At 53.4% G+C, this 57671-nt stretch carries 51 protein-coding genes and 1 pseudogene (1 of these 52 running past the window's edge); 16 read left to right on the plus strand and 36 right to left on the minus strand.

The genetic code is table 11. The annotated features are described in order from the left end of the window. Positions 1–67 precede the first annotated feature (67 nt). A complete protein-coding gene (gene gmhB, locus FCH32_RS07370) occupies positions 68–634 on the minus strand; it encodes a D-glycero-beta-D-manno-heptose 1,7-bisphosphate 7-phosphatase (protein ID WP_115259377.1) in 567 nt (188 codons plus the stop codon). A gap of 189 nt (positions 635–823) precedes the next feature. Between gmhB and metN the strand changes: the two genes are divergently transcribed. The 6 genes from metN to proS all read left to right on the plus strand — a co-directional run bounded on the left by metN (position 824) and on the right by proS (position 6416). After that, on the plus strand, positions 824–1855 hold the full coding sequence (gene metN / locus FCH32_RS07375; RefSeq protein WP_096758214.1) for a methionine ABC transporter ATP-binding protein MetN: 1032 nt from the start codon (positions 824–826) through the stop codon (positions 1853–1855). Then, complete coding sequence (locus tag FCH32_RS07380) at positions 1848–2501, plus strand: methionine ABC transporter permease MetI (protein ID WP_003018471.1); 654 nt, start codon at positions 1848–1850, stop codon at positions 2499–2501. Before metN ends, FCH32_RS07380 begins: the two co-directional genes overlap by 8 nt. Before the next feature lie 45 nt (positions 2502–2546). Continuing rightward, positions 2547–3362 (plus strand): methionine ABC transporter substrate-binding lipoprotein MetQ, encoded by an 816-nt coding sequence (metQ, locus tag FCH32_RS07385; RefSeq protein WP_096758215.1) that lies wholly within the window; start codon positions 2547–2549, stop codon positions 3360–3362. 116 nt (positions 3363–3478) lie between these two features. Beyond that, on the plus strand, positions 3479–3883 hold the full coding sequence (gene rcsF, locus FCH32_RS07390; protein WP_096758216.1) for an Rcs stress response system protein RcsF: 405 nt from the start codon (positions 3479–3481) through the stop codon (positions 3881–3883). Further along, positions 3880–4587, plus strand: a complete 708-nt coding sequence (gene tsaA, locus FCH32_RS07395; protein WP_117342277.1) for a tRNA (N6-threonylcarbamoyladenosine(37)-N6)-methyltransferase TrmO — start codon at positions 3880–3882, stop codon at positions 4585–4587. The genes rcsF and tsaA overlap by 4 nt, the downstream gene beginning before the upstream one ends. Positions 4588–4697: 110 nt before the next feature. After that, on the plus strand, positions 4698–6416 hold the full coding sequence (gene proS, locus FCH32_RS07400; RefSeq protein ID WP_137399687.1) for a proline--tRNA ligase: 1719 nt from the start codon (positions 4698–4700) through the stop codon (positions 6414–6416). A gap of 42 nt (positions 6417–6458) precedes the next feature. Here the strand turns inward: proS and nlpE are convergent, their stop codons facing one another. From nlpE to FCH32_RS07415, 3 genes are read right to left on the minus strand one after another with little or no spacing between them, the layout of a single operon-like run. Further along, entirely contained in the window at positions 6459–7157 is a 699-nt protein-coding gene (gene nlpE / locus FCH32_RS07405; protein ID WP_115259383.1) for an envelope stress response activation lipoprotein NlpE, read from the minus strand. 31 nt (positions 7158–7188) lie between these two features. Next, positions 7189–7611 (minus strand): alternative ribosome rescue aminoacyl-tRNA hydrolase ArfB, encoded by a 423-nt coding sequence (arfB, locus tag FCH32_RS07410; RefSeq protein WP_096758220.1) that lies wholly within the window; start codon positions 7609–7611, stop codon positions 7189–7191. Further along, positions 7611–8153, minus strand: coding sequence for a YaeQ family protein (locus tag FCH32_RS07415; RefSeq protein WP_115259385.1), 543 nt, complete (start codon positions 8151–8153; stop codon positions 7611–7613). The genes arfB and FCH32_RS07415 overlap by 1 nt, the downstream gene beginning before the upstream one ends. Before the next feature lie 188 nt (positions 8154–8341). Between FCH32_RS07415 and FCH32_RS07420 the strand changes: the two genes are divergently transcribed. Together FCH32_RS07420 and rof are read left to right on the plus strand one after the other, a co-directional pair. After that, on the plus strand, positions 8342–8542 hold the full coding sequence (locus tag FCH32_RS07420) for a YaeP family protein (protein WP_096758222.1): 201 nt from the start codon (positions 8342–8344) through the stop codon (positions 8540–8542). Continuing rightward, the gene (gene rof, locus FCH32_RS07425) at positions 8529–8789 is read left to right on the plus strand and encodes a Rho-binding antiterminator (RefSeq protein ID WP_096758223.1); all 261 of its coding nucleotides are present in this window, start codon (positions 8529–8531) and stop codon (positions 8787–8789) included. Before FCH32_RS07420 ends, rof begins: the two co-directional genes overlap by 14 nt. 83 nt (positions 8790–8872) lie before the next feature. Here rof and tilS read toward each other — a convergent pair whose 3' ends face one another. The 20 genes from tilS to rpsB all read right to left on the minus strand — a co-directional run bounded on the left by tilS (position 8873) and on the right by rpsB (position 32350). Further along, positions 8873–10165, minus strand: coding sequence for a tRNA lysidine(34) synthetase TilS (gene tilS / locus FCH32_RS07430; protein WP_174360708.1), 1293 nt, complete (start codon positions 10163–10165; stop codon positions 8873–8875). Between the two features lie 61 nt (positions 10166–10226). Next, entirely contained in the window at positions 10227–10616 is a 390-nt protein-coding gene (locus FCH32_RS07435) for a VOC family protein (protein ID WP_174360709.1), read from the minus strand. 53 nt (positions 10617–10669) lie between these two features. Beyond that, a complete protein-coding gene (gene ldcC / locus FCH32_RS07440; RefSeq protein ID WP_174360710.1) occupies positions 10670–12820 on the minus strand; it encodes a lysine decarboxylase LdcC in 2151 nt (716 codons plus the stop codon). Positions 12821–12919: 99 nt separating this feature from the next. Then, positions 12920–13879 (minus strand): acetyl-CoA carboxylase carboxyl transferase subunit alpha, encoded by a 960-nt coding sequence (gene accA / locus FCH32_RS07445; protein WP_096758227.1) that lies wholly within the window; start codon positions 13877–13879, stop codon positions 12920–12922. A gap of 12 nt (positions 13880–13891) precedes the next feature. After that, the gene (gene dnaE, locus FCH32_RS07450) at positions 13892–17374 is read right to left on the minus strand and encodes a DNA polymerase III subunit alpha (RefSeq protein WP_096758228.1); all 3483 of its coding nucleotides are present in this window, start codon (positions 17372–17374) and stop codon (positions 13892–13894) included. A 36-nt stretch (positions 17375–17410) separates the two neighbouring features. Continuing rightward, positions 17411–18007, minus strand: coding sequence for a ribonuclease HII (gene rnhB, locus FCH32_RS07455; RefSeq protein ID WP_115259391.1), 597 nt, complete (start codon positions 18005–18007; stop codon positions 17411–17413). Next, positions 18004–19152: a lipid-A-disaccharide synthase gene (gene lpxB, locus FCH32_RS07460; RefSeq protein WP_096758230.1), complete on the minus strand. Its 1149-nt coding sequence runs from the start codon at positions 19150–19152 to the stop codon at positions 18004–18006. The genes rnhB and lpxB overlap by 4 nt, the downstream gene beginning before the upstream one ends. Continuing rightward, a complete protein-coding gene (lpxA, locus tag FCH32_RS07465) occupies positions 19152–19940 on the minus strand; it encodes an acyl-ACP--UDP-N-acetylglucosamine O-acyltransferase (RefSeq protein ID WP_096758231.1) in 789 nt (262 codons plus the stop codon). The genes lpxB and lpxA overlap by 1 nt, the downstream gene beginning before the upstream one ends. 3 nt (positions 19941–19943) lie before the next feature. Continuing rightward, complete coding sequence (fabZ, locus tag FCH32_RS07470; RefSeq protein ID WP_000210739.1) at positions 19944–20399, minus strand: 3-hydroxyacyl-ACP dehydratase FabZ; 456 nt, start codon at positions 20397–20399, stop codon at positions 19944–19946. Positions 20400–20502: 103 nt separating this feature from the next. Beyond that, on the minus strand, positions 20503–21528 hold the full coding sequence (lpxD, locus tag FCH32_RS07475) for a UDP-3-O-(3-hydroxymyristoyl)glucosamine N-acyltransferase (RefSeq protein WP_115259393.1): 1026 nt from the start codon (positions 21526–21528) through the stop codon (positions 20503–20505). A 3-nt stretch (positions 21529–21531) separates the two neighbouring features. Then, positions 21532–22017, minus strand: coding sequence for a molecular chaperone Skp (gene skp / locus FCH32_RS07480; RefSeq protein WP_115259395.1), 486 nt, complete (start codon positions 22015–22017; stop codon positions 21532–21534). Positions 22018–22139: 122 nt separating this feature from the next. Next, positions 22140–24554 carry an outer membrane protein assembly factor BamA gene (gene bamA / locus FCH32_RS07485; protein ID WP_135912563.1) on the minus strand — a complete coding sequence of 805 codons (2415 nt, stop codon included), beginning with the start codon at positions 24552–24554 and terminating at the stop codon, positions 22140–22142. A 29-nt stretch (positions 24555–24583) separates the two neighbouring features. After that, on the minus strand, positions 24584–25936 hold the full coding sequence (gene rseP / locus FCH32_RS07490; protein WP_096758235.1) for a sigma E protease regulator RseP: 1353 nt from the start codon (positions 25934–25936) through the stop codon (positions 24584–24586). An 11-nt stretch (positions 25937–25947) separates the two neighbouring features. Then, the gene (cdsA, locus tag FCH32_RS07495) at positions 25948–26805 is read right to left on the minus strand and encodes a phosphatidate cytidylyltransferase (RefSeq protein WP_115259400.1); all 858 of its coding nucleotides are present in this window, start codon (positions 26803–26805) and stop codon (positions 25948–25950) included. 12 nt (positions 26806–26817) lie between these two features. After that, positions 26818–27576 (minus strand): (2E,6E)-farnesyl-diphosphate-specific ditrans,polycis-undecaprenyl-diphosphate synthase, encoded by a 759-nt coding sequence (gene ispU / locus FCH32_RS07500; RefSeq protein WP_115259402.1) that lies wholly within the window; start codon positions 27574–27576, stop codon positions 26818–26820. Positions 27577–27764: 188 nt separating this feature from the next. Continuing rightward, positions 27765–28961: a 1-deoxy-D-xylulose-5-phosphate reductoisomerase gene (gene ispC, locus FCH32_RS07505; RefSeq protein WP_117342284.1), complete on the minus strand. Its 1197-nt coding sequence runs from the start codon at positions 28959–28961 to the stop codon at positions 27765–27767. 108 nt (positions 28962–29069) lie between these two features. Then, entirely contained in the window at positions 29070–29627 is a 558-nt protein-coding gene (frr, locus tag FCH32_RS07510; protein WP_115259405.1) for a ribosome recycling factor, read from the minus strand. Between the two features lie 139 nt (positions 29628–29766). After that, positions 29767–30492: a UMP kinase gene (pyrH, locus tag FCH32_RS07515; protein ID WP_096758240.1), complete on the minus strand. Its 726-nt coding sequence runs from the start codon at positions 30490–30492 to the stop codon at positions 29767–29769. A 146-nt stretch (positions 30493–30638) separates the two neighbouring features. Next, positions 30639–31490 carry a translation elongation factor Ts gene (gene tsf, locus FCH32_RS07520; protein ID WP_096758241.1) on the minus strand — a complete coding sequence of 284 codons (852 nt, stop codon included), beginning with the start codon at positions 31488–31490 and terminating at the stop codon, positions 30639–30641. 134 nt (positions 31491–31624) lie between these two features. Beyond that, positions 31625–32350, minus strand: coding sequence for a 30S ribosomal protein S2 (gene rpsB, locus FCH32_RS07525; protein ID WP_016151758.1), 726 nt, complete (start codon positions 32348–32350; stop codon positions 31625–31627). A 324-nt stretch (positions 32351–32674) separates the two neighbouring features. Between rpsB and map the strand changes: the two genes are divergently transcribed. The 4 genes from map to FCH32_RS07545 all read left to right on the plus strand — a co-directional run bounded on the left by map (position 32675) and on the right by FCH32_RS07545 (position 37597). After that, complete coding sequence (map, locus tag FCH32_RS07530) at positions 32675–33469, plus strand: type I methionyl aminopeptidase (RefSeq protein WP_115259406.1); 795 nt, start codon at positions 32675–32677, stop codon at positions 33467–33469. 103 nt (positions 33470–33572) lie between these two features. Then, positions 33573–36245 carry a bifunctional uridylyltransferase/uridylyl-removing protein GlnD gene (glnD, locus tag FCH32_RS07535; RefSeq protein ID WP_174360711.1) on the plus strand — a complete coding sequence of 891 codons (2673 nt, stop codon included), beginning with the start codon at positions 33573–33575 and terminating at the stop codon, positions 36243–36245. Between the two features lie 31 nt (positions 36246–36276). Continuing rightward, entirely contained in the window at positions 36277–37101 is an 825-nt protein-coding gene (gene dapD, locus FCH32_RS07540) for a 2,3,4,5-tetrahydropyridine-2,6-dicarboxylate N-succinyltransferase (protein WP_115259408.1), read from the plus strand. A gap of 109 nt (positions 37102–37210) precedes the next feature. Then, a complete protein-coding gene (locus FCH32_RS07545; RefSeq protein ID WP_096758245.1) occupies positions 37211–37597 on the plus strand; it encodes a DUF3461 family protein in 387 nt (128 codons plus the stop codon). A gap of 87 nt (positions 37598–37684) precedes the next feature. Here FCH32_RS07545 and cdaR read toward each other — a convergent pair whose 3' ends face one another. The 3 genes from cdaR to dgt all read right to left on the minus strand — a co-directional run bounded on the left by cdaR (position 37685) and on the right by dgt (position 42073). Beyond that, positions 37685–38842, minus strand: coding sequence for a DNA-binding transcriptional regulator CdaR (gene cdaR, locus FCH32_RS07550; protein ID WP_115259409.1), 1158 nt, complete (start codon positions 38840–38842; stop codon positions 37685–37687). 150 nt (positions 38843–38992) lie between these two features. Next, complete coding sequence (gene degP, locus FCH32_RS07555; protein ID WP_115259410.1) at positions 38993–40426, minus strand: serine endoprotease DegP; 1434 nt, start codon at positions 40424–40426, stop codon at positions 38993–38995. 129 nt (positions 40427–40555) lie between these two features. Continuing rightward, on the minus strand, positions 40556–42073 hold the full coding sequence (dgt, locus tag FCH32_RS07560; RefSeq protein ID WP_115259411.1) for a dGTPase: 1518 nt from the start codon (positions 42071–42073) through the stop codon (positions 40556–40558). Positions 42074–42156: 83 nt separating this feature from the next. Between dgt and mtnN the strand changes: the two genes are divergently transcribed. The 3 genes from mtnN to FCH32_RS07575 are packed head-to-tail and all read left to right on the plus strand — an operon-like array spanning position 42157 to position 44310. Continuing rightward, the gene (gene mtnN, locus FCH32_RS07565; RefSeq protein WP_135323092.1) at positions 42157–42855 is read left to right on the plus strand and encodes a 5'-methylthioadenosine/S-adenosylhomocysteine nucleosidase; all 699 of its coding nucleotides are present in this window, start codon (positions 42157–42159) and stop codon (positions 42853–42855) included. Continuing rightward, positions 42848–43648, plus strand: coding sequence for a vitamin B12 ABC transporter substrate-binding protein BtuF (gene btuF / locus FCH32_RS07570; RefSeq protein ID WP_117342287.1), 801 nt, complete (start codon positions 42848–42850; stop codon positions 43646–43648). The genes mtnN and btuF overlap by 8 nt, the downstream gene beginning before the upstream one ends. Positions 43649–43686: 38 nt before the next feature. Then, on the plus strand, positions 43687–44310 hold the full coding sequence (locus FCH32_RS07575) for a TRIC cation channel family protein (protein ID WP_135912565.1): 624 nt from the start codon (positions 43687–43689) through the stop codon (positions 44308–44310). A gap of 119 nt (positions 44311–44429) precedes the next feature. Here FCH32_RS07575 and erpA read toward each other — a convergent pair whose 3' ends face one another. The 3 genes and pseudogenes from erpA to clcA all read right to left on the minus strand — a co-directional run bounded on the left by erpA (position 44430) and on the right by clcA (position 46277). Further along, the gene (erpA, locus tag FCH32_RS07580) at positions 44430–44774 is read right to left on the minus strand and encodes an iron-sulfur cluster insertion protein ErpA (RefSeq protein ID WP_003018581.1); all 345 of its coding nucleotides are present in this window, start codon (positions 44772–44774) and stop codon (positions 44430–44432) included. Beyond that, positions 44767–44832 (minus strand): annotated as a pseudogene (yadW, locus tag FCH32_RS23115) (small protein YadW). Before yadW ends, erpA begins: the two are co-directional and overlap by 8 nt. Before the next feature lie 23 nt (positions 44833–44855). After that, a complete protein-coding gene (gene clcA / locus FCH32_RS07585; protein ID WP_135912566.1) occupies positions 44856–46277 on the minus strand; it encodes a H(+)/Cl(-) exchange transporter ClcA in 1422 nt (473 codons plus the stop codon). 168 nt (positions 46278–46445) lie between these two features. On the opposite strand from clcA, the gene hemL reads away from it, so the two are divergent. Then, positions 46446–47726 carry a glutamate-1-semialdehyde 2,1-aminomutase gene (gene hemL, locus FCH32_RS07590; protein WP_096758253.1) on the plus strand — a complete coding sequence of 427 codons (1281 nt, stop codon included), beginning with the start codon at positions 46446–46448 and terminating at the stop codon, positions 47724–47726. Positions 47727–47862: 136 nt separating this feature from the next. Here hemL and fhuB read toward each other — a convergent pair whose 3' ends face one another. The 6 genes from fhuB to hrpB all read right to left on the minus strand — a co-directional run. After that, positions 47863–49902: a Fe(3+)-hydroxamate ABC transporter permease FhuB gene (fhuB, locus tag FCH32_RS07595; protein ID WP_174360815.1), complete on the minus strand. Its 2040-nt coding sequence runs from the start codon at positions 49900–49902 to the stop codon at positions 47863–47865. 14 nt (positions 49903–49916) lie between these two features. Continuing rightward, entirely contained in the window at positions 49917–50807 is an 891-nt protein-coding gene (gene fhuD / locus FCH32_RS07600) for a Fe(3+)-hydroxamate ABC transporter substrate-binding protein FhuD (RefSeq protein WP_135912567.1), read from the minus strand. Beyond that, positions 50807–51604 carry a Fe3+-hydroxamate ABC transporter ATP-binding protein FhuC gene (gene fhuC, locus FCH32_RS07605; protein WP_096758256.1) on the minus strand — a complete coding sequence of 266 codons (798 nt, stop codon included), beginning with the start codon at positions 51602–51604 and terminating at the stop codon, positions 50807–50809. The genes fhuD and fhuC overlap by 1 nt, the downstream gene beginning before the upstream one ends. Before the next feature lie 47 nt (positions 51605–51651). Beyond that, positions 51652–53865: a ferrichrome porin FhuA gene (gene fhuA, locus FCH32_RS07610; RefSeq protein WP_115259418.1), complete on the minus strand. Its 2214-nt coding sequence runs from the start codon at positions 53863–53865 to the stop codon at positions 51652–51654. A gap of 232 nt (positions 53866–54097) precedes the next feature. After that, complete coding sequence (gene mrcB, locus FCH32_RS07615) at positions 54098–56635, minus strand: bifunctional glycosyl transferase/transpeptidase (protein WP_115259419.1); 2538 nt, start codon at positions 56633–56635, stop codon at positions 54098–54100. Between the two features lie 125 nt (positions 56636–56760). After that, positions 56761–57671, minus strand: partial view of an ATP-dependent helicase HrpB gene (hrpB, locus tag FCH32_RS07620; protein ID WP_174360712.1) — the final stretch only. It continues 1519 nt past the right edge of the window; 911 of the gene's 2430 nt are visible here — the last part of the coding sequence; its start codon lies beyond the right edge, outside the window; its stop codon occupies positions 56761–56763.

Consider the following 57671-nt stretch of genomic DNA (forward strand, 5'->3'; position numbering starts at 1 on the left):
GTCGACTCAGGAAGACAAGCGGAAAAATGCATTTTTGTTTCAACCGCTCACCTTTTATCCATAACGCTTACTTTTGCTGCTTTTTTATCGCCAATGGCAGGTCAGCCAGGCTATTTATCACTAAATCAGCCGCATTTTCTGCTTCTGGCGTGACAGGCTTACCCGTGCGCACCAATACTTTGGTCCCAACGTTAGCAGCGGCTGCTGCCTGCATATCTTCTATTTTGTCGCCCACCATATAGGAAGCCGCCATATCTATGTGCAGGAACTCTTGCGCAGAGAGAAGCATTCCTGGATGCGGTTTACGACAGTCGCAAACCTGGCGGTACTCTTCTACCGTTCCCTGCGGGTGGTGAGGACAATAGTAGATGCCATCCAGATCAACATCACGATCGGCCAGCGACCAGTCCATCCACTCCGTCAGCGTTTCAAACTGCGCTTCAGTAAATTTACCGCGGGCAATACCCGACTGGTTAGTCACGACGATAAGTGCATAGCCCATCTGTTTAAGTTCACGCATGGCATCAATAACGCCGTCGATAAACTCGAACTCGTCGATCTCATGTACGTAACCGTGGTCCACATTAATGGTACCGTCACGGTCGAGAAAAATTGCAGGTACAGACTTTGCCACCTTTTATAGCTCCTGAATAAGGCATGTTGCTCTAGTATCGCATGTTTCGGCAGGCAAGAAAGTGCTCATCGTGCAAAGCCAGATTGATTTAGACGTCTGGATGCCTTAACATCCATCTTATTAACGACGTCGACCGTACCAGACAGACGAAAATGCCACGGCTAACTTAATTACGATAATAAATAACCCATGATTAAACTTTCGAATATCACCAAAGTGTTCCAGCAGGGGACGCGCACCATTCAGGCATTGAACAATGTCAGCCTGCATGTTCCTGCCGGACAGATTTATGGCGTTATTGGCGCCTCAGGTGCCGGTAAAAGTACGCTCATCCGCTGCGTTAACTTACTTGAACGCCCAACGGAGGGCAGTGTACAGGTCGGCGGTCAGGAGCTCACTACGCTTTCTGAATCCGAGCTGACCAAAGCTCGCCGTCAAATCGGCATGATTTTCCAGCACTTTAACCTGCTGTCTTCCCGCACGGTATTTGGTAACGTCGCGCTTCCACTGGAGCTGGACAACACCCCAAAAGAAGAGATCAAACGTCGCGTTACCGAGCTGCTGGATTTAGTGGGCCTTGGCGATAAGCACGACAGCTATGCCGCCAACCTTTCAGGCGGCCAGAAACAGCGTGTCGCCATTGCCCGTGCTCTGGCAAGCCAACCGAAGGTATTGCTGTGCGATGAGGCCACCAGCGCACTCGATCCGGCAACGACCCGTTCGATTCTGGAATTATTGAAAGACATTAACCGCCGTCTTGGGTTAACCATCCTGCTGATTACCCATGAGATGGACGTCGTAAAACGTATTTGCGACTGCGTGGCGGTTATCAGTAACGGTGAACTGATCGAGCAGGACACGGTGAGCGAAGTGTTTTCACATCCGAAAACGCCGCTGGCGCAGAAATTCATTCAATCCACGCTGCATCTGGATATTCCAGAAGATTATCAGGAACGCTTAAAAGCAGAACCAGAAGCCGATAGCGTCCCGATGCTGCGTATGGAGTTTACCGGCCACTCTGTCGATGCCCCACTGCTTTCCGAAATTGCTCGCCGCTTTAATGTGAACAACAACATTATCAGTGCGCAGATGGATTACGCCGGTGGCGTCAAGTTCGGCATCATGCTGACTGAAATGCACGGCGCACAAGAAGATACACAAGCGGCCATCAACTGGCTGCAGGAACACCATGTAAAAGTAGAGGTACTGGGTTATGTCTGAGCCAATGATGTGGCTGCTAGTTCGCGGCGTATGGGAAACGCTGGCAATGACCTTTGTGTCCGGTTTTTTTGGCTTTGTGATTGGCCTGCCCGTCGGCGTACTGCTGTACGTCACGCGTCCGGGGCAAATCATCGAGAACGCGAAGCTCTATCGTACGCTGTCAGCGCTGGTCAATATTTTCCGCTCCATCCCATTCATTATACTGCTGGTATGGATGATTCCATTTACCCGCATGATTGTCGGCACCTCGATCGGTTTACAGGCCGCTATCGTCCCGCTGACCGTGGGTGCCGCACCGTTTATTGCCCGAATGGTAGAAAATGCGCTGCTGGAAATCCCGACCGGGCTGATTGAAGCCTCAAGAGCGATGGGCGCTACGCCGTTACAGATCGTGCGTAAAGTGTTACTACCAGAAGCGTTGCCAGGCCTGGTGAATGCGGCAACGATCACGCTGATTACCCTGGTCGGTTACTCAGCAATGGGCGGGGCCGTCGGTGCGGGCGGTCTTGGGCAGATTGGCTATCAATACGGTTACATTGGATACAACGCTACCGTGATGAATACAGTACTGGTATTACTTGTCGTTCTGGTTTATTTAATTCAGTTATCCGGCGATCGCATCGTCCGGGCGGTCACGCACAAGTAACGTTACACACAACACAGAAAAACTCATTAAGAAAAGGAAATAAGCATGGCGTTCAAATTCAAAACCTTTGCGGCAGTTGGAGCCCTGATCGGTTCTCTGGCACTTGTGGGTTGCGGTCAGGATGAAAAAGATCCAAACCACATCAAAGTGGGCGTTATTGTTGGCGCAGAGCAGCAGGTTGCCGAAGTCGCACAGAAAGTGGCGAAAGAAAAATACGGTCTGGACGTTGAACTGGTCACGTTCAACGATTACGTCCTGCCTAACGAAGCGCTGAGCAAAGGCGATATCGATGCCAATGCCTTCCAGCACAAACCATACCTGGATCAGCAGATCAAAGATCGCGGTTACAAACTGGTTGCTGCAGGCAATACGTTCGTCTACCCAATTGCTGGCTATTCCAAAAAAATCAAATCACTGGATGAACTGCAGGACGGTTCTCAGGTAGCGATTCCAAACGACCCGACTAACCTCGGTCGTTCCCTGCTGCTGCTGCAGAAAGTGGGCCTGATCAAACTGAAAGACGGCGTTGGCCTGCTGCCAACCGCGTTGGATGTGGTTGAAAACCCGAAAAACCTGAAGCTGGTAGAGCTGGAAGCACCACAGCTGCCGCGTTCACTGGACGACGCACAGATCGCGCTGGCGGTTATCAATACCACCTACGCCAGCCAGATCGGCCTGACCCCGGCAAAAGACGGTATCTTTGTTGAAGATAAAGACTCCCCGTACGTAAACCTGATCGTAACTCGCGAAGACAATAAAGATGCTGAGAACGTGAAGAAATTCGTTGAGGCGTATCAGTCTGACGAAGTTTACGAAGCGGCAAACAAAGTCTTCAATGGCGGCGCTGTTAAGGGCTGGTAATTTTAGGCTGTTTCCAAAATCTGTAATATCATCAGGACGGGCGCTTGCCCGTCTTGTCATTTATGCAAGCACCTGATTCAATATCTGACGTTTAGATCATTCATTGAGGAAATATTATGCGTGCTTTACCGATCTGTTTAGTAGCACTCATGTTGAGCGGCTGTTCTATGTTAAGCAGATCCCCTGTTGAACCCGTTCAAAGCACTACGACCCCGCCGAAAGTGGAGCCAGAAAAACCAAAAGCACCGCGTGCCACACCGGTAAGAATTATCACCAACGCTGAAGATCTGGTCGGTAAACCATTCCGCGATCTGGGTGAAGTCAGCGGTGAATCCTGCCAGGCATCAAACCAGGATTCTCCTCCAAGCATTCCAACCGCACGCAAACGCATGCAGATTAATGCCTCTAAAATGAAAGCGAATGCGGTATTGCTGCACAGTTGCGAAGTGACCAGCGGAACACCGGGTTGCTACCGTCAGGCTGTTTGCATTGGTTCTGCACTGAATATTTCGACGAAATGAGCCACTTTCAGTTCGAGCAAATAGGCGTTATCCGCTCTCCCTATAAAGAAAAATTCGCCGTTCCACGCCAGCCAGGTCTGGTGAAAAGTGCCAACGGCGAACTGCATTTGCTCGCACCGTATAACCAGGCCGATGCCGTTCGCGGCCTGGAAGCGTTCAGCCATTTGTGGGTGATTTTTGTTTTTCACCAGACAATGGAAGGTGGATGGCGGCCAACCGTACGCCCGCCCCGACTTGGCGGCAACGCCAGAATGGGCGTCTTTGCCACACGTTCGACCTTTCGCCCTAACCCTGTCGGCATGTCGCTGGTCGAACTAAAAGGCATTGTCTGCCAGAAAGATAACGTTGTCCTACAACTGGGCAGTCTGGATCTGGTCGACGGAACTCCGGTGGTCGATATCAAGCCCTACCTGCCGTTTGCTGAAGCACTACCCGATGCCACCGCCAGCTATGCACAGCATGCGCCAGTCGCGGAAATGGCGGTCGGTTTCACCCCTGAGGTTGAGCAACAACTTCTGATGCTGGAAAAACGTTATCCGCTGCTAAAAACATTTATTGGTGAAGTGCTGGCACAGGACCCGCGTCCTGCGTATCGTAAGGGTGAAGAGACAGGCAAAACGTACGCCGTCTGGCTACACGATTTCAACGTGCGCTGGCGCGTGACGGCAGAGGGTTTCGAAGTCTTTGCGCTCGAACCCCGGTAATTTCGCGCCCTTCTCTTTTGACATCCCTTTCTCGCTGGTAAACTAAACCACTTTTTTTGTGTCAGGCTCGCGTTGAGCCTGTTCGATCGTTCAACTGGAACCGTAACAACATGCGTACTAGCCAATATCTGCTCTCCACTCTGAAGGAGACACCTGCCGACGCCGAGGTTATCAGCCACCAGCTGATGCTGCGCGCCGGGATGATTCGCAAGCTGGCCTCCGGGTTATATACCTGGCTGCCGACCGGCGTGCGCGTCCTGAAAAAAGTCGAAAACATCGTGCGTGAAGAGATGAACAACGCCGGTGCTATCGAGGTGTTAATGCCGGTAGTTCAGCCTTCTGAACTGTGGGAAGAGAGCGGCCGTTGGGAACAGTACGGCCCGGAACTGCTGCGTATTGCTGACCGCGGCGATCGTCCATTCGTACTCGGCCCAACGCATGAAGAAGTGATCACCGACCTGATCCGTAACGAGCTCAGCTCCTACAAACAGCTGCCGCTGAACTTCTACCAGATCCAGACTAAATTCCGTGACGAAGTGCGTCCACGTTTCGGCGTCATGCGCTCCCGTGAATTCCTGATGAAAGATGCGTACTCTTTCCATACGACTCAGGAATCTTTGCAAGAAACCTACGACGCAATGTATGCCGCGTACAGCAAGATCTTCAGCCGTATGGGTCTGGATTTCCGTGCGGTACAGGCTGACACCGGTTCTATCGGCGGTAGCGCTTCTCACGAATTCCAGGTTCTGGCGCAGAGCGGCGAAGATGACGTGGTGTTCTCTGACAGCTCCGACTTTGCTGCCAACATCGAATTTGCAGAAGCCGTAGCGCCAAAAGAACCGCGCGGTGCCGCCACGCAGGAAATGACGCTGGTCGATACGCCAAACGCGAAAACCATCGCTGAGCTGGTTGAGCAGTTCAATCTGCCGATCGAAAAAACCGTTAAAACGCTGCTGGTGAAAGCGGTCGAAGGCAGCAGCTACCCGCTGGTTGCGCTGCTGGTTCGTGGCGATCACGAACTGAACGAAGTCAAAGCAGAAAAACTGCCGCAGGTTGCCAGCCCACTGACCTTCGCCACCGAAGAAGAAATTCGTGCCGTAGTCAAAGCAGGTCCTGGCTCGCTCGGTCCAGTGAACATGCCGATCCCGGTAGTTATCGATCGTACCGTTGCGGTCATGAGCGACTTCGCAGCAGGTGCTAACATCGACGGTAAACACTATTTCGGTATTAACTGGGATCGTGATGTCGCCACGCCAGAAGTGGCTGACATCCGTAACGTCGTTGCCGGCGACCCGAGCCCGGACGGCAAAGGCACACTACTGATTAAACGCGGTATCGAAGTCGGTCACATCTTCCAGCTGGGTACCAAGTACTCTGAAGCAATGAAAGCTTCCGTTCAGGGCGAAGATGGTCGTAACCAGATTCTGACCATGGGCTGCTACGGTATCGGGGTGACTCGCGTTGTTGCTGCCGCTATTGAACAGAACTTTGACGATCGCGGCATTGTATGGCCAGATGCTATCGCGCCGTTCCAGGTGGCGATTCTGCCGATGAACATGCACAAATCCTACCGCGTGCAGGAACTGGCTGAGAAGCTTTACGCAGAGCTGCGTGCGCAGGGTATCGAAGTGCTGATGGACGATCGTAAAGAACGTCCAGGCGTGATGTTTGCCGATATGGAACTGATCGGTATTCCGCACACCATCGTGCTGGGCGACCGTAACCTCGATAACGATGATATCGAATACAAATACCGTCGTCACGGCGAGAAACAGCTGATTAAAACCGGCGACATCGTCGACTATCTGATTAAAGCCATTAAAGGCTGATACAGCAAAAGGCCCTGATCATCAGGGCCTTTTTTTCAGAGATTAATTACACCCTTTACCGGGTATAAACTTCGCGTCTTTATCCGCCATCAGCGTTTTCACCTTCTCGCCCGTATCCGGGTTCGCCTCCTGCGTGAAATGCCCTTCAAGGGTCAACAAGACCGATTGGCCAGTTTCCGTGCGAGCAGCTAAATAGCCGCGTTCAAGCTGGGCATTATTTGCTACCGGCATACGCTTGCCCGTCGCACAGTCGGTAAAGACAGCCGCATCCGCCATGTAGAAATACATCCCACGCATCGGCATTGGCGTGACGGGCAAACTGGCTGACACCGGCTCAAGGGTATAGTTGAACTGCGATTCGATCGGATTACCTTCACGATCGAGCATTTCCAGCGCCTCGCCTTTTGCCCGGTAGTAAGACTTCTCACCTTTGCTGTCGGTCAACACCAGCTTATCCGCCGTGCGTGCCCAGGTGCCATAGGAGGCAAAGGAAGACGGTTCATCCCGTACGCCCTGATACCGTTCGTTCATCACCCAGGTCCCGTCTTTTTCCAGGAACAGCGAGGTTTCAATCCCTTCGCAGTCGGCGCAGGGCAAGATGCCACGCCAACTTTGCTGCATCGGTTTTAATTCTGCCGCCCGCGTCGACTGCAATGCTTCGACGTCAGTACGATTATTACAGCCGATCAAGGAAAAGAGCGTGCATACAGCGACCACTGACAATATTGCTGTTTTCACTATAAAATCCTTATGATTTTTTTATTCCTGTTCGTCAGTCCTGCGAACGACGAACTTTCCCGCGCAGCGCCTTCACGGTGGATTTTTGCGCCTTCGATGACAACCGGCGCTCTTTCGAGGCGCGCGTAGGACGCGTTGCCTGGCGGCTTTTTTGCACTGCGGTTAATTCTTTAATCAACGCCACCAGCCTGGCCAGAGCCGCTTCCCGGTTGAGTTCCTGACTGCGATATTCCTGCGCCTTAATGATGATGACGCCATCGGCAGTGATCAGATGATGACTGGCCGCCAGCAAGCGTTCCTTGTAATACTCTGGCAGGCCAGAGGCCCGAATGTCAAAGCGCAAATGGATGGCCGTCGAGGTCTTATTAACGTGCTGCCCACCCGCACCCTGTGCCCGGATAGCCGTGATTTCCAGCTCATTATCAGGGATAGAGACGTTTCGGGAGAGAACGATCATCAACGCTGCTGCCACGCGGTCAGATGAATTTCCAGATTGTTCTGAGAGTCTGACAACCAGATAGCCCCATCCTGGATGGTCGCCTGCAGCGTCATAGTACGCCCGGCAAAGTCGCTCAACTGCGCCAGCTGTTCGTCATCCAGATACCAGACAGTCAAATTTTTAAACTGTGCGCACTTATTCTGGTTTTGCTGCCACCAGATTTGCGCCGCCCGACTGTTATAGGTAAACAGAGCAACTTCCCCAGACTGAGTACAGGCCTTCTTAATCCGACGCTCATCCGGCAGGCCGAGTTCAATCCATAAATCAATGCCCAGATGATCGTTACGCAGCCATGCTTCTGGCTCATCTTCTGCGCTCAAGCCCCGCGTAAACTGTAACCGCTCATTGGCATATTTAATCCATGCCAACAGGCGCAGCATCATGCGTTCCTGGGTTTCAGAAGGGTGACGCGCCAGCGTCAATGCCGCGTCAAGAAACTGGTTGCGGTCAAGATCCGCCACGTTGACAACGGCTTTATAAATTGTCGCTTTAAGCGCCATGAGAGAACTCCTTTCGAATCAGGCGCACATTGTAGCGAAAACTACGCCAAAAGGCTGCTAACAGCTCTTCTATCAAGGCGCTGATATTGCTTGAATGAGTATGGTATAGTCACCTTGCTAAACAGAGTTTATCTTCGTAGGCTTAGACTTGCATCCACGGTTAAGTCAGAGTACTGACAGGAGGGCATGTGGAAAAATATTGTGAGTTAATACGCAAGCGGTACGCGGAAATCGCCAGCGGAGACTTAGGGTATGTCCCGGATGCGCTGGGTTGCGTATTGAAAGTGCTGAATGAAGTGGCGGAAGACAGCGCCCTTTCAGAGTCGGTCAGAGAAAAAGCGGCCTATGCTGCCGCGAACTTACTGGTGAGCGATTATGTCAATGAATGAAACGTATCAACCCATTAACTGTGATGATTACGACAATCTTGAGCTCGCCTGCCAGCACCATTTATTACTGACGCTGGCGCTGAAAGATGGCGAAGTGCTGCAGGCGAAAGCCAATGACCTGGTTTCACGCAAAAATGTGGAATATCTGGTTGCAGACGTCTCTGGAGAATCACGTGAGCTTCGTCTCGACAAGATTGCCAGCTTCAGCCACCCGGAAATCGGTACCGTGGTGGTTAGCGAATCCTGATTATTTTGTTGCCGGATGGCGGTGCAAGCACCTTATCCGGCCTACTTTCCATGCGATACGTAGGCCTGATAAGCGCAACGCCATCAGGCATGCCATACCAGATTCACGCCTTCTTCCCCTTCCGCCAGTCCTTCCCGCGTAACAAAGACACCGGCTGCCGCAATCAGCGTTTCGCCGTAAAACAGTAACGGCGTGGTATCGCGTCGCCAGGGCGGAATTCCCTGCTCCTGCCATATTTTTTTGAGCTTACGCCCACCGTTACGCCCGACAATGTGTAATAACCCGGGCGCTTTAAAGCGAATACTGACCGGTTCACCCACGTGCGGCATACGTAATTTTCCCGTTGGGAGTAACTGTACTTCTCCCAGCCCGGCAGGCAGCGTCAGCGGTGTTTGCCAGCATGACCACGGGATGACAGTTTCACTTTGCCCGGTAACGGATTTCACCCACCACAGCTGTGACTGATAGCGGCGGATTTCATATTCGCCTACGCACAAGCACGGCGCAGCATCTTCCCGTGCCAGCACCACTTCCTGCCAGATTCGCGCCAGCGCATCCCGGGATGGCATCGGTGCATTCAGCCCTGCCAGCCAGCGACGAAGCAGCGCTGCACGTCGTACATCGCTCATCGTCATTAATGGCTCAACTAAAAGGGTGTCCTGCTCGGTGACACACTCCGCTAAATCATTGGCAAGTAACTCATCCAACAAACGTTCCTGCTCAGCACACAGCACCGCACTGCGGGCCGCCGCTTCAGCAAAGTGCGGCCAGCGCTGTTGCAGTTGCGGGATTATACGTAGCCGCAGAAAATTGCGATCGTAGGCATCATCCTGATTACTTTCATCTTCAATCCAGCGTAGTCCATGCTCCAACGCCCAGCGTTCAAGCGCGTCACGCGTTTGCGCCAATAGCGGGCGAATAAGCTGGGTCCCAGCAAACGGTGAACTTTCCCCCATTGCAGAAAGTCCGGCCGGGCCGCTGCCGCGTTTGAGCGCCAGCAAAAAGGTTTCACACTGGTCATCAAGATGCTGGGCGGTCATCAGCACTTCACCCGGCAGCAGCGTCCGGGCAAAAGCCTGATAGCGCGCCCGCCGGGCCTGCGCCTCTATCCCCAGCCCGTCATCCTGAAGATGCACCCGTTCAACCACCAGCGGCACCTGCCATTGTGCACAAACCGATTCGCAGTGCGTCACCCATTCGTCTGCGTGCGGACTCAATCCATGGTGGATGTGGATAGCGCGTAGCACGACGTCGGGGTGTTGTTTTCGCCACAGCACCAGTTGGTGCAACAGCACGGTCGAGTCGAGGCCACCGCTAAAGGCCACCAGGATATGGGGAGATGTCAGAAGTGAAGTGTTTAGTGTGAGTGTCGTCATGATGAGTACTTACTAGGGTATTGCCCGGCACGTTACCGGGCTACCGTTACAATGACAAGCCTTACTGCTCGTATAATTCAAGCGGTAATCCATCCGGATCGTTGAAAAAAGTAAAGCGTTTGCCGGTAAAGGGGTCGACACGTACTGCCTCACATTTCACATTATGATTTTCCAGATGGGCTATCGCCTTTTCCACATCATCCACGCTGAACGCCAGATGGCGTAACCCGCAGGCTTCCGGTCGACTGGGACGGCAAGGTGGAAATGGAAAAGAAAAAAGCTCAATCACGTACTGCCCGTTCAGCGCCAGATCGCCTTTCCAGGAGTCGCGCTCTTCCCGGTAGACCTCGTTCATCAGCGTAAAGCCCAGCACGTCGCAGTAAAATGCCTTACTCATCGCGTAGTCCGTCGCAATAATGGCAATATGGTGAACCTGTTTTAATCCCAGCATAGCGTCTTAGCCTCTTTAGTTTTCTTTTCGCACGTTACTCGTCCGCGGTCGGTTCAGGCAAGCTGCGATGCCATTTTTAGGACTCTCACACGGTACACGCCGTCCTCACCCAGTTTAGCGCCATGAATATCCGTGTCGAATCCGGGATAATGATGGCCGACAGAACACAGCATCAACAGGAAATCGAGCACCGCCCGGCTGTCTTCGGTGATCATTTCCCCCGGCATCAGCAACGGTACGCCGGGAGGATAAGGCAGGATCATATTTGCAGAAATGCGCCCCACCAGTTGGTCAAGCGCCACCGTCTCCACCTCGCCTTTGATCTGCCGCTGCCAGGCCTGATGTGGCGTCATTTTCATTTCCGGTAGGGTGTCAAATGCCCGTAGCATTAGCCCGGAGAGATCGTGTTGGCGGATCAGATTGTGGATCCCCTGTGCCAGATCCTGAATACGCATATTGCGATAGAAATCCGGATCTTCAGCATACAAATCTGGCAGCATATTCTTCACACGCAAATTCAGATCGTATGAACGTTTGAACTCTGTCAGCCCGCGCAGCAACCCCATCGCCCGGGTTTTATCAATGCCAATGCTGAACAAAAATAACAGATTATACGGACCCGTTTTCTCCACCACGACACCGCGTTCGTCGAGGAATTTCGCCACCAGCGCCGCCGGGATCCCTTCGTCACTCATGTTTCCCTGTTCATCCATCCCCGGTGTCAGAATAGTCACTTTCACCGGGTCGAGGAACATGTGGTCGGCGTCGGCATCGGTAAACCCATGCCAGTCTTCACCCGGCGCTACGGGCCAGCATTCCGCTTCATCCACCTTTTCCGGCTGCCAGATATCAAAGAACCAGCCGTCCGATTCTTCCCGCAGTCGCTGTACTTCTTTGCGAAAATGCAGCGCACGCTCAACGGAGCGATTGATTAAGCGCTTGCCTGAGTTGCCGCGCAGCATTGCCGCCGCCGTTTCTATTGACGCGACAATCGGGTAGCTCGGCGACGTCGAGGTATGCATCATAAAGGCTTCATTAAAGGTCTCTTCATCGTAGTCACCTTTAATGTGGATCAGAGAGGCCTGCGACAGCGCCGCCAGCATCTTGTGGGTCGACTGGGTTTCAAAGATAACCTTACCAGGTACTCGTTCGCCGCTCATGCCGCTTTTCCCCTGATAGATCGGGTGAAAATGGGTGTAGGGCACCCAGGCCGAGTCAAAGTGAATAGACGGCACGTCCAACGTCTGTTTGATCCAGTTGGTGTTATACAGCAGACCGTCGTAGGTAGAGTTGGTGATCACCGCATGTACTGGCCACTGGGCCTGGGCGGTCTCTCCGACTTTGCGCTCAATACTCTCACGGGTAAATTCACGTTTAGGTATGCCGCCAAGAATACCCAGCGCATTACGCGTGGGCTTCAGCCAGATGGGTACCACGTCGCTCATCATCAGCAAATGCGCCAGTGATTTATGACAGTTACGATCGATCAGTAACGTACTTCCGGTCGGGGCAGCATACATACCGACAATTTTATTCGACGTCGAGGTGCCATTCGTCACCATATAGCTCTGCTCTGCCCCAAAGGTGCGGGCGATATACTCTTCGGCCTCCAGGTGCGGGCCAGTATGGTCCAGCAGCGAACCCAATTCGGTCACGGAAATGGAGACGTCGGCCTTGAGCGTATTGCCGCCAAAAAAGTCATAGAACAGGCAGCCCACTGGGCTCTTTTGGTATGCCGTCCCCGCCATGTGCCCCGGCGTACAGAAGGTATACTTCCCTTCTTTCACGTAGGTGAACAACGCCCTGGTAAACGGCGGAGTGATGTTATCGAGGTATTCATTGGTGTACTGGCGAATACGGGTGGCAATATCGTCAGACTGGCCTAGAGCATACTCGAAAAACCACAGCGCCATGCGCAGGTCGTGTGCGCTGACATCCATCGTCGAATGGGTATTGATAAAGGCGTAAAGTGGCAGGTATTCGTTAAGCTGGTTGATATCGCTACACAGCTCCAGGCTGTACTCATCCCAGTCAAAAATGACGCCGCAAATTCGCGGGTTATGCTCAATAAATTTCAGCAGGTCGACGCTATTCTGCGGCCAGATAATCTGAAATCCCTGCTGCAGTAGTGCACGTTCAAGTTCCTTGATGGGCTCATCTTTATAAAAGACGCCATGCGGTCCCATGATGGCAATGATATTCATGCGTTCCTCCTGGAAAAACCTTAGTTAATCATAGCCTGGTCAAACCGCAGGTAAAAAAAAGGGCCACAGCGTTGTGGCCCTTTTCAGAATATATGCAGTTTACGCGTAACCGTAGCTCATCAGTCGCTGGTAACGGCGATTTTTCAGCTCTTCCGTACTTAACACATCGAGATCGGCCAGATCGGCCAGCAGCTGTGCTTTCAGCGACGCAGCCATGACTTCTGGATTACGATGCGCCCCGCCCAGCGGTTCCGGTACGATAGAATCGATCAGCTTCAGCTCTTTCAGACGCGGGGCAATAATGCCCATCGCTTCTGCCGCCAACGGCGCTTTGTCTGCGCTTTTCCACAGAATGGATGCACAGCCTTCCGGGGAGATAACAGAATAGGTGCTGTATTGCAGCATATTCACTTTATCGCCCACGCCGATCGCCAGCGCGCCACCGGAGCCACCTTCGCCGATAACGGTGCAGATAACCGGTACGCTCAGACGTGACATTTCACGCAGGTTACGCGCAATCGCTTCAGACTGACCGCGTTCTTCCGCGCCCACGCCCGGATAAGCCCCAGGGGTGTCAATGAAGGTAATGATCGGCATCTTGAAACGTTCGGCCATTTCCATCAGGCGCAGCGCTTTGCGATAGCCTTCCGGTGCTGGCATGCCGAAGTTACGACGAATTTTTTCTTTAGTCTCGCGGCCTTTCTGATGACCAATGATCATCACTGGACGACCATCAAGACGCGCGATGCCGCCGACGATAGCTTTATCATCCGCATAGGCACGATCGCCCGCCAGCTCATCAAATTCATCAAACGCCAGGCGGACGTAATCCAGGGTGTACGGACGCTGTGGATGGCGAGCCAACTGGGCTACCTGCCATGCGCCAAGATCGGCAAAGATTTTGCGCGTCAGTTCTACGCTTTTTTCACGCAGGCGATGCACTTCTTCATCGATGTTAATATCCAGTTTCTCATCCTGACGGCTCACCGCAGTCAGAGAATCGATTTTTGCTTCCAGCTCTGCAATCGGCTGTTCAAAATCAAGGAAATTCAGACTCATAGTATTCCTGTATTAGTCAAACTCCAGTTCCACCTGCTCCGAACCAATAAGGCCACGGAGATCGTTCAGTAAACGATCGCTCGGAGAGACACGCCACGTTGCGCCAAAACGCAACCGCGCACGTGCATCCGCCCTCTGATAGTAGAGATGTACTGGAATTGTCCCCGAGCGGTGGGGTTCCAGAGACTGACGGAGTCGGTTTAAAAGCTGGTCATCAATTTGCCTGTCCGTCAGCGAGATAGCAAGCCCGCGAGCGTATTTTTCCCGGGCTTCGTCAATATCCATGACTTCACGGGCCATCATTTTAAGCCCACCGCTGAAGTCATCAAAGCTGACCTGTCCGCTGACGATAAGTATGCGGTCTTTTTCCAGCAAATGCTGGTATTTATCCAGGGCATCGGTAAATAACATCACTTCCAGACGCCCAGAACGGTCATCCAGCGTGCAGATGCCGATACGATTGCCGCGCTTGGTGACCATTACCCGCGCAGCAATGACGAGCCCCGCAGCCGTGGTAACTTTACCACGTTCTGTCGGATGCATGTCTTTCAGCCTGTGGCCTCCGACATAGCGCTCAATTTCTTTTAAATACTGGTTGATGGGGTGTCCCGTCAGGTAAAGCCCTAACGTTTCACGCTCACCATCTAATACCACCTGCTCCGGCCACGGCGTGCAGTTGGCATAGGATTGTTCAATTTGTTCCGGCTCTTCGGCCAGAACGCCAAACATATCGGCCTGACCGATGGCTTCGGCTTTGGCGTGCTGATCGGCGGCTTTAAGCGCGTCGTTCAACGAATTCATCAGTGCGGCGCGATGTGGGCCAAGGCGGTCAAACGCCCCGGACATGATCAGTTTTTCCAGCACCCGGCGGTTTAGCTTTTTGATATCCGTACGGGCACAGAGATCGAACAGCTCGCGGAAATAGCCACCTTTGTTACGCGCTTCAATAATAGCTTCAATGGGGCCTTCACCCACGCCTTTTATCGCGCCGATGCCATACACAATCTCGCCATCATCATTTACGTGGAAATGATACAGCCCGGAGTTGATATCCGGCGGCAGGATTTTCAGTCCCATACGCCAGCATTCATCCACCAGCCCGACCACTTTCTCAGTGTTATCCATATCGGCGGTCATTACCGCGGCCATAAACTCGGCGGGGTAATGCGTTTTCAACCATAGCGTCTGGTAAGACACCAGCGCATAGGCTGCGGAGTGCGATTTGTTAAACCCGTACCCTGCGAATTTCTCCACCAGGTCAAAGATTTTGATCGCCAGCTCACCGTCTACGCCGCGCTTTCTCGCCCCTTCTTCAAAGGTGCCGCGCTGCTTGGCCATTTCTTCCGGCTTTTTCTTACCCATCGCACGGCGCAGCATATCCGCGCCGCCAAGAGTATAACCAGACAGCTCCTGGGCAATCTGCATGACCTGTTCCTGATACAGGATAATGCCGTACGTCGGCTCCAGAACAGGTTTCAGGCACTCATGCTGCCATTGTACATCCGGGTAGGATATCTCTTCTCGCCCGTGCTTACGGTCGATAAAGTTATCTACCATTCCCGACTGCAGTGGGCCTGGGCGGAACAACGCCACCAGGGCTATCATATCTTCGAAGCAGTCAGGCTGCAGGCGTTTGATCAGATCCTTCATGCCGCGAGATTCAAGCTGGAAGACGGCGGTTGTCTCCGAGCGCTGCAGCATATCAAAACATTTTTTATCGTCGAGCGGGATGGCGGCGATGTCAATCGGCTCCAGTCCCTGCTTTGCCCGACGCGGGTTGATCATTTTCAGCGCCCAGTCAATGATCGTCAGCGTACGCAGACCCAGGAAGTCAAACTTAACCAACCCGGCGTATTCCACGTCGTTTTTATCAAACTGAGTGACCGGATGAAGACCTTCTTCATCACAATAGAGCGGAGCAAAGTCGGTAATTTTAGTGGGCGCAATAACCACGCCGCCCGCATGCTTACCGGCATTACGCGTGACGCCTTCCAGCTTACGCGCCATGTCGATCAGCGCCCTGACCTCTTCGTCCGCTTCGTAGATCTCTGGCAGCTGCGGCTCTGCCTCAAAGGCTTTTGCCAGCGTCATCCCCGGATCGGGTGGCACCAGTTTAGAAATCCTGTCGACAAACCCGTACGGATGCCCCAGTACGCGGCCCACGTCGCGGATAACCGCTTTTGCGGCCATCGTACCAAAGGTAATAATCTGTGATACCGCGTCACGACCATACATTTCCGCCACATGTTCAATCACCTGGTCGCGTTTCTCCATACAGAAGTCAACGTCGAAGTCAGGCATCGAGACACGTTCCGGGTTAAGGAAACGTTCGAACAGCAGGTCAAATTCCAGCGGATCGAGATCGGTAATTTTTAGCGCATAGGCCACCAGTGAGCCGGCACCGGAACCACGGCCAGGTCCGACCGGCACGCCGTTGTCTTTCGACCACTGGATAAACTCCATGACGATCAGGAAGTAGCCCGGGAACCCCATCTGGTTGATAACCTGAAGTTCAATGTCCAGGCGTTCGTCGTAAGGTGGGCGCTTCTCTTTGCGTTCGGCTTCATCCGGGAACAAAAACGCCAGACGCTCTTCCAGACCTTCTTTCGATTTTTTAACCAGATAGTCTTCGGTGGTCATATCTCCGGTCGGGAACTGCGGCAGGAAGTATTCACCCAGACGCACCGTCACGTTACAGCGCTTGGCTATCTCGACGGTATTTTGCAGCGCTTCCGGAATGTCGGAAAACAGCTCGCACATCTCTTCTTCGCTGCGCATATACTGCTGCGGCGAATAGTTGCGCGGACGTTTCGGATCATCGAGTGTGAAACCATCATGGATCGCCACGCGGATCTCATGCGCGTCAAAATCTCCGGTTTCAAGGAAGCGAACATCGTTGGTCGCCACCACCGGCAGACCCCGCGTTTCGGCCAGCGCCACTGCGGCATGCAAATAATTCTCTTCGTCCTGCCTGCCGGTACGGATCAGTTCCAGAAAATAACAATCGGGGAAATGTTCTTCATAAAACGTGACGCACTCATCAACCAGCGCGCTGTTACCGCGTAGCAAGCTCCGTCCGACGTCGCCCATGCGACCACCGGAAAGTAAAATTAAGCCTTCTTTTAAATCAAGCAACCAGTCTCTGTCGATGACCGGTCCTTCGGATCCATAGCCACGTTGATAGGCTTTTGATATCAACAACGTCAAATTCTGGTAGCCCGTATTATTGGCCGCCAGCACCGTTAGTTGCGTCAACTCGTCGCCAAACTGCTCGCTACGGACATGAAAATCAGCACCAACAATCGGTTTAATGCCAGCACCGTGACCCGCCCCGTAAAACTTCACCAGACCACACAGGTTGGTAAAATCGGTGATCGCCAGTGCAGGCATGCCCAACGCGGCCGCCTTTTTCACCAGCGGCCCCGTTTTTGCCAACCCATCAATCATGGAGTAGTCGCTGTGCACCCGCAGGTGGACGAAACGTGGTTCAGACATCTTCAGATTCCGGTTTACTTATTCTTGCCACAAGAATCAGGACGTGAGTCCCAGTGCGCGTTTAACAGGGCCAAAGCTGCGACGGTGGTGTTCTGTCGCGCCATGCTCTATAAGCGCCGCCAGATGAAAAGCTGTTGGGTAGCCTTTGTGCTGCGCAAAGCCGTACTGCGGGAAAACCGTATCCAGCGTCGCCATCTCCGCATCGCGGGTGACTTTCGCCAAAATAGACGCTGCGCTGATTTCCGCCACGCGACTGTCCCCTTTCACCACCGCCATCGACGGCATCGGCAATACCGGGCAACGATTACCGTCAATTAGCACGTATTCAGGCGTAATGTGCAAACCGGCCACCGCTCGCTGCATGGCCAGCATGGTGGCATGCAGAATATTCAGCTCGTCGATTTCATGTGGTTCCGCCCGTCCCAGGCTCCAGCTTAACGCTTTTTCTTTGATTTCATCGTAAAGCGCCAGACGACGCTTTTCAGAGAGTTTTTTGGAGTCGTTCAGACCGACTATCGGACGCGCTGGATCAAGAATAACAGCAGCTGTCACCACAGCCCCGACCAAAGGGCCTCGTCCTACTTCATCCACACCCGCCACTAAATGCGTATGTGGATAAACAAATTCAATCATTGTGCTAACTCCAGGACTGCATCCGCCGCCTGCTCATCAGCATTACAACGGATCTGCTGGTGCAGGTCGCGGAACGTATCGTGCATCGCATGGCTGGTTTTGCCATTCGCCAGCAACGGCTGCAGCGCTTTCGCCAACGCCTGCGGTTCGCATTCATCCTGCAACAGCTCTTTGACTAATTCTCTTCCCGCCAGCAGGTTCGGCAACGAAACATAATCGGTTTTCACCAGACGTTTCGCCAGCCAGAACGTGAAGGGTTTCATACGGTAGCCGACAACCATCGGGCACTTCGCCAACATACACTCCAGCGCTGCCGTGCCTGAAGCCAGCAGCGCTGCATCGCTGGCAACCATCGCTTCGCGTCCCATCCCATCAAGCAGATGTACGGAAAGTTCCGGTGCTACCTCAGCTTTAATGCGCTCAAACTGTTCTCGTCGTTTGGCATTCACCAGCGGCACGACCACTTCGAGATCGGGATACTGCTGGCGTAGCAACTGTGCTGTTTTCAGAAAATCAGCGCTAAGCATCTCCACTTCAGCGCCCCGGCTTCCTGGCAATAGTGCCAGGCAGTGCGCATCATGGGGAATACCCAGCACGTCGCGAGCCGCGTTTTTATCCGGATCCAACGGCATGGCGTCCGCCATGGTGTGGCCGATAAAGCGGCACGGGACATTAAATTTGTCATAAAACGCTTTTTCGAAAGGCAGAAAGGCCAGCACCATATTGGTGGATCTGCCTATTTTGAAAACACGTTTCTGTCGCCATGCCCACACGGAAGGGCTGACGTAATGAATGGTTTTAATGCCCTGTTTTTTCAAGTTCCCTTCAAGGGTAATATTAAAATCAGGTGCATCAATGCCAACGAAAACGTCCGGCTTGAGATCGGTAAAACGACGAGTCAGATCGGCGCGAATATGCAGTAAACGGCGCAGGCGTCCGAGCACTTCAACAATGCCCATCACCGCCAACTCTTCCATTTCGTACCAGGCTTCACAGCCTTCGGCCTGCATCAGCGGACCTGCCACGCCAACAAAACGGGCATTGGGTACACGCGCCTTGAGTGCGCGAATTAATCCTGCACCAAGAATATCGCCGGAGGTTTCTCCGGCGACGAGGGCAATCGTTAATGGACGCTGCTCAGTCATTAACGAATCAGGCCACGCGTTGAGCGTTCAAAGAAATCACTGAAAGCCTGAACATCCGGGTACTGCTTCGCCAGCTCGGCGATTTCCGGCTTCACTTCTTCCAGAGTTTTACCACTGCGATACAACGCTTTATAGGCGTTACGGATCGCGGTAATCGCTTCACGGGTGAACCCGCGACGCTTCAGACCTTCGATGTTGACGCCAAATGGCGTGGCATGATTACCTTGGGCGATAACGTACGGCGGAACGTCCTGAGCAACACCAGAACAACCACCAACCATCACATGTGCGCCGATGATGCAGAACTGATGCACCGCCGTCATCCCGCCGATGATAACGAAATCATCCAACGAAACGTGTCCGGCAAGCGTGGCGTTATTCGCCAGAATACAGCGATTACCAATCGTACAATCATGCGCAACGTGCGCGTTGATCATCAGTAAGTTATCGCTGCCCACCTTCGTCAACCCACCGCCTTGCACTGTGCCACGATGAATGGTGACGCTTTCGCGGATGCGGTTGCGATCGCCAATTTCCACGCGGGTCGGTTCGCCAGCATACTTCAGATCCTGGTTTACTTCGCCGATGGAGGCAAACTGATAGATCTCGTTATCGCGACCAATTTTAGTATGGCCATTCACGACAACGTGAGACTTCAGTACGGTACCCTCACCAATTTCAACGTGGGGTCCAACAATACAAAAAGGTCCAATGTGGGCATTGGCACCAATACTGGCGCCCTCTTCCACAATGGCGGTCGGGTGAATAAAGGCGGATTTATCAATCACGTATTAGGCCTCCCGGCTACGGGCACACATCATCGTTGCTTCGCACACAACTTTACCGTCAACCAGTGCAACCCCTTTAAAACGGGTCAGGCCACGGCGCGTTTTCTCGAAAGTGACTTCCATGATCATCTGATCGCCAGGTACGACAGGACGCTTGAAGCGTGCTTCATCGATACCAGCGAAATAATACAGCTCGCCTGGCTCCAGTTTTCCTACGCTTTTAAACGCCAGAATACCCGTTGCCTGGGCCATTGCTTCCAGAATCAGCACGCCAGGGAAAATCGGTTTACCCGGGAAGTGGCCCTGGAAGAAAGGCTCGTTAACGGATACATTTTTCACTGCGCGCAGAAAACGACCTTCTTCAAAATCCAGCACACGATCAACCAGCAAAAACGGAAAACGGTGCGGCAGAAGTTCTAAAATCTCTTCAATTTGCAGAGTATGAGTGTTAGTAGTCAAAATACTCTTCCTGTCAAAATATACTAAAAGGCAATAATAACACGGCCTGTCGCAATCGTATGAATGGGACAGGCCGAAAAGTCAGACGTGCAAAAAAGGTGCTTTAGTCTTGTTGATTAACCTTGCGCTCAATTGCTTTGAGGCGCTTGCTCATATCATCAATATTCATCACCAGTGCAGCTGTTTTACGCCATACCTTGTTGGGCTGTAGCGGAATGCCTGAGGAATAGACGCCTGGTTCGGTGATAGGACGCATCACCATACCCATACCAGTGACCGTGACTTTGTCGCATATTTCCATATGCCCATTGATCACACTGGCGCCGCCAATCATGCAGTAACGGCCAATCTTCAGGCTGCCCGCCATAATGACGCCACCGGCTACCGCCGTATTGTCGCCAATCACAACGTTATGCGCAATCTGGCACTGGTTATCAATGATAACACCATTGCCGATCACGGTATCGTCCAGAGCGCCACGATCGATGGTCGTGCAAGCGCCGATCTCGACACGATCGCCAATAATTACGCGACCAAGCTGTGGGATCTTCACCCAATTACCACGATCGTTCGCATAGCCAAAGCCGTCAGATCCTACAACGGTGCTGGACTGGATCAGGCAATGTTCACCGATCTGGATATCGTGATAAATCGTCACATTCGCCCACAAGCGTGAACCTGCGCCGATTTTTGTGTTTTTTCCGACGAAACAGCCTGCACCGATAACCACGTTATCGCCCAGTTCTACGCCAGACTCGATGACCGCATTTGCGCCAACAGAGACATTGCTACCCAGCTTTGCCGTCGCATCAATCACTGCACTGGGTGCAATGTTCTGTGCCGGCTGAGGCGTGGTATCTAAAATTTGCGCCATTCGCGCATAGGTCAGGTAGGGGTTCTTCACTACCAGCGCAGCACTCTTAGCAAAAGGAAGATCGTCCTGCGTCATCACAACGGCAGAAGCCTGGCACAGGCTTAAATGCTCACGGTACTTAGGATTCACCATGAACGTAATATTGCCAGTTTGCGCAGATTGCATGGACGCTACGCCGGTGATGACGATATCGCCATCACCGTGTAATTCTGCATCCAACTGCTCTGCTAAATCAGCCAGTCGAATTGAAGGCATTACTTATTTAACCTGTTTCAGTACGTCAGCGGTGATGTCTTTAACATCGCTGCTGTTGTAAGCAACGGTGTTTGCGTCAACGACCAGATCGATGCTCTGGCTGCTAGCGACAGATTTCACGGCTGTCTGGATACGCGTAACCAGTTTGCCACGTTCTTCGTTGGAACGACGTGCACGATCCTGCTCAAAAGCTTGCGCTTTCTGAGAGAAAGTCTGGCGCTGAGCCATAACGTCTTTTTCCAGCTTAGTACGATCGCTACCTGCTTTCATGGATTGCAGACGCTGCATTTTAGATTGCAGATCGGATTCCATGCGCTGCAGTTCGCTGGCGCGGCCTTTGAACTCGTTTTCCAGCGTATTAGAAACACCAGTCTTCTGTGCAACCTGTTGGAACAGGCTACCCATATTGACGATTGCAATTTTGTCAGCAGCCTGTGCGGACGTTGCCATCGCTAAACCGAGACCTGCAGCTAATAACCACTTTTTCACAATAAACTCCTTACCATCCCATTTGCACCCGAAGGTACAGTTCTTTGCGTGGCCAGGCGACCCCATTCAGGATCGCCTAAAGTCATCGCTACACTACCACTACATTCCTTTGCGCAGAACAATTACCAGGTTTTACCAATGTTAAACTGGAACTGTTCTGATTTGTCTCCATCGTACTTTTTGAACGGCTGGGCGTAGGAGAAGACCAACGGCCCTAATGGGGACATCCATTGTAACGCGATACCCGCAGACATACGGATATTGTTCGGATCGCTGTAGTCTGGATAGCCAGAATACTTCGCAGAATCCCAGTTGGTATCCCAGACGGTACCCATATCCCAGAAGAAGGAGGTACGGACCGAGTTAGCATACTTGTCGCTAATAAACGGCGTTGGGGTAATAAACTCCAGGCTGGCGACAGCCATGGCGTTACCGCCCACTGCATCGTCTGATTTACACGGTGACGTATTGGTGGTGTCACATTCGTTGTCATAATCGTCATCATCATTATAACGATTTGCTGGTAAATAGACGGCTTTTGGACCAATGGTGTTGGACTGGAAGCCACGCACGGTGCTGGAACCACCGGCATAGAAGTTCTCATAGAACGGCATTTCTTTGCCGCTTAATCCATCACCATAACCCCACTTAGTACGACCCAGAACAACCCATTTATGGTCGTCATCGATCGGTACGTAGGTCGCGGTATCCAACGTCGCTTTGTAGTATTCGTTATCAGAACCCGGAACGGTGACTTTACCGTTCAGGTTGATACGCGTACCTTCCGTTGGGAAATAGCCACGGTCCAGTTTGTTGTATGTCCAACCGTAGTTGAAGGTGAAATCGTCTGATTTGAAGCTATCCGCATCAGGGCTCTCACCCATGGAAACCAGATAACGTTGCATTGCAACCTGTGGATCCATGTTAGACAAGGAGTTATGCACGTAACCCAGACCCGCACGCAACGTGTTGTATTCGTTGATCGGGAAGCCCAGCGTGACGTCTGTACCATAACTTTTGTTGGTGTAGTCAGACAGGTCTGCGTCATCCGCTTCAAAGTCGTTATAGAAGACGCGGCCACCAAGGCTCACACCATCCACGGTGAAGTACGGGTTGGTCACAGACAATTCAGTATAGGTCTGGTAATCGTTTTTGGTGCCGTTAATACCAACAGAATACCCGGTGCCTAACCAGTTATCCTGCTGAACGCCCGCCTGGAAGCTCACGCCGCTTTCGGTACCGTACCCGACGCCGAAGTTAAAGCTACCGGTGTTACGTTCTTTCACCTTGTAGACCACATCAACCTGATCAGGACTGCCCGGAATACGCTGAGTATCGGTGTCGACTGTTTCGAAATAGCCCAGACGATTCAGACGCTCTTTACCTTGATCGACCAGATCGCTACCCAGCCAGGCACCTTCCATCTGGCGCATTTCACGACGCAGGACGGAATCTTTAGAGGTATCGTTACCTTCAAAGCGGATCTTACGCACATAGAAACGGTTACCCGCATCCACGTTTACGCGCAATTTAACCGTCTTATCGGCATCGTTGATTTCAGGCTGCGACTGTACGCGCGGGTAGGCATAACCATAGCGACCCAGAAGCTTCTTGATATCATCTTCCATTTTGGTCACTTTGGTGCCGTTATAGAGTTCACCCGGTTCGATTTTCGTCAGGCTCTCAATTTCGGCAGAGTGTCCAGCCAGGTTACCGCTCACCTGTACCCCAGAAAGCTTGTACTGCTCGCCTTCTGTAATGTTGACGGTGATGTAGATACCTTTCTTATCCGGCGTCAGGCTGACCTGCGTGGAGTCGATATTGAAGCGAGCATAGCCGCGATCCAGATAGTAACTACGCAGGGTTTCAAGGTCGCCCGCCAGTTTCTGTTTCTGGTATTTACGATCGCCCACCACGTTCCACCACGGCACTTCATCGCGTAGTTGGAAGTGAGAGATCAATTCGTCGGTTGTAAAGGCATGGTTACCGACGATATTGATCTGTTGGATCTTCGCCGAGACACCTTCCTGGAACACCAGTTTGAGGTCAACGCGGTTACGCGGCAACGGCGTCACCACCGCTTTCACACTGGCGCTGTACTTACCGACGCTATAGTAAAAATCTTCCAGGCCTTTTTCGATATCGGCAAGCGTGGTGCGATCGAGAGACTCGCCAACACGCACGCCAGACGCCTCGAGGTTTTGCTTCAGCATGTCATCTTTAACCGATTTGTTACCGGAGAAAGTGATGCTGGCAATCGTCGGGCGTTCTTTTACCTGAACCAGAAGGGTATCACCATCGCGCAGGACGCGGACATCCTCAAAGTTACCGGTGGCGAACAGAGCACGAATGGTATTACTGATATCTTCATCATTAACCGTGTCGCCTGTGCGCACCGGCATACTGAGGAGAGCCGCACCAACGGCGACTCGCTGTAGGCCTTCGAAATGAATGTCCTTCACGACGAACCCTTCAGCACCGTATACGGTGGCGCTGCTAAACAGCAGCGACGCTATGAGCAACTTTTTCATCGCCATCGTTATTATGCGTTCTTCCTAACACTCTCTTACAACCGAGAGAAATCATTGAAAAGTGCAAGCCCCATTAACAACACCAGCAAAATCGAGCCAATGCGATAACTAAAGTCTTGAACCCGCTCGGATACCGGACCGCCCTTCAGCTTTTCAATCGCCAGGAACAGCAGATGCCCCCCGTCAAGAACGGGCAACGGAAACAGGTTAATTATCCCTAAGTTCACGCTGATAAGCGCAAGGAACATCAGGTAATAAATCCCCCCGAACTCCGCTGACATCCCAGCCCCCTGGGCGATAGAAATCGGCCCACTGAGGTTGTTCAGTTTCACATCACCGGTAATCAATTTTCCCAGCATACTGACCGTCAACTTCATCAACTGCCACGTTTTATCCGAGGCTTCGAGGATGGCGCCGAATGGTCCATACTGGCGTACAGTCTTATACTCATCAGGCAGAGGAATAATTTTAGGCACGACACCCGCAAATCCCTCTTCCTGACCGTTACCCGGTTTTGAGTCCGGAGTTAACGTCAAAGACAAGGAACTCCCCTGCCTTTCAATTTCTAGCGCTAACGGCTTATTCGGATTATCACGCACCAGCGTCACGAACGTCATCCATTGCGTGAGCGGCTGACCATTGACTTTAACGATCCTGTCGCCAGCTTGCAAACCCGCCTTACTTGCTGCGGAGTTAACCTGTACTTCTGACAGCACCGGTTCAATCTGCGGACCGCGTGGACGAATCCCTAAACTCGTAACGGGATCCTGTTTGTCTGGCTCAAATGCCCATTGGCGCAAATCCAGCGTTTTGTCCTGTCGCTGGTTGCTGCCAAACGGCGCCACGCTAAGAATGGTCTGCTCATCGCCAATTTTAGCGACCAGCTGCAATCTCACGGTATCCCAATCAGGGGTTTCGATACCATCAACCGCTTTTAGTTCCGTACCTGGCTGAATTTGCGCCTGTGCGGCAATCGAGTTGGGTGTTATTTCACCCACAACCGGACGAACACCAGGGACGCCGATGATAAACACCAGCCAGTAAGCAAAAATAGCGAAAAGGAAGTTTGCAATCGGACCTGCGGCAATAATGGCCGCACGCTGCCCAACCGTTTTGTTGTTGAACGCGTGGTGGCGCAGTTCCGGCACCACCGGTTCTGCACGCTCATCCAGCATTTTGACGTAGCCGCCGAGAGGGATCAGGGCGATGACGTATTCGGTACCCAATCTATCAGTGCGCCGCCACAGCGCCTTTCCAAAACCAATGGAAAAACGCTCAACGCGAACACCACAGCGCCGGGCAACCCAGAAATGACCAAATTCATGCACGGTGATAAGCACACCGAGTGCGACGATGAATGCAGCCAGATTCCAGAGAATACTCAGCATAAGACCATCCGTTAAAGCGTCCTGAAAACCAGTAACAGCAAGCAAGCAAAGACCGGTACCGCAGCCGTCAGACTATCAATACGATCCAGAATGCCGCCGTGCCCTGGGATTAAGTGGCCACTGTCCTTAATACCTGCTTCACGCTTAAACATACTCTCAGTCAAGTCACCCAGCACCGAAGCCAGGACCGCAACAATAGAGCAAATGAGCAAGGTGACAGGCGCGACATCAAGATTCGCCCACATACCATAACCCCATGAGATCACAGCCGCAGTGGCGAGTCCGCCAATAAAACCTTGCCAGGTTTTACCCGGAGAAACCTTCGGCGCCAGTTTATGTTTACCAAATAACTTGCCAAACATATACGCACCGGAATCCGCTCCCCAGACGAGGATCATGACATACAGCAGCCATACTGCGCCACTATAATGATTCTCATCATAATGCCAGGCACGTAGCGCCAGCATTCCCCAAAAGAAAGGGATAATGGTTAAGATGCCGAAAATGATGCGTAATATCTTTGAATTACGCCAGACAGTCGCCGAACCTGGGTAAAATAACACCAGCAATAGTGCAACGCCCCACCAGCCCAACGACGCCCAAAGCGACACTTCGACCAACGGTTGATGAATATTATGATGATATTCAGGCAGTAAAAACAGCATCAGTGCCAGCAAAAGCCCGCACAGAACCGCCAGCCAGACTCGCTGTGTGCGAGTGGTGAAACCGCTTAACTGTCCCCACTCCCACGCGGCCAACATACATACGACCAGCGTAACAATGGCGAACCCCACCGGCGGCAATAAAAACAGCGCCGCGATGACAACGGGTATTAAAACAAAAGCAGAAATCAGGCGATACTTCAGCAAAAGCGACCCCCATCAGGCTTTTTCATCACCGGGTTCGGTCCCGCCGAAACGACGCTCTCGATTAGCAAAGGCATGCAGCGCACCTTCAAAGTCTTGTTCATCGAAATCGGGCCAGAGAACATCCGTAAAGTAAAGTTCAGCATAGGCAATTTGCCACAGCAAAAAATTACTGATGCGATGCTCTCCCCCAGTCCTTATCACTAAATCCACAGGAGCCAGTTCATTCATACAAACTTGCTGACCAAGCATTTCTTCGTCAATTTGCTCAGGGCGCAGCAGACCGTCTTGCACCTGTTGCGCCAGTTGCCTGACTCCCTGGACAATGTCCCAACGTCCGCCGTAATTCGCAGCAATATTCAGCGTTAACCCCGTATTCTGGGCTGTAAGCGCTTCCGACTTGCGAATCCGTTCTTGCAAACGTGAGTTAAATCGACTGATATCCCCGATAATACGCAGACGAACGTTATGGCGATGCAGGTTTTTCACTTCACTATCAAGTGCCCACACGAATAATTCCATTAACGCGCTCACTTCCTGCGCAGGTCGGTTCCAGTTCTCACTGCTAAAGGCATACAGCGTTAACGCATCAATACCGTTATTGGCAGCAAAAGAGACAGCCCGGCGGACGGATTTTGCTCCGGCCTTATGCCCAAAGGCGCGAATCTTCCCTTGCTTTTTCGCCCAGCGGCCATTGCCATCCATAATAATGGCTACATGGCGACAGCCATGTGCTGGCAAATTTTCGCTTAATGGTTGAGTTGCAGACAACATAACGCGTTTTTAGTCCCTGAAAGGATTTAACGGTACTCAGGAATACTGAAGCCTCTACACAAAAAAGCCGTGTCAAACCACGGCTTACCCGACCGAAAAAATGCCAATACCTGTGATCGGGTGGCGCAGACTATATCACTGAAGCCCAACGCTAACAAATAGCACGAATCTCTGTAGAGGGATTATCATCAGCTTGAGAGTCGCATCACTTGTTTTCTGGCGACGTCCCGTGCAACGGCATCAACCCTCAACACGTCATCAACGTTCTGGGGTTCCTGCAAATCCATCTTATCCAGTACCGATAAATTGAGCTCGGCAATATCGGTAAATCGAATTTGTTGCGCCAGAAATGCGGCAACGGTAATTTCATTCGCAGCGTTCAGCGCGGTAGTCGCCGCTTGCCCTTGCTCAAACGCATCCATCGCCAGTTTCAGGCACGGATAGCGTTGGTAATCCGGCGCGGAAAACGTCAACGCGCTCAGTTTGCAAAAGTCGACAGGCTTCACACCAGATGTGACGCGTTCCGGCCATGCCATAGTATGGGCAATAGGCGTGCGCATATCAGGCTCACCCAGTTGTGCCAGAACGCTACCATCCTGATACCGAACCATCGAATGAATCACCGACTGTGGATGAATCAGCACTTCCATCTGGCTTGCACTGGCATTAAACAACCAGCGCGCTTCAATGTATTCCAGACCTTTATTCATCATAGTGGCAGAGTCGACGGAGATTTTTCGTCCCATCGACCAGTTCGGGTGACGGCATGCTTGATCGGGGGTCATTGACACCAGATCGTGCAATGGCGTTTCACGGAAAGGGCCACCAGACCCGGTAAGCAGAATGGACATGACGCCATTTTGCTCAAGGTCAGCGTATCCCAGATTGTGCTGAATAGGTTGGGGTAAACTCTGAAAAATCGCGTTATGTTCGCTATCTACCGGCAAAAGCTGCGCTTTGTGGCGCTTCACGTCATCCATAAACAAACGACCGCAGGTCACCAGCGACTCTTTATTCGCCAGTAAAATGCTTTTGCCTGCACGGATTGCCGCCAGCGTAGGCAGCAGCCCCGCCGCGCCGACAATCGCGGCCATCACCTGATCGACATCATCCAGCGCAGCCATATCACAGGCCGCCTGTTGTCCGCTCATCACCTCGGTACGACTTCCCTGCTCCAGCAGAGCCGCTTTCACCTGCGCAGCGCTTGTTTCATCATCCATTACTGCATAGCGGGGAGAGAACTCCAGGCACTGCTCGACCATACGGGCAACATTTTTACCCGCGACCAGCGCAGTAACACGAAACGTTTCCGGGTTATGGCGTACGACATCCAGCGTACTGCAACCAATAGAGCCGGTTGAGCCGAGAATGGTTAATTGCTTCATCAGACATCCTGAAGAATTTTACCCTTTAGGGGATAGACAGAAAAAAGCAAAACGCCGCCATCCAGCCTTTGCAGACCTTCTGAGCGGCGTTTTAAGCGTACAGGCGAATCAGAACTGCATCAGTTCCGCTTCTTTCTCTGCCAGCGCCGCATCCACTTTCTTGATAGCGGCGTCAGTCATTTTCTGCACGTCGTCCTGAGAACGGCGATCGTCATCTTCGCTGATCTCTTTATCTTTCAACAGCGCTTTCACTTTGTCGTTAGCATCACGACGAACGTTACGCACGGCAACACGCGCGCCTTCTGCTTCGCCACGCACGATCTTGGTCAGATCTTTACGACGTTCTTCGGTCAGCGGCGGCAGCGGAACGCGGATGTCAGAACCCGCAGAGCTTGGGTTCAAACCGAGGTCAGAAGCCATAATCGCTTTCTCAACGGCCGGGCCCATAGAACGGTCAAACACGTTGATTTTCAGAGTACGGGAATCTTCAACCGTTACGCTTGCCAGCTGACGCAGCGGAGTTGGCGTGCCGTAATATTCCACGATAATGCCATCCAGCAGGCTGGGAGAAGCACGACCCGTGCGAATTTTGCTGATTTGATTTTTGAATGCTTCGACGCATTTGTCCATGCGTACTTCAGCATCTTTTCTGATTTCGTTGATCACGTTACGAATCCTTGAAAGCTTGTTTCAGTCAGACCATATCCACCACGCAAGATGCGACAAGTATAGTCTTGATTAATTTTGAGGGACGTATCCCGCGACATTAAAGCAGAATATTACCTGCATTTAGCCGCAACGGGAATTATTCCGTGATTAACGTCCCTTCTTTTTCACCCATCACCACACGGCGCAGCGCACCCGGTTTGTTCATGTTGAAGACACGAATAGGCAATTTGTGGTCACGAGCCAGCGTGAACGCCGCCAGATCCATCACTTTCAGTTCTTTATCCAGAACTTCAGTATAGGTCAGTTGTTCGTACATGGTCGCGGTTGGATCTTGCGCCGGATCTGCGGTAAATACGCCGTCAACTTTGGTGGCTTTCAGCACTACATCAGCTTCAATTTCAATACCGCGCAGGCAGGCTGCAGAGTCTGTCGTGAAGAACGGGTTGCCGGTACCGGCCGCCAGGATAACAACACGGTTGTTGCGCAGCAGGCTGATAGCCTCCGCCCAGCTGTAGTTATCGCACACACCGTTCAAAGGAATTGCGGACATCAGGCGAGCGTTCACATAGGCGCGGTGAAGCGCATCGCGCATTGCCAGACCGTTCATTACGGTGGCCAACATGCCCATGTGGTCGCCCACAACGCGGTTCATTCCCGCTTTCGCCAGACCAGCACCACGGAACAGGTTACCGCCACCAATCACTACGCCAACCTGAATACCCAGCTCAACCAGTTCTTTGATTTCCTGAGCCATACGGTCAAGTATGCTTGCATCAATACCGAAGCCTTCTGAACCTTGCAGCGCTTCGCCACTTAACTTAAGCAGAATACGTTTGTAGACGGGTTTTGCATTGGTAGCCATGTTTCTTTCCTGAGACTGTCAACGAATGAGATGAGTTAATACCAGCGACATTGTATGTCGCTTTTCAACGTAGCCACTATAGCGGTTCGCTGAATTTACAAGCCAGACACAAAAAGAAGCCGCCCTCAGGCGGCTCCTTTAAAAAATTAAGACTGCTTGGACATCGCAGCAACTTCTGCTGCAAAGTCAGTCTCAACTTTCTCGATGCCTTCACCCACTTCAAAGCGGATGAAGCCTGTTACGTCAGCGTTGTGCTCTTTCAGCAGCTGAGCAACAGATTTGCTCGGATCCATAACGAAAGGCTGACCCGTCAGAGAAACTTCGCCGGTGAATTTCTTCATGCGGCCTTCAACCATTTTCTCTGCGATTTCTTTCGGCTTACCAGACTGCATCGCGATATCCAGCTGAACCTGGTATTCTTTCTCTACCACTTCAGCAGATACGTCTTCTGGCTTAACGAATTCAGGCTTGCTTGCAGCAATGTGCATTGCCAGCTGTTTAACCAGCTCTTCGTCTGCGCCTTTAGCCGCAACCAGAACACCGATACGCGCACCGTGCTGGTATGAACCCAGTACGTCGCCTTCGATGGAAGCAACACGACGGATGTTGATGTTCTCACCGATTTTAGCAACCAGCGCAACACGTTCTTCTTCGAACTGTGCTTTCAGAACGTCAACGTCAGTGATTTTGCCCGCGATTGCAGCATCCAGAACTTTGTCTGCAAATGCCTGGAAACCACCATCTTTAGCAACGAAGTCAGTCTGGCAGTTAACTTCCAGAATGATGCCGTAGTTGCCGTCGATTTTGGTTTTGATCACGCCATCAGCAGCAACGTTGCCTGCTTTTTTCGCCGCTTTGATCGCACCAGATTTACGCATGTTTTCGATTGCCAGCTCTATGTCGCCATTAGCTTCAGTCAGTGCTTTTTTGCAATCCATCATGCCTGCGCCGGTACGCTCACGCAGCTCTTTTACCAGGGATGCGGTAATTTCAGCCATTCTAAAATCCTCGGAAGATTTGATCTGCCCGGCGTCAAACCGCACAGATTTAAAAGTGAAAAAGGGGCCTAAAGGGCCCCTAACCAAACGTGATACAACCTGGTTTATAAGGGGGCTCTAACGAGCGTGCCTTATTATTCAGCTTCTACGAAGCTTTCTTCCGCCTGGGAAGCCAGATCCTGAGAACGGCCTTCACGAACGGTAGTAGCTACAGCGCCCAGGTACAGGGTCACAGCACGGATTGCGTCGTCGTTACCCGGGATAACGAAGTCAACACCGTCCGGATCAGAGTTGGTATCAACGATTGCAAATACCGGGATACCCAGGTTGTTTGCTTCTTTGATAGCAATGTGCTCGTGGTCAGCATCGATTACGAACAGAGCGTCCGGCAGACCGCCCATGTCTTTGATACCGCCCAGGCTGTTTTCCAGTTTCTCAAGCTCACGGGTGCGCATCAGCGCTTCTTTCTTGGTCAGCTTTTCGAAAGTACCGTCCTGAGACTGAGTTTCCAGATCTTTCAGACGTTTGATGGACTGACGAACGGTTTTCCAGTTAGTCAGCATGCCGCCCAACCAGCGATGGTTCACGAAGAACTGGTCGCAGTTGTTAGCAGCTTCTTTCACCGCTTCGCTTGCAGCGCGTTTAGTACCAACGAAAAGGATTTTACCTTTACGAGCAGAGATCTTGTTCAGTTCAGCCAGAGCTTCGTTGAACATCGGTACAGTTTTCTCAAGGTTGATGATGTGAACTTTGTTACGCGCACCGAAGATGAAAGGCTTCATTTTCGGGTTCCAGTAACGGGTCTGGTGACCGAAGTGAACACCAGCCTTGAGCATGTCGCGCATGGAAACAGTTGCCATGATTAAAACCTCTATATATAAAAGTTGGGGTTAAGCCTCCACGCATCCCATATTACCGACCCAAAAGGGCACCCCGGAATATGTGTCGATACGTGTGTGTTGTTACACAAAGTGAGATTTGTCGCTCCCGTCCATCGTGTGTAGTCTTCGAATGGATCGGAAGTCCGGCGCGCTTTATACCACAAATACGCCATAGACACCAATAATAGTTGGCGGTCTGTGCTGTTAATGATTCTCAATTTGGCAGGGTACACCCCTGACTGATACCATTAGCAGCACTTACACAATTATTGTCGAAATCATCGACACTGATGGACAGAATTTATGGCTATCTCAATCAAGACCCCTGAAGAAATCGAAAAAATGCGCGTCGCTGGTCGTCTGGCCGCCGAAGTGCTGGAAATGATCGAACCGTTTATCAAACCGGGCGTCAGCACCGGCGAATTGGATCGTATCTGCAATGACTACATCGTGAACGAGCAGCAGGCGATCTCCGCGTGCCTGGGTTATCACGGTTATCCGAAATCCGTCTGCATCTCCATTAATGAAGTGGTATGCCACGGGATCCCGGACGACGCCAAGCACCTGAAAGACGGCGATATCGTCAACATCGACGTTACCGTGATTAAAGACGAGTTCCACGGTGACACCTCCAAAATGTTTATCGTCGGCAAGCCGACGATTCTGGGCGAGCGTCTGTGCCGCGTCACGCAGGAAAGCCTGTATCTGGCGCTGCGGATGATAAAACCGGGTATTCGTCTGCGCACACTAGGCGCAGCCATTCAGAAATACGCGGAAGGCGAAGGCTTCTCTGTGGTACGCGAATACTGCGGCCACGGCATCGGTCGCGGCTTCCATGAAGAACCTCAGGTTCTGCACTACGATGCAGACGATGGCGGCGTAGTGCTGCAACCGGGCATGACCTTCACCGTTGAACCGATGCTCAACGCCGGTGATTATCGTATCCGCACCATGAAAGACGGCTGGACGGTAAAAACCAAAGACCGTAGCTTGTCTGCACAGTACGAGCATACTATTGTGGTGACGGAAAACGGTTGTGAAATTCTGACGTTACGCAAGGATGACACTATCCCGGCGGTCATCACACACGACGAATAATGTTTTGCCTGATGGCGCTGTCGCTTATCAGGCCTACAAATGGCACTCTCCCGTAGGCCGGATAAGCGTAAGCGTCATCCGGCTTTTTTATGGGTGGCGCACAATGAATACTCTTCCTGAACAACACGCAAATACTGCCCTCCCCACCCTGCCGGGCCAACCGCAAAACCCGGGAACCTGGCCTCAGCACGATCTCAACTGTCGCGGCATTAAAACGCATATCGATTCGTTTCAGAACTGGTTAGGTGAAGCCTTTGACAGTGGTATTTCCGCAGAGCAGTTGATCGAAGCGCGCACCGAGTTTATTGACCAACTGCTGCAACGCCTGTGGATTGAAGCCGGTTTCGGTCAAATTGCCGATCTGGCGCTGGTCGCCGTCGGCGGCTATGGGCGTGGCGAACTGCACCCGCTTTCCGATATCGACCTGCTGATTCTGAGTCGTAAAAAACTGCCTGATGCGCAGGCCGAGAAGGTCGGCGAACTGCTAACGCTGTTGTGGGATGTGAGACTGGAGGTGGGGCACAGCGTGCGTACGCTGGAAGAGTGTCTGCTGGAAGGCCTGTCCGATTTAACCGTCGCCACTAACCTGATTGAAACACGCCTGCTGATTGGCGACGTGGCGCTGTTTCTTGAGCTACAAAAACATATTTTTAGCGAAGGCTTCTGGCCCTCCGATAAATTTTACGCCGCCAAAGTGGAAGAGCAGAACCTGCGCCACCAGCGCTATCACGGCACCAGCTACAATCTGGAACCGGATATCAAAAGTAGCCCCGGCGGCCTGCGCGATATCCACACCCTCCAGTGGGTAGCCCGCCGCCACTTTGGCGCCACGTCGCTGGATGAGATGGTTGGATTCGGCTTCTTGACGCTGGCGGAACGTGCTGAACTGAATGAGTGTCTGCACATCCTCTGGCGCATTCGCTTCGCACTGCATCTGGAAGTCACGCGTTACGATAACCGTCTACTGTTTGACCGTCAGCTTAGCGTCGCGCAACGGCTACACTACGGCGGTGAAGGCAACGAGCCTATCGAACGGATGATGAAAGACTATTTTCGCGTCACGCGCAGGGTCAGTGAGCTGAACCACATGCTGCTACAGCTGTTTGATGAGGCCATCCTCGCTCTATCCGCAGATGAAAAGCCGCGCCCGATCGATGACGACTTTCAGCTACGCGGCACGTTAATTGATTTGCGTAACGACGATCTATTTATCCGCGAACCGGAAGCCATTCTGCGGATGTTTTACACCATGGTGCGCAATAGCGCGATCACCGGGATTTACTCCACTACGCTGCGCCATTTGCGCCATGCCCGCCGCCATCTGACACAACCGCTGTGCTACATCCCGGAGGCGCGTTCGCTGTTTCTCAGCATGTTACGCCATCCGGGGGCGGTGAGCCGTGGCCTGCTGCCGATGCATCGTCACAGTGTGCTGTGGGCCTATATGCCGCAGTGGTCGCACATTGTCGGCCAAATGCAGTTTGACCTGTTTCATGCCTATACGGTGGATGAACACACGATTCGCGTGATGCTAAAGCTGGAAAGCTTTGCCAAAGAAGAGACCCGTCAGCGTCACCCGCTGTGTGTCGATCTCTGGCCACGTCTGCGCCAGCCGGAGCTGATTCTGATTGCCGCGCTGTTCCACGATATCGCCAAAGGTCGCGGCGGCGACCACTCGGTTCTCGGTGCTCAGGATGTCCTCAAGTTTGCCGAACTGCACGGGCTGAATTCCCGCGAAACACAGCTGGTCGCCTGGCTGGTCCGCCAGCATCTGCTGATGTCGGTTACCGCCCAGCGCCGCGATATTCAGGACCCCGAAGTCATCAAGCAGTTCGCCGAAGAAGTGCAAACGGAACACCGCCTGCGCTTCCTGGTGTGCCTGACGGTGGCGGACATTTGCGCCACCAACGAAACGCTGTGGAACAGCTGGAAACAAAGCCTGTTGCGCGAGCTGTACTTCGCTACCGAAAAACAGCTACGTCGCGGCATGCAAAACACGCCGGATATGCGCGAACGCGTGCGTCATCACCAGCTGCAGGCGCTGGCGCTGCTGCGCATGGACAACATTGATGAAGAAGCGCTGCACCATATCTGGTCGCGCTGCCGCGCCAACTATTTCGTGCGCCACAGCCCAAACCAGCTGGCCTGGCATGCGCGCCATCTACTGCAGCACGACATGAGCAAGCCGCTAATCTTACTCAGCCCACAGGCCACGCGCGGCGGAACGGAGATTTTCATCTGGAGTCCGGACCGTCCCTATCTGTTTGCCGCGGTTTGTGCCGAACTGGATCGGCGAAACCTTAGCGTCCACGATGCGCAAATTTTCACCACTCGCGATAACATGGCGATGGATACATTTATCGTACTGGAGCCGGACGGCAGTCCGCTGTCGTCGGACCGCCACGACGCCATCCGTTCAGGACTGGAGCAGGCGATCACCCAACGCAGTTGGCAGCCACCACAACCGCGCCGCCAACCAGCAAAACTACGTCACTTTACCGTCGAGACCGAGGTGACTTTTCTACCGACCCATACCGACCGAAAATCATTCCTCGAGCTTATCGCGCTCGACCAGCCCGGCCTGCTGGCGCGGGTCGGACAGATTTTTGCCGATCTGGGAATTTCGCTGCATGGCGCCCGAATTACAACCATTGGCGAGCGAGTAGAAGATTTATTCATAATAGCAACGGCCGACCGGCGCGCCCTTAATAATGCGCTGCAGCAGGAAGTACATCAACGGTTGACAGAGGCCCTCAATCCAAACGATAAAGGGTGATGTGTTTATTTATTATGGAAAGAGTTTAACAATGCAGCAGTTACAGAACGTTATTGAGTCCGCTTTCGAGCGCCGCGCCGAAATTACTCCGGCAAATGTAGATACCGTAACCCGTGAAGCGGTAAATCAGGTTATTTCTCTGCTGGATTCCGGTGCGCTGCGTGTTGCAGAAAAGATTGAGGGTCAGTGGGTCACACATCAGTGGCTGAAGAAAGCGGTACTGCTCTCTTTTCGTATTAACGACAACCAGGTTATCGATGGCGCAGAAAGCCGCTATTTCGATAAAGTCCCGATGAAATTCGCCAACTACGACGAAGCGCGCTTCCAGAAAGAAGGCTTCCGCGTAGTTCCCCCTGCTGCCGTGCGCCAGGGTGCCTATATCGCACGTAACACCGTCCTGATGCCGTCTTACGTCAACATCGGTGCTTACGTTGATGAAGGCTCCATGGTGGATACCTGGGCAACCGTCGGCTCATGTGCGCAAATCGGTAAAAACGTTCACCTGTCCGGTGGCGTTGGCATCGGTGGCGTGCTGGAACCGTTACAGGCGAACCCAACCATCATCGAAGACAACTGCTTCATTGGTGCGCGTTCTGAAGTAGTAGAAGGCGTGATCGTCGAAGAAGGCTCCGTTATCTCCATGGGCGTATACCTGGGCCAGAGCACCAAAATCTACGACCGCGAAACCGGCGAAGTTTTCTATGGCCGCGTTCCGGCGGGTTCGGTTGTGGTATCGGGAAATCTGCCGTCGAAAGACGGTAAGTACAGCCTGTACTGCGCGGTAATCGTCAAGAAAGTCGACGCCAAAACGCGTGGCAAAGTCGGAATTAACGAGCTATTGCGTACCATCGACTAACGGCAATTTGAAAAAGCGGGCTTAGCCCGCTTTTTTTACATCTGCGAGTGGCATAAACAAGGCTTTTCGTTAATTATTCAATGGTTATAGTGAGCTTAAGGGTACCGCTATGTATGACAATCTGAAAAGTCTGGGCATTACCAATCCTGAAGAGATCGATCGTTACAGCCTGCGGCAAGAAGCCAACAACGATATCCTGAAAATCTATTTCCAGAAGGATAAAGGCGAGTTTTTTGCCAAGAGCGTTAAGTTTAAGTATCCCCGTCAGCGTAAAACCGTGGTTGCCGATGGTATCGGCCAGGGTTACAAAGAGGTGCAGGAGATCAGCCCGAACCTGCGCTATGTGATTGATGAACTGGATCAGATCTGCCAGCGCGATCGCAGTGAAGTCGATCTCAAACGCAAGATCCTCGATGACTTACGACATCTGGAAAGCGTCGTCACCAACAAGATCAGCGAAATTGAATCCGATCTGGAAAAACTGACGCGTAAATAACCGTGGGTGGATGTATTCGTAGGCCGGGTAAGGCGAAGCCGCCACCCGGCATTTTGCCTGATAAGCGTAGCGCCATCAGGCAATCAATCAATGCTGTTCATCCAGCTGTAACGCCACATACAGCAATAACCTGTCGTCGAAATTTCCCAAATCCAACCCGGTAAGCTCAGAGATACGATTCAGACGATATTCCAGCGTATTGCGGTGGATAAACAACGCTTTTGACGTCGCCAGCGGCTGCACGTTATGGCGAAACCATGCCGCTAACGTCCGACGCAGTAACCCATTATTATCCATTGCTTTTAGCCGTACCAGCGGACGCGCCAGCTCGTTGGCCTGCCAGCCGCCGCGCAGGCTGTCCAGTAACACCGGCAGCATCAAATCCTGATAGAAATAGCTGCGGTTTTCCGGCATACGCTGCTTACCGACCATCATCGTCGTCCGCGCCGTGCGGTAAGAACGGGCAATGCTGCCTGGTCCAGTAAAGAAGTTACCCAGCGACACGCGAAAACGCAGCTGTCCGTTCTCTTTCATGCGAGCGATAAGCTGCTCTACGCGCTTGCGGTGATCTTCCGCGTCCCAACGGCCAAACTGATTAAGAGCGGGTTTCAGCACCACCATCTCGGTCAGTGACACAATCGCAATCAGGTTGTTACGCTCTGGCGTGGTCAATGCATTCTGTAGCTGCTGCAGTTCTGCCATCGCGCTGTCAACGCCCAGTTGGCCGCTATCGACTTCCAGCACCGCTACCACGCGCGGCTGGTTCAAATCAATGCCTAAACGCTGTGCCCATTCCATCAGCGCGGGCGTATTTTCCTCCGCCTGAATCAGGTTCATGACCAGCTCTTCACGCAGACGGCTGTCCTGCGCCAGCAGGTGCATCAGACGCGACTGCTCCAGCATCATTTCGGCGGTCATACACACCAGCTCGCCGTATTTGCGCAGATGCTCCGGCTCGCCGGTTAAGCCAATGACGCCAACAATTTCACCTTCGAGTCGTAGCGGCAGGTTTATCCCCTGTCGTACGCCGTGCAAATGCTTCGCGACCGCATCGTCAATATCTACCACCCGGCCCTGTGAAAGCACCAGCAGTGCACCTTCGTGCAATTCACCAATACGCTCGCGATCGCCGCTACCAATGATCCGCCCACGGGCATCCATTACGTTGATATTGGTATCGATGATGCGCATCGTGCGCGCCACAATATCCTGCGCCATTTTGGTATCAAGATGCCAGCCAGCCATAAACCCCTCCTGTGAGCAATGCTCAGCATAAGGAAGATAATAATCGGCGGCATTGTGCAGATGCACAAACTGAAGGAGAGAAGTATGGAGTTGTGGGAGGGTTCACAAAAAGAAACCCCTCCCCGCTGCCGGGAAGGGGTTTAGAGAGGCTTACTGCATCAACAGATAGATGGAGCTGTCACCACGCTGAATATTCAGCGCCAGAACAGCCGGTTTGCTGTCGAGGATTTTGCGCAGTTCGGCAATGTTTTTCACCGGCTGCTGGTTAGCTCCGATAATTACATCCCCTTTCTTCAGGCCAATCATCGCTGCCGGCGTTTTTGGTTTTACATCGCTGACCACGACACCTTTGTCCTGACCTTTGTTGCTCATATCCGCCCCTTCAATACCTTTGAAGATGGAGCTGGAATCAACCTGAGTCTGGCTGCTCTGCTGCAGTTCCAGATTCACCGTCACAGGTTTACCGTCACGCAGCAGGCCAAGGCTGATTTTGCTGCCTACCGGCATCGTACCCACCTGCGCACGCAGCGCGGCGAAGCTGCTGATCGGCTTACCGTTCAGCGAGGTAATCACGTCACCGGCTTTAATACCCGCCTTCGCTGCGGAAGAGTTCGGCATCACCTGGCTGACGAATGCCCCACGCTGGGCATCCACTTTCATCGCTTTCGCCAGCTCAGAGCTCAGCTCTGTCCCCATAATTCCCAGCTCACCGCGTTTCACCTGACCGAACTCAACCATCTGCGAGGTCAGGTTTTTCACCATGTTGCTTGGGATAGCAAAACCGATACCGATATTGCCACCGTCCGGCGCGAGGATCGCGGTGTTAATACCGATCAGTTCACCGTTCAGGTTGACCAGTGCGCCACCGGAGTTACCACGGTTGATCGCCGCATCGGTCTGGATAAAGTTTTCATAGTTTTCTGCGTTCAGGCCGCTACGACCCAGTGCAGAAACAATACCGGAGGTCACCGTTTCACCGAGTCCAAACGGGTTACCAATCGCCACGGTATAATCACCCACGCGCAGCGCATCGGAGTCTGCCAACTTGATTGCAGTCAGGTTCTTCGGATCCTGAATCTGAATCAGCGCAATGTCAGAACGCGGGTCTTTGCCGACCATTTTCGCGTCAAATTTACGCCCGTCGCTCAGTTGGACTTTAATCACTGTGGCGTTATCCACCACGTGGTTGTTAGTCACAACATAACCTTTTGCAGCATCGATAATCACGCCGGAACCCAGCGCCATAAATTTCTGCTGCTGACCGCCGCCATTACCCGCGCCCGGTGCGCCTTCCTGACAGAATGGGGAACTCTGGAACGGAGAACCGTCCTGGCAGAACGGGGAGTTATCCCCAAAGAACTGCTGGAAATTACGCGGCATACGCGGCGTATTCACCGTCGTGCTCCCCTCGACATTAATACTCACCACCGATGGCATCACTTTTTCGAGCATCGGGGCCAGACTTGGCATCTGTTGAGCCGTGGTTGCTGAAGACGCAGTCTCAGCCGCCGTTGCAGACAGAGGGGACAACGCCAAACCTAAACTCAGAGCCAGTGCACTCATTGCTAATGTGGTTTTTTTCATGTGTTTCATTCTCGATTAACTGATAACGCAAAATTGCTGTATACGTCAGAGTCGTTTTATCGCGCTAAGTTCCAGAATAAACTTTAAGGAAAAAGTAAAATTTTATTGTCCGTCTTTACAAATGGATGTTTATTGTTCTACCGCCATCAACCGTCGATATTCATCCCAGGCATACAAATCGGTCATCCCGCTGATATAATCCTGGATCAGGCGGCAGCGATAATAATATTCCAGTACCGGGTACTCGGCAGACGTCGGTGATATTTTACTGACCACTTCGACATAAGCAAGTCGATGGCGCGTAGAGAGCTTTTGAAATAATCGTGACTCAATGGGGAACTGTTTTAATCTTTCGTTTTGAACAAGTGTAGAAAAATCGGCAAGCGCCATCTTTAATAACGGCTGATAAATCTCCAGCAGGCCACTGATCACCCGATACCCCTGTAATTCCAGTTGCTCGACATCAGGATGGCTAAATACATGTTTCATCGCCACATTTTTATAGACTCCCAGCAATTGGCTGAAGCTGCTGGCGTCTTCTAACAGGGCGTGATTAAAGCTACCCTCAAAAATCTGCGGTAAATTATCAATAAAACGCTGCGCGGCGTAGGGCACAAGTTTATTTAGCGTGTTGACCCGCAAATACATAAAGAACTGATCTTCTGTACTACGACTTAATGTATTTGAGCGCGATTTTTCCCACGCGTTCTCCACGACCTGACTAAACAGGGAGCCTTTTTCATGTTGTCCCCAGGCCTCATACAGATGATGATACAGTTGCTCGACACTGAAGATTCTTTTCTCCACGGCATCTTCAAGATCGGCCACGCAATAAGAGATATCGTCAGCGGCTTCCATAATCCAGGTTAATGGAAAACGACTGTAAGGTGCTAATGATAACTCTTTACGTAACCGCTCAATATACGGTTCCTCGGAAAGGTAATAGCCCGGTTTCTTCATTAAATAGTTATGCGTTGCTGGCGTCTCTCCACGCCACCACGCCGGACGAGTATATTTTAAAATACCGCCGACCTGCGCCCACGTCAGATTCATTCGCATCAAAGTGTGCACAAGACGAATACCCTGCGCATTTCCTTCAAAATGGCACAGATCCTGACGCACCTTGCGGCGAATGTCATTGAGCGACTCTTCACCTTCACGCAAACGTAGCGCCGCGATCAGGCAGCGATCGTCGCTGAGAGGCTGGCTTTCCGCATCGGCGGGGAAAAGGCGCTGGCGAAACCAGTCGTTAATCGCCGCTTCACCAAAGTGACCAAACGGTGGATTACCGATGTCATGCATCAGGCAGGACATTTCGACCACGCTTTCAAAAGGACCGGTTAATTCATCCAGGCCGTACTGCTCTAACAGTTTTAGCTCTTTCAGTCGGCTGAGGATCTCTTTGGCGATGTAGCGCCCTACCTGCTGAACTTCCATCGAGTGCGTCAGACGTGTCCGCACTGCGGCGTTGCGCTCCAGCGGAAAGACCTGGGTTTTTTGCTGCAGTCGGCGGATAGCCGGAGAATTGATAATACGTCCACGATCGCTTTCGAAAATTCGCAGGATCTCATGCTCAGATTTTGCACCCTGCGGCGAACGGTAACGACGATGCCAGTTTATTTTTTTTCGAAAATCGATCTGTGCCATGTCCTCTCCCGCCTGAGAAATGCGCTACCCCTTAAGCGCATGATAGACTATGCCCTCAAATCTGGCTTATCGCGAGTAAATCTATGAAAATCGGCATCATTGGTGCAATGGAAGAAGAAGTTACGCTGCTGCGTGACAAAATCGAAAACCGTCAGACTATCACCCTTGGCGGTTGTGAAATTTACACCGGCCAACTGAACGGGACTGAGGTTGCGCTACTGAAATCGGGCATCGGTAAAGTGGCTGCGGCGCTGGGCGCCACGCTGCTGCTGGAACGCTGCAAACCGGATGCCATCATTAATACGGGTTCTGCGGGCGGCCTGGCTTCTACGCTGAAAGTCGGCGATATCGTAGTCTCTGACGAAGCGCGTTATCACGACGCCGACGTCACTGCATTTGGCTATGAATTCGGTCAGTTACCAGGCTGCCCGGCAGGTTTTAAAGCCGACCCTGCGCTTATCGCCGCAGCGGAATCCTGCATTGCAGAACTGAACCTTAACGCCGTTCGTGGTCTTATCGTTAGCGGCGACGCCTTCATTAACGGCTCTGTTGGCCTGGCAAAAATTCAGCATAACTTCCCGCAGGCGATTGCCGTAGAAATGGAAGCCACCGCGATTGCACATGTTTGCCATAACTTTAACGTTCCGTTCGTGGTGGTTCGTGCCATCTCCGACGTTGCCGATCAGCAGTCCCACCTGAGCTTTGACGAATTCCTGGTGGTTGCCGCGAAGCAGTCAAGCCTGATGGTCGAAACGCTGGTACAGAAACTGGCGCATGGCTAAATTCATCTCCAGGGCGCTGGTCGCCCTGCTTTTTACGCTTCCGGCGTGGCTTTATGCCGCTCCGCGTGTGGTTTCCCTCTCCCCTGCTAACACCGAACTTGCCTTTGCCGCCGGCATTACGCCCGTTGGCGTCAGCAGCTACTCAAATTATCCGCCCGAGGCCGAAAATATTGAAGAGGTCTCCACCTGGCAAGGCATGAATCTGGAACGCATCGTGGCGCTCAAACCGGATCTGGTCATCGCCTGGCGCGGAGGCAATGCCGAGCGGCAGGTGAATCAGCTAACCGCACTGGGGATTAAGGTTATCTGGGTGGATGCCGTCACCATCGAGCAGGTTGCCGACGCACTGCGCCAGTTGGCACCGTGGAGCCCCAAGCCTGAGCAAGCAAAACAGGCCGCGCAAACATTGCTTGATGAGTATGCTTTACTAAAATCTCAGTATGCCAATAAACCAAAAAAACGGGTGTTTCTCCAGTTTGGTGCAAATCCTCTGTTTACCAGTGGAAAAGGCTCCCTTCAACACCAGGTTCTTGAGGTATGCGGGGGAGAAAACATCTTTGCTGGCAGCCGGGTTCCCTGGCCACAGGTCAGCCGTGAACAAGTACTGGCAAGAGCCCCCCAGGCAATCGTCGCCACCGGTGGTTCGGGCGAAAATCTTAAAATTGAGCAATACTGGGGAGAACAGTTAAAAATCCCGGTTATTATCCTTAATAGTGACTGGTTTGAACGCGCGAGCCCGCGTATTATCCTCGCCGCAAAACAACTCTGTAATGCGCTTTCACAGATAAATTAGCGTCGGCCCCCCACCAGGTATGTTGTGAGGATTTAAGCATGCTCGTCTATTGGCTGGATATTGTCGGTACTGCGGTATTTGCTATCTCTGGCGTATTACTGGCCGGGAAATTACGTATGGATCCGTTCGGCGTTCTGGTCCTCGGGGTGGTTACCGCAGTCGGCGGCGGCACGATCCGCGATATGGCCCTGGATCATGGGCCGGTATTCTGGGTTAAAGATCCTACCGATCTGGTGGTTGCCATGATCACCAGCATGCTGACGATCGTATTGGTACGCCAGCCCAGACGTTTGCCTAAATGGATCCTTCCGGTGCTGGACGCCGTGGGTCTGGCGGTATTCGTCGGCATTGGCGTCAATAAGGCGTTCCTCGCCGGAACCGGTCCGCTGGTGGCGATTTGTATGGGGGTCATTACCGGCGTCGGCGGTGGGATCATACGCGACGTGTTGGCCCGTGAAGTGCCGATGATATTACGTACAGAAATCTATGCCACGGCCTGCATTATCGGCGGCATTGTTCACGCAACCGCGTTTTATACTTTCGCAATACCGCTGGAAAACGCCAGTATGATGGGGATGGTTGTCACGCTGGTTATTCGACTGGCCGCTATTCGCTGGCACTTAAAGCTACCGACATTTGCGCTGGATGATAACGGACGTTGATGTAACGATGCAGAACATGTAGGCCGGATAAGGCGTTTACGCCGCCATCCGGCACATTGCCCGGTGGCGCTACGCTTACCGGGCCTACACCATCAGACCATCGGTATTGCAGACAGCAATCAGATGCTGAAAGAAGAACCACACCCGCAGGTGCTTTTGGCGTTAGGGTTAGTCACCACGAAGCGGGAACCTTCCAGACCTTCGGTATAGTCAACCGCGCCGCCCACCAGATACTGCAGGCTCATCGGATCAACCACCAGGCCAACGCCCTGTTTCTCAATAGTCATATCGCCATCATTCACCTGATCATCAAAGGTGAAACCATACTGGAAACCGCTGCAACCACCACCGGTGATATATACGCGCAATTTCAGATTCGGGTTATCTTCGTCAGCGATCAGGCTTTTTACTTTATTGGCTGCTGCTTCAGTAAATTGCAGTGGCAGCGCTACATCATCACTCATATTTTGCTCCAAACGACATTGGCAATTGGGCAAATTATAACCCAATAGTTAAGGCCATTATCTAATACCCTGGTATTTCGTTCAAGTATTCTCGCCAGCGGCTGTACTCTGGCTTTTCGCCGCCTGCTCCGCTTCCTGTTTTGCCAGCGTACGGGCAAGGATAGTCGAGTATAGCGGCTTTCCGCCCATAAATTGGGCTAATAGTGTTGCGCCAAGACAGGTAATAATCATTGGCAAAATGAGCTGATAGTTATCGGTCATCTCCAGCACCAGCACGATGCCGGTGAGTGGCGCACGTACCGACGCCGCCAACAACGCCCCCATTCCGGCAATGGCAAACGTCCCAGCCTCCAGATGATACTGCGGAAATGAGGCCGCGGCCGCCATGCCGAACGCGGTACCGAGCAGTGTCCCCAGCGCCAGCATCGGGGCGAAAATCCCGCCCGGCGCACCGGATGAGAAGCACAGCAGCGTGGTGATAACCCGGGCAATAAAAATAAACAGCAGGATACCGACGCTGAAATTGCCCGCGGCGGCGATAGGAATCAGGTTGAACCCACCGCCTGCGGCTTCCGGTTTAATTAAGCCCAGGATCCCACACAGGCCGCCAATCGCCCCGCCCATCAGCACCCATTTTTTAATGTCACCACCGTGAAACCGCTGAAACATATCCTGGGTGCGTAACACCAGGGTATTGAACAACGGTCCGACACAGCCAAAAATAATCCCAAGGATCAGATACAGCCACAGGGTATTCACCGGCGCATTGGAGAGCTTCCCAACTTCAATAATCGGGGCCTCGCCGTTGAAAATACGAAACACAATGCTCGACATGATAACGCCGGTAAACACGGCTTTGATCGACACAAGGTTATAGCGAAACTGCGGACGCATCTCTTCCAGAATGAACAGGATGCCGGCCAGCGGCGCATTAAACGCCGCCGAAAGACCGGCAGCCGCACCGGTTGCCAGCAGGGTATGCCGCGCTTCAGCGCTGCGCATACGAAAGACATCCAGCACCATGCGCCCGATGTTACCGCCAATTTGCACCGTCGGCCCTTCACGACCGAGCACCATACCGGCCCCCAACGTCCCCATGCCGCCGATAAATTTTACCGGCAATACGCGCCACCAGCGCACCGGGCGCAGCTCTTCCAGCGCGCCTTCAATCTCAGGGATCCCCGAACCACCGGCCTCGGGTGCGAATTTACGCACCAGAAAATAGCCCACCATGGCCAGCAGCGCCGAGAGAATAAAGGCCAGCGGCCATACCAGAATGGCATGATCGGCAACCTGTACCAGTGCGCCAATGCGCAGGTTCTGTACCCAGGTGACAGATTTCTCAAACGCCACGCCCACCAGCCCGGTCACGGTGCCAACCACGGCCGCCATAAAGAGGATCGCCAGCGGTGTCTTGTCCCGATCAAGGAGTCGACGGATCTGATCCCTGCGCCGTAAACGCACAATTTGCTGTGCTTCAAAAGAGGGAGAGTCTGTTTTCATCGGATGATCATTAATTGGTAATACAAATACGGAGTCGGCATTCTACTCGCTCATTTTGTGAAAATCCCCTGCAAATCGTATTGTTTCCAATGCACAAAACTTTCATAACCTTCACTGAATAACTAGAATAGCCCGCATTCACTTTTTCTACGAACCAGGACCCCATCCATGAGTAAGTCTGAGAACCTCTACAGCGCAGCACGCGAACTGATCCCCGGCGGCGTTAACTCCCCTGTTCGCGCCTTTACCGGCGTGGGTGGTACTCCGCTGTTTATCGAAAAAGCAGATGGCGCGTATCTGTATGACGTCGATGGTAAAGCCTACATCGATTACGTCGGATCCTGGGGCCCGATGGTGCTGGGTCATAACCACCCGGCGATCCGCAATGCGGTGATCGAAGCCGCCGAGCGCGGTCTGAGCTTTGGTGCACCGACCGAGATGGAAGTCAAAATGGCGGCGCTGGTTACCGAGCTTGTACCCACCATGGACATGGTGCGTATGGTCAACTCCGGTACCGAAGCGACGATGAGCGCCATCCGTTTGGCGCGTGGCTTCACCGGGCGCGATAAAATCATCAAATTTGAAGGCTGCTATCACGGTCATGCCGACTGCTTGCTGGTAAAAGCAGGTTCCGGTGCGCTGACGCTGGGCCAGCCGAACTCACCGGGCGTTCCGGCAGATTTTGCCAAGCACACCCTGACCTGTACCTATAACGATCTCTCCTCGGTGCGGGCGGCATTCGAGCAGTATCCGCAGGACATTGCCTGCATCATCGTCGAGCCGGTCGCGGGCAACATGAACTGCATCCCGCCGCTGCCGGAATTCCTGCCTGGCCTGCGCGCACTGTGCGACGAGTTCGGTGCGCTGTTTATCATCGACGAAGTGATGACCGGTTTCCGCGTCGCGCTGGCTGGCGCGCAGGATTACTACGGCGTAGTGCCGGACCTGACCTGTCTGGGCAAAATCATCGGTGGTGGCATGCCTGTTGGCGCATTCGGCGGTCGTCGTGATGTGATGGACGCACTGGCACCTACCGGCCCGGTTTACCAGGCGGGAACGCTGTCCGGTAACCCGATAGCCATGGCAGCAGGATTCGCCTGTCTGAACGAAGTTGCTCAGCCGGGAATTCATGAGACCTTAGATGACCTCACCACGCGTCTGGCAGAAGGTCTGCTGGAAGCCGCTCAGGAAGCCAATATTCCGCTGGTGGTGAACCATGTGGGCGGGATGTTCGGGATTTTCTTCACCGATGCCGAAACCGTGACCTGCTATCAGGACGTGATGGCATGTGACGTTGAGCGCTTCAAGCGCTTCTTCCACATGATGCTGGATGAAGGTGTTTATCTGGCACCGTCCGCGTTTGAAGCGGGCTTTATGTCCGTGGCGCACAGCATGGAAGATATCAATAACACTGTCGACGCCGCGCGCCGGGTGTTTGCGAAGCTGTAAAAGATAACGTCCAGAAACAACGTAGGCCGGGTAAGGCGAAGCCGTCACCCGGCTTTTTTATTGCCGGATAGCGACGCAAAGCGTCTTATCCGGCCTACATGAAAGGGGTCCGTCCATAGGCCGCCATCCGGCAAACTCAGCGACTCTGCTTTCTCAACAAATAGATAAAATACGGCGCACCAATAAACGTCGACAGTAATCCCGCCGGGATCTGATACGGAAACAGCACCATTCGCCCGCACCAGTCGGCAAACACCAGCAACACGCCTCCCGCCAGCGCCGAGATGACCATATGCGGCATCGTGCGCCGGAAACCTAACATCCGCGCAATATGCGGCGCCATAAGCCCAACAAAGCTCAGCGGCCCGATGGTCATGGTGGCTGTCGCCGTCAGACCCGCAGCCAACATCAGTAACGCCACGCGCGACGGCGTCAATGCGATACCCACCGCCCGCGCAGTTTCTCCGCCCAGCGGTAAAATCGTTAACCAGCGACGGCACAGCGGCGTAACCGCCAGCAGAATCACCATCACGATCCCGGTCCGTAGCACCTGTTCGCCAGTGGCGTTGTAGGTCGAGCCGGAGATCCAGGTCAGCACGCTTGCCATCCGCGGATCGCCGCTGGCCTGCAACATCATCAGCAGCATCGTGAACGCGGTGCTGAGCGCCATCCCCGCCAGCAGCATGCGTTGCGGCGAGAAGCCGCCGCGCCCGGCGGCAATCATAATAATCAGCAGCGTTACCGCCGCCCCGAGACTTCCGGCGGGCAGCAGCCAGCCAAACGCATCACCCGGTACGAGGAACAGCATCAACACCACGCCAAACGCGGCACCGGAGCTAATCCCAAGGACTTCCGGACTGGCCATCGGGTTACCGGTCAGGCGCTGAATAATACAGCCCGCCACCGCCAGCATCACCCCGGCAATCATCGCCGCCAGAATACGCGGCCAGCGCCAGGGCATCAGTTCATCCAGCATTGCGCCGCTGGCCCAGGTCCAACCGTGGGCATCACGACCAAACGAGAGCGCCACGACGGCAGTCAGTAGCAATATCGCTCCACCCGCCAGCGCGAACATCAGCACGTTCTGACGTTCTGCTGCGACGTGGTTATTGGCATTCATATCCGGCGCGCTCATGCTGCGCAGGCGCGGCAGCAGCCACAGCAGCAGCGGCGCACCAATCAACGCGGTCACCGAACCGGTGGAGACTTCCATCCACACGCGGGTCAACCACAGAATAATTTGATCGGAAAGCCAGAGGATCAGGGCCCCAATCAGCGGGGCCAGCATCAGGCGCGCCAGCAAACGCCGTGCGCCGAGCATTTTCGCCAGCAGCGGGGCAAACAGGCCGATAAAGCCGATAATCCCCACCGCGTTAACCAGCAAGGCACTGAGCACAATCGCCAGCGTTAACGCCGCCAAACGCGCCAGCGACAGCGCCAGCCCGAGATTACGCGCTACCCCGTCATCCAGCCCCATCAGCGTCATTGGACGCAGTAACAGCAGGGTCAGCATCACGCCACCCAGCAGCTGTGGCCACAGACGCTGCACGCCGTTCCAGTCGGTTTGGGTGAGCGTTCCGCTGCTCCACATAAACATGCTTTGCAGCTGATCGTGGTGGAAGAGGACCATCAGCTGGTTAATCGCACCGCAGTACAGGCTGACCACCAGACCAGCGAGGATCAGCGTCACAGGTGACAAACGCTTGCCCCAGGCAACGCCAAACACCAGCGCCCCGACGATACACGCCCCGGCCAGCGCTGCGAATTGCGTGGTCAACGCGCCGGGAATGGCCCACAGCGTGGTGACCGTAATGCCCAGTTGCGCACCGGTTGCCACACCCAGCGTGGTCGGCTCCGCCAGCGGGTTACGTAACACCTGCTGAAACAGCACGCCAACCAGGCCCAATCCGGCACCGACCAGTAACGCAATCGCCAGTCGTGGCAGCAGGCTGTAATGGAAAACCATCTGTTCGATGGCGTCGATATTCGGTGACCAGATAGCCTGCTGCCACTGGTCACGCGGCAGGGCAATGGAGAAGTTAATCCAGGTCAGCCAGATCGCAACAATAAACAGCGCCACCAGCAGCAACGCCGGATGGCGGCCTCGTCTTATCCAGCCAACAACGCGCCCGAACCGTAGGCCGGATAAGGCGCTTTTAGCATCGCCGTCCGGCATTTCAAGTTTCCTGCTCACGCTTTGCCTCCCAGCGCAGTGTCCAGAATGCGGGCAAAATGCATCGCCGACAGCGTGGCGCCATAAAACCAGACCGCGGGTACCCGCTGAAAGCGACCGGCGCGAACAAACGGCATCGCCTGCCACAGCGGCGTGGACATCAGCGCGTCCATTTCTTTATCGTTACCATGATCGAAGCACAGCACATCAACATCTTTATACGCGGCAAGCCGGTCAATCCCCACGGCAGTGCTGCCCCAGAAGTTGGTTTCTCCCTGCCAGGCGTTAGGGATCCCGTATTCGTCCAGCACGTCCTGGAACAAACTGTTCGGGCCAAATACCAGCATATGCCGCGAGTCAAGCAGGGATGTCAGGAGCACGGGACGCGCGCCGCGGTGAATAAAGCGCGGTTTCAGGCTGGCAATCACGGTATCGTATTGCGCCAGATGACGTTCAGCAGCCGTTTGCAGATTCAGCAGTTGCGCCATCTCCTGCAACGACTGGCGAGCGACCGCCAGCGGTTTTTTGCCGTCGCTGAAGCTAAATCCGCGACCCGGCGCAATGCGCGCCAGTTTTTCTGGCGCGGGGCCATAGCCTGCCGACCAGACCATAAACGAGGGTTTCATTTCGGTCAGCAGTTCGAGATTGGGTTCTGTGCGTAACCCGACGTCAATCACCGAGTCCGGCAACGGGGGTTGATTGACCCACAGCCTGTAGTTAGGAACATCGGCGACGCCATAGGGAGTGATTCCCAGCGCCAGCAACAGTTCTACCGGCAACCATTCCAGTGCCACAATACGTTTTGGATCAACCGCCGCCGCCTGCGCCGAATTCATCTGCCAGAGCAGCGGTGACAGCGCCATCGCCGTTAATAAACGTCGACGGGTGATATGATGTAATCCGACCATTAATAGACAAAACTCACGGGTGCGGCACCGCCCGGATGCGGCAAAATGCCCATCGGGATGCCATAAATCAGTTCCAGGGTTTCACTGCGCATCAGCTCCGCGGGCGTTCCCTGAGCAATCATTTCGCCACCGCGTAGCGCCACCAGATAATCGCAGTAACGGGCCGCCATATTGATATCATGCAGTACGGCGATCACCGTCAGTCCGCGCTGCTGGCTTAAGCGGTGCACCAGCGCCAGTACATCAACCTGATGCGCGATATCCAGCGCCGAAGTCGGTTCGTCAAGCAGCAGGCAGCGACTGTCCTGCGCCACCAGCATGGCGATCCACGCGCGCTGACGCTCGCCTCCGGACAGGCTATCAACCAGTCGATGCGCCAGCGGCTTTAACCCCACAAGCGTGATCGCCTCTTCCACTTTTTCTCTGTCAGCCACGCCAAAGCGTCCCAACGCGCCGTGCCACGGATAGCGACCAATCGCCACCAGTTCACGCACCGTCATCCCTTCCGCCTGCGGCAACTGTTGCGGTAAATAGGCGACCTTACGGGCAAATGCTTTACTGTTCCAGCTCTCCAGCGGCTGCTCGTCGAGCAGGATTTCGCCGTCTGACGGCGGCTGATGACGTCCGAGCATTTTCAATAAGGTTGATTTACCGGAGCCGTTATGACCGATAAGACCGGTCACTTTTCCCACGGGAAACGTTAACGAGAGGGGATGTAAAAGCGTGCGGCCAGGCACACGAAAGGAGACGTTACTTAACGCAAAAGTGGTGTCGGGATGGGATCTGTTTTCCTGCATAGCGGCCAACTTGTAAAACGGGCACGCAAAGCGTGCCCAAAGAGAAATTAGAAACGGAAGGTTGCAGTTGCAACGACCTGACGTTCCGCGCCCCAGTAGCACGCGTATTCACTATAGCAACTGGAAACGTATTCACGATTAAACAGGTTATTGACGTTAACCGCAACGCTGGACCCCGCCATGCCGAAACGGGCCAGATCGTATTTGACCATGGCATCAGCAACGGTATAACCACCGACGTTAAACGCGTCATTTTTCTTCGCTGCGTCGTTTTTATAGTAGCTCACCGTTGAACCGGTGTAACGCACACCTGCGCCAACGGTCAGACCGCTCAGGGCAGTGTCATAGAACGTGTAGTCGGTCCACAACGATGCCTGATTACGCGGAACTTCTGCCGGGCGTTTACCTTTGAAGATAGTGTCCTCAGTATATTCCGCATCCGTGTAGCTATATGCCGCCGTGACGTTGATATTGGCATTGACTGCTGCTTTGGCTTCCAGCTCAATACCGCGTGAGCGAATTTCACCACTCTGAACGCTATACAACCCGGTTGGATCGTTCGGGTCTGATGTCAGGTTTTTATTTTTCGTCAGTTGATACACCGCTGCCGTCAGCACGACCGGCATATCCTTCGGTACATACTTCACACCGGCTTCGTACTGCTTACCGCGTGAAGGATCGAACGGTTTCCCTTCTTTCGTTGCACCGGAGGTCGGCTCGAAAGATTCGCTGTAACTGAAATACGGTGAAATACCGTTGTCAAACAGGTAGTTAATGCCACCACGCCAAGTAAACTGCTGATCGTTCACTTCTGCCAGAGAATTGCTGGAGCGGGTCAACGTAGAGGTTTTCGCAAAATCGTAGCGACCACCGAGCGTCAGCACCCACTTATCCCATTCCATCTGGTCCTGGGCATAAAGCCCGGTCTGCTCCATGCGGTTGAGCACAGCGTATTTCGCATACGGCCCACTCACATCGATATTCGGATTGCCATACTGTGGATCCTGCATATCCAGCGGATCGGCAGAACCATACAGAGCATTCACATCGTTACGCATACGTGAGTAATCAACGCCTGTCAGCAGGGTATGATCAACATCACCGGTCGCAAAAGCAGACTGCAATTGGGTATCAACGGTGAACGCGTTGAGATCTTCGTCAGAACGCACGTATTGGCGGTTAATCTTACCCGGTGCACTGTAACCGTAGCCATAAACAGAACGATAAAGCGTTTTCACCTGGTCATAACGCAGATTCTGGCGCACGGTGAAGGTATCGTTGAACGCATGCGAGAAGTTATAGCCCACCATCTGCTGGCGGCGCGCCATCTTGTTATCTTCTTCACCTTCGTTGAAATCGGTCGGCAGTTTGTGCGGATTGCCATTCGCATCGTAATACGGAACGAGTGTACCTTCACGCGGCAGCCAGCCATAGTATCCTGCGTACGGATCGTTCTGGAAGTTGCTCAGGAAAGTGAAATCGGTTTTGTCATCAGGACGCCAGCTAAACGCAGGTGCAATCGCGTAACGCGTTGATTTTGACATCTCTTGCTGAGAGTCCTGACTATTCCCTAACCCCGTCAGGCGGTATGACCACACGCCGTCATCATCGATAGCATCGCTAAAGTCGAACCCGGTTTGCCAGAGGTTGTTAGTCCCCATCTTAAACTGAACTTCTTTCAGTGGCTCCGTGGTCGGACGCTTGCTCACCATGCTGACAATACCGCCAGGGTTGCTATTGCCGTACAGCACTGATGTTGGCCCGCGCATCACTTCTACGCGTTCCAGGAAATATGGGTCCATCGACACTTCAGAATAGTTATTGCCCTGAAGTTTCATACCATCCAGATATTGGTTGGTATTGACGGTGGTAGGCGCGGTGAAACCACGAATCGTCACCACATCATAGGTGGTGGAACTACCACGCGTAGCAAAAACGCCGGGGGTGTAAGCAATCGCTTGTTTCACGGAAGCCGGCTGTTTGGTATCCATCTCTTCACGCGTCACGACCGAAACAGACTGTGGGGTCTTTTCGATAGGCGTATCAGTCTTGGTTGCCGTGGCGGAACGCTTGGCAGCGATGGTTGGAGCAGGTCCCCATGCGCTTTCTTGTGCGGCGGGTGCTGCGGTGACAGTGATGGTTTCTTCTTTTGGTTCAACCGCCGCCTGTGCATAGACAGACATGCCGCTAACCGCTGTGGCTACCAGCACTGCCATTTTACGCAGCGAGGAATTTGGCTGAGCAGTTTTATAACGCGCCATTGGTATATCTCTGATGAAAGTGAATGATAACGTAAACGAGAATTATTATTATAACGGCAGCATAATATTCGAAACGCTGGCGAGATAGCAAGCGATACACATCCCTACTAAAACTGAGGGGTCAAGAAATAACCAGATGAAAAGAAAGGGTTAATGAATTACGCTGAAATGTTGTTTGGTCGGAGTCTGGGATGAGAAAAGAAAAACCCGCCGAAGCGGGTTTTGGGAGAGATTAGTTACTGCCAAACATATCTTTGATCCAGCCTGCGACACCGTCGCCGTCTTTCTTCTCTTGCTGCGGCGGTTGTTGCTGTTGCTGCTGTTGAGGCTGCTGCGGCGGCGTTGACTGATCAAACGGATTGCCAGACTGTTGCAGCATCTCACCTTGCTGACACAGCGAATCCGGATCGCTGGTCCACACCGGGAGCGTACGCATCCCGCCGCTGCACACGAAGTTGCCGTCGTAATCCACGCCCATGTCGACAATATCTTCCGGCGGCGTCAGCGTTAACGGCGTTGGCGTCTGGTTTGCCAGATAGCGCTGGTAAATCGACATCGCCCCGCTCGCACCGTACAACTTGGTAGGCTGGTTGTTATCGCGACCCACCCAGGTAATGGTCACCTGACTGCCGTCAATACCGGCGAACCAGGTATCAACGTTGTTGTTGGTGGTCCCGGTTTTCCCCGCCAGATGCAGCCCCGGATACTTCGCGCCAAGCTGACGGCCGGTACCGCGTTGCACCACCTGCTGCATGGTCCACAGCGTCATATACGCGGCCTGTGCTGGCACAGCGCGTTCGGCCTGCGGGAAGCTTTGATACAACACCGTACCGTCTTCGGCAATTACCGAGCGCAACGCTGATAACGGCGCGCGGTTACCGCCGCTGGCGATGGTCTGGAACGCCTGCGCCACTTCAATTGGCGTCAGGTTCAATGCCCCCAGCAGCATAGCTGGCACCGGGTGCAGCTGATCTTTCGGCGCGCCCAGTTTTTCCCAGGTCTCGGTGACCGCTGGCAGCCCCAGCGCCATGCCCAGATTGACGGTCGGCACGTTCATGGAACGGGTTAACGCATCCACCAGCATCACTTTACCGCTTTCGCTGTAGCGACGGTCATCGTTTTGCGGGGACCACACCTGACCGTTTGGCTGACGCAGCGCAATCGGCGCATCGGCAATCCAGGTATTGAGGCGGTACAGCTTCGGCTGGCTCAGGGCGGTCAGATAGGTCGCGGGCTTCGCCAGAGAACCAATTGAACGACGCGCCTGCATAGCACGGTTGTAGCCTGCGAACTGCGGCTCCGACCCACCGACCATGGCGCGAACCTCACCACTAAAGCGGTCCACTACCACAATCGCCGTTTCCAGATCGCTCAGCTTACGCTGTTTCTTCAGCACCGGAATGCCTTCCACCGCCGCTTTTTCTGCGGCGTCCTGCGCCACGGAATCAAAGGTGGTGAAAATCTTCACGCCGGAAAGATCTTTAACTTTGTCGCCCAGCTTCGCCTGTAGCTCCTGACGCACCATCTGCATAAACGCGGGCTGTGGAGAGATCACCCCACCGCGCGGCTGCACGCCTAGCGGACGCGCACTCAACATTTCATACAGTTCCTGGTCGATAATCTGCTGCTGTTGCAGAAGACGCAGCACCAGGTTACGTCGCTCCAGCGCCAGTTTCGGGTTACGCCACGGGTTGTAGATCGACGCCCCTTTCACCATCCCCACCAACAGCGCCTGCTGATCGAGGCTCAACTCTTCAACCGGACGGCCAAAGTAATACAGGCTCGCCAGCGGGAAGCCGCGGATCTCGTTGTCGCCGCTCTGGCCGAGATAGACTTCGTTCATGTACAGCTCAAGGATCCTGTCCTTGCTGTAACGGGCATCCATCAACACGGCCATGTACGCTTCGTTGGCTTTACGCCAGTAAGAACGTTCGCTGGAGAGGAACAGGTTTTTCACCAGCTGCTGGGTCAGCGTACTGGCGCCCTGCACCGTGCGACCTGCCGTCAGGTTCGCCAGCACCGCACGACCAATGGAATACAGGCTAATGCCGTCATGCTCGTAGAAATGACGATCTTCGGTTGCCAGCAGCGTGTCCACCAGCAGATCCGGGAAACCGCTACGCGCCACGAACAGACGCTGCTCGCCATTTGCCGAAGAGAGCATGGTGATCAGGCGTGGATCGAGACGGAAGAAACCGAACTGGCGGTTGTTATCCAGATTCTCGATGGTGTCCAGATGATCGCCGTCAAAGGTCAGACGCGCACGCACCTGCCCTTCTTTACTGTCCGGGAAGTCAAACGGACGACGGATCATCTCAATGCTGTTCGCCTGCACGGTAAACTCACCGGGCCGCGTCATCTTCGAGACCTGACGATACTGCGTAGCCTCCAGCAGCTTCACCATCTCTTTTTTGCCGATGGGCATTTCTGGCTCGAGGTTAACCATCCGGCCATACACGGCCGCAGGCAGCTGCCAGACTTTGCCATCAATACGGCTACGGATTTTTTGATCCAGATAGACGCCGTAAATGGCAATCAGCACCAAAAAGACAATCGACAGTTTTACCAGCAGCCAGAACCAGCCGCGTTTACCACGAGGCTTACGCCCTTTGCCTTTACCTTTACGCGGCATCGGTTCTTCATCCTCATAGTCATCATCATAATCGTCGTCATACTCATCATCTCTGAGCTGACGACGGCTCACCTTTTGTTTCGCCGGACGCGTCGGTTTCCCTTTACGTCCAATTGGCTCGCGGTCATTCCCCGCCATGCTTTTTCTCCGCAACATTCAGGCGTAAAGGCCTGATTCTCTGTTCTTCCGTCAAGCGACAGAAGAAGAAATCTCTCAATTTTTTTGCCTGATGGCGCTTCGCTTATCAGGCCTACCACTACAACTCATGAATACTTTTTGGTGCGCCGCGTCGGCGCGGTATTCGCCGGGTCGTCCGGCCAGACATGTTTGGGATAACGCCCTTTCATCTCTTTTTGCACCTCACGGTACGCCCCCTGCCAGAACGCGCTCAAATCACGGGTGATTTGCAGCGGTCGCTGCGCCGGGGAGAGCAGTTCCAGCACCAGCGGGACGCGCCCCTGTGCGAGGGTCGGCGTATTGGCCTCGCCAAACATTTCCTGCATCCGGACCGCCAGCGCCGGTGGGTTATCCTCGTGATAGCGAATGGCTATCCGGCTTCCCGTCGGCACAGTGTAATGTGTGGGCAATTCACTATCCAGACGTTGCAGCATTGACCAGTCCAGTAACCCGCGCAATGCCTGGCCCACATTTACTGCTTTAAGCGCGCGTAAAGCGTGCACACCGCTCATATGCGGCAGCAGCCAACTCTCCAGCGTCGCCAGCAACGACGCGTCGTCCATGGCAGGCCAGTCGTATTCCGGTAGCCATTTTGCCGCACATTGCAGACGCAGTCGGAACTGCTCTGCTTCCGGCGTCCAGTTGAGCACACTTAGCCCTTTATCGCGAATACCATTCAGCATCGCCTGATGCAGTTCCTCTTCCGAGGGTTTGGCCAGCGGCTGCACTTTTAGCGTCAACTGACCTACCTGCGTGCGGCGCAATGCCTTTAGTGTCCCCTGATTTTCATCCCATTCGATAGTGTCGGACTGCTGCAGCAACTCAGGAGATGATTGTATCAGCGCATCGATATCCAGCGGCAGGGCCAGCAAAATACGCGCATCCGGCGAGGCGCTGCCTTGCAGCAATAAAGGCGCAATAATCCATTCATGACGCCCTGATGCGTCGTCGGCATCCAGCATCGCCCCCATCCCGTTAGCCAGCTGATACCGCCCCT

Source organism: Citrobacter gillenii, from assembly GCF_013337685.1.
Taxonomy (GTDB): domain Bacteria; phylum Pseudomonadota; class Gammaproteobacteria; order Enterobacterales; family Enterobacteriaceae; genus Citrobacter; species Citrobacter gillenii.

Coding starts and splice junctions, on each gene's coding strand:
- rcsF (WP_096758216.1), top strand. CDS start 3,479: ATGCGTGCTTTACCGATCTGTTTAGTAGCACTCATGTTGAGCGGCTGT.
- rpsB (WP_016151758.1), bottom strand. CDS start 32,350: ATGGCAACTGTTTCCATGCGCGACATGCTCAAGGCTGGTGTTCACTTC.
- ispU (WP_115259402.1), bottom strand. CDS start 27,576: ATGTTGTCTGCAACTCAACCATTAAGCGAAAATTTGCCAGCACATGGC.
- fhuD (WP_135912567.1), bottom strand. CDS start 50,807: ATGGTCGGATTACATCATATCACCCGTCGACGTTTATTAACGGCGATG.
- dapD (WP_115259408.1), top strand. CDS start 36,277: ATGCAGCAGTTACAGAACGTTATTGAGTCCGCTTTCGAGCGCCGCGCC.
- rnhB (WP_115259391.1), bottom strand. CDS start 18,007: ATGATTGAATTTGTTTATCCACATACGCATTTAGTGGCGGGTGTGGAT.
- dgt (WP_115259411.1), bottom strand. CDS start 42,073: ATGGCACAGATCGATTTTCGAAAAAAAATAAACTGGCATCGTCGTTAC.
- FCH32_RS07380 (WP_003018471.1), top strand. CDS start 1,848: ATGTCTGAGCCAATGATGTGGCTGCTAGTTCGCGGCGTATGGGAAACG.
- hemL (WP_096758253.1), top strand. CDS start 46,446: ATGAGTAAGTCTGAGAACCTCTACAGCGCAGCACGCGAACTGATCCCC.
- pyrH (WP_096758240.1), bottom strand. CDS start 30,492: ATGGCTACCAATGCAAAACCCGTCTACAAACGTATTCTGCTTAAGTTA.
- clcA (WP_135912566.1), bottom strand. CDS start 46,277: ATGAAAACAGACTCTCCCTCTTTTGAAGCACAGCAAATTGTGCGTTTA.
- erpA (WP_003018581.1), bottom strand. CDS start 44,774: ATGAGTGATGATGTAGCGCTGCCACTGCAATTTACTGAAGCAGCAGCC.
- rof (WP_096758223.1), top strand. CDS start 8,529: ATGTCAATGAATGAAACGTATCAACCCATTAACTGTGATGATTACGAC.
- lpxD (WP_115259393.1), bottom strand. CDS start 21,528: ATGCCTTCAATTCGACTGGCTGATTTAGCAGAGCAGTTGGATGCAGAA.
- FCH32_RS07415 (WP_115259385.1), bottom strand. CDS start 8,153: ATGGCGCTTAAAGCGACAATTTATAAAGCCGTTGTCAACGTGGCGGAT.
- lpxB (WP_096758230.1), bottom strand. CDS start 19,152: ATGACTGAGCAGCGTCCATTAACGATTGCCCTCGTCGCCGGAGAAACC.
- FCH32_RS07575 (WP_135912565.1), top strand. CDS start 43,687: ATGCTCGTCTATTGGCTGGATATTGTCGGTACTGCGGTATTTGCTATC.
- proS (WP_137399687.1), top strand. CDS start 4,698: ATGCGTACTAGCCAATATCTGCTCTCCACTCTGAAGGAGACACCTGCC.
- tsaA (WP_117342277.1), top strand. CDS start 3,880: ATGAGCCACTTTCAGTTCGAGCAAATAGGCGTTATCCGCTCTCCCTAT.
- mtnN (WP_135323092.1), top strand. CDS start 42,157: ATGAAAATCGGCATCATTGGTGCAATGGAAGAAGAAGTTACGCTGCTG.
- mrcB (WP_115259419.1), bottom strand. CDS start 56,635: ATGGCGGGGAATGACCGCGAGCCAATTGGACGTAAAGGGAAACCGACG.
- glnD (WP_174360711.1), top strand. CDS start 33,573: ATGAATACTCTTCCTGAACAACACGCAAATACTGCCCTCCCCACCCTG.
- FCH32_RS07435 (WP_174360709.1), bottom strand. CDS start 10,616: ATGCTGGGATTAAAACAGGTTCACCATATTGCCATTATTGCGACGGAC.
- degP (WP_115259410.1), bottom strand. CDS start 40,426: ATGAAAAAAACCACATTAGCAATGAGTGCACTGGCTCTGAGTTTAGGT.
- tilS (WP_174360708.1), bottom strand. CDS start 10,165: ATGACGACACTCACACTAAACACTTCACTTCTGACATCTCCCCATATC.
- accA (WP_096758227.1), bottom strand. CDS start 13,879: ATGAGTCTGAATTTCCTTGATTTTGAACAGCCGATTGCAGAGCTGGAA.
- arfB (WP_096758220.1), bottom strand. CDS start 7,611: ATGATCGTTCTCTCCCGAAACGTCTCTATCCCTGATAATGAGCTGGAA.
- FCH32_RS07545 (WP_096758245.1), top strand. CDS start 37,211: ATGTATGACAATCTGAAAAGTCTGGGCATTACCAATCCTGAAGAGATC.
- bamA (WP_135912563.1), bottom strand. CDS start 24,554: ATGGCGATGAAAAAGTTGCTCATAGCGTCGCTGCTGTTTAGCAGCGCC.
- metQ (WP_096758215.1), top strand. CDS start 2,547: ATGGCGTTCAAATTCAAAACCTTTGCGGCAGTTGGAGCCCTGATCGGT.
- fhuC (WP_096758256.1), bottom strand. CDS start 51,604: ATGCAGGAAAACAGATCCCATCCCGACACCACTTTTGCGTTAAGTAAC.
- tsf (WP_096758241.1), bottom strand. CDS start 31,490: ATGGCTGAAATTACCGCATCCCTGGTAAAAGAGCTGCGTGAGCGTACC.
- btuF (WP_117342287.1), top strand. CDS start 42,848: ATGGCTAAATTCATCTCCAGGGCGCTGGTCGCCCTGCTTTTTACGCTT.
- rseP (WP_096758235.1), bottom strand. CDS start 25,936: ATGCTGAGTATTCTCTGGAATCTGGCTGCATTCATCGTCGCACTCGGT.
- fhuB (WP_174360815.1), bottom strand. CDS start 49,902: ATGCCGGACGGCGATGCTAAAAGCGCCTTATCCGGCCTACGGTTCGGG.
- cdaR (WP_115259409.1), bottom strand. CDS start 38,842: ATGGCTGGCTGGCATCTTGATACCAAAATGGCGCAGGATATTGTGGCG.
- ldcC (WP_174360710.1), bottom strand. CDS start 12,820: ATGAATATCATTGCCATCATGGGACCGCATGGCGTCTTTTATAAAGAT.
- metN (WP_096758214.1), top strand. CDS start 824: ATGATTAAACTTTCGAATATCACCAAAGTGTTCCAGCAGGGGACGCGC.
- fhuA (WP_115259418.1), bottom strand. CDS start 53,865: ATGGCGCGTTATAAAACTGCTCAGCCAAATTCCTCGCTGCGTAAAATG.
- dnaE (WP_096758228.1), bottom strand. CDS start 17,374: ATGTCTGAACCACGTTTCGTCCACCTGCGGGTGCACAGCGACTACTCC.
- map (WP_115259406.1), top strand. CDS start 32,675: ATGGCTATCTCAATCAAGACCCCTGAAGAAATCGAAAAAATGCGCGTC.
- ispC (WP_117342284.1), bottom strand. CDS start 28,961: ATGAAGCAATTAACCATTCTCGGCTCAACCGGCTCTATTGGTTGCAGT.